This is a genomic window from Pantoea sp. CFCC18179, assembly GCF_059412405.1.
The window spans coordinates 1-57,671 of sequence record NZ_JBNBPM010000002.1 but is presented as its reverse complement, the minus strand read 5'-3'; the positions used below and the strand labels follow the sequence as shown (position 1 = coordinate 57,671).

Below are 57,671 nucleotides of genomic sequence, written 5' to 3'. Positions count from 1 at the left end.
TTTTTTCCGGCAAGTGCCGATATTTGCGAGAAAAAACAGAGTGAGAGGCGTTGAAGAGCAGATAAATGAAGGCCGGACATTGTCCGGCCTCTAATAATTATGCGTCGAACGGGTCGCGCAGAATCATGGTCTCACTACGGTCTGGGCCGGTAGAAATAATATCAATCGGCACACCGGTTACTTCTTCTACACGCTTGATGTAGTCACGAGCCGCTTGCGGCAGACCATCCAGCGTCTTCACGCCAAAGGTGGTTTCGCTCCAGCCTGGCATTGATTCATAAATCGGCTCAATGCCTTCCCAGCCTTCAGCAGCCAGCGGCGTGGTGGTCATTTCGCGGCCATCTGGCATGCGATAACCGACGCAAATTTTCACTTCTTTCAGGCCATCCAGCACGTCCAGTTTGGTCATGCAGAAACCTGACAGTGAGTTGATCTGTACGGCACGGCGCACGGCAACCGCATCCAACCAACCAGTACGACGACGACGACCGGTGGTCGCGCCAAACTCGTTACCTTGTTTGCACAGGAACTCGCCAGTTTCATCGAACAGTTCAGTCGGGAATGGACCTGCACCCACGCGGGTTGAGTAGGCTTTCACGATACCCAGTACGTAATCAACGTAACGTGGACCAATACCAGAACCGGTCGCTACGCCACCTGCGGTGGTGTTAGAAGACGTCACGTACGGATAAGTACCGTGATCGATATCCAGCAGCGTACCCTGCGCACCTTCGAACATGATCAGGTCGCCACGCTTGCGCGCGCCGTCCAGCAGTTCAGAAACGTCAACCACCATGCTGGTCAGGATGTCGGCAACAGCCAGTACATCGTTCAGCACTTTTTCGTAGTCTACTGCGTCGGTTTTGTAATAGTTAACCAGCTGGAAGTTGTAGAAATCGACGATTTCTTTCAGCTTCACCGCGAAGGTTTCTTTGTTGAAGAGATCGCTCACGCGCAGACCGCGACGAGCCACTTTATCTTCATACGCTGGGCCGATACCGCGGCCCGTGGTGCCGATAGCTTTGGCGCCACGCGCTTTTTCGCGCGCCAGATCCATTGCTACGTGGTATTGCAGAATCAACGGGCAAGCTTCAGAGATCAGCAGACGTTCACGTACCGGCACACCGCGCTCTTCCAGCCCTTTCATCTCTTTCATCAGCGCTTCAGGCGACAACACCACACCATTACCAATGATGCTGGTGACGTTTTCACGCAGGATGCCAGAGGGAATTAAGTGGAGGACGGTTTTTTCACCGTTGATGACAAGTGTGTGGCCTGCATTGTGGCCACCTTGATAACGCACGACGTAATTCGCGCGCTCTGTCAGAAGGTCTACGATCTTACCTTTACCTTCGTCACCCCATTGGGTGCCCAGTACGACGACGTTCTTACCCATTTTTTCAAAATCACCGATTGCTTAAAAAAGGATTCTACCACCTGATTTTGTCTCTTTCAGCACTTTTAGCATACGATTGCGCTGTTTTTTGCCTGAGTTTTGGTCAGCTCACAACATGTTGGGGGAAGCGCGGCAATGAGACACAATTCACCGTGCGACAGCGCACAAATTTACGCTAATTATCGCGCGTGCAGGCTGATCATGGCGTAAATCACCACGCCGGCCACGACTAAACCACCGCCAAAACGATGCAGAAGACGATCGGGCAACTGCGTCATCGCCAAAATCATGCGACGCCAGGCGCGCGGCATAAACATCGGCCCAAGTCCTTCCAGCACCAAAACCAAAGCCAGCGCCATCCAGATGGTTGTATTCATGATTTTTTCCCAAAAAAAAGGCCGACAACAGTGTCGGCCTCAGAGTTATATCAGTTCTTAACGCGTGGCGTTAGAGGGCGCTTTCATATAGCGGAAGAAATCGCTATCCGGGCTTAACACCAACACATCCTGGTTGTCTGCGAAGCTATTCTCATAGGCGCGCAGGCTACGGATAAAGGCGTAGAAATCAGGGTCCTGGCTGAAAGCATCAGCAAACAGTTTTGCTGCTTCACCATCACCTTCACCACGTGAAATCAGCGCCTGACGCTGTGCTTCTGCCAGCGTACGCGTTACCTGATAATCGGCCTGAGCACGCAGTTTTTCTGCCTCTTCCTGACCTTGTGAACGTTGGCTACGCGCAACCGCTTCACGCTCAGCGCGCATACGGTTGTAGATCGCATCAGACACTTCGGTTGGCAGGTTGATCTGCTTGATACGCACATCAACCACCTGAATACCCAATGCCGCCATACTGTTCGGATTTGGTGCCGGTTCGCTGCTGTTGGTTTCACGCTCTACACGTGCTGCCGCATTCGCAATCGCATCATCGGCTGCTGGCGTCTGCACTTCATCATCAGCGCCTGCGGTACCGGTGTTCAGCGCATCGCGAACGTCAGTGGTTAAACGACCACGCGAATCAGTAACGATGTCTTTAACATCCAGTCGACCCATTTCAGAACGCAGACGGTCACTGAACTTACGTTTCAGCAGTACTTCAGCTTGAGAAACGTCGCCACCGCCAGTTGCCAGGTAGTAACGGCTGAAATCGCTGATACGCCATTTGATATAAGAATCAACGATCAGGTCTTTCTTCTCTTTGGTAACAAAGCGATCGGCTTGGTTATCCATGGTCTGAATACGTGCATCCAGCGATTTAACCGTTTCAATGAATGGAATCTTGAAATGCAGACCTGGCGCGTATACCTGCGGTTTGTTTTCGCTATCGCGCAGAACTTTGCCAAAGCGCAGCACAATGCCACGTTGACCTTCCTGCACCACGAACAGTGACGCGTAAAGCACCACCAGCACTACAATAATTACGGCGATGATTGGCTTACGCATCGATTACTCCCTCCCTTCGCGCTGGGTATCGTTGCGCAGCGCATTGGCGCGACGCTGATCCATGATGCTGTCTGGACTGTATGATGAAGTGTCGCTGCGGCTCGCGTTGCTGCCGGAAGTCGAAGGCGACTTCATCAGGTTTGTCGTCTTGTTGCCGCTCTGGCCTGATGTCTGGCCACCGCGCATCAGCTGATCCAATGGCAGAACCGTCAGATTGTTACCACGATCGCTGATCAACACTTTGCGAGTGTGGCTCAACACGCGTTCCATGGTTTCGATGTAAAGACGTTCTTTAGTGATTTCTGGTGCCGCTTTATATTCTGGCAACAGACGGGCAAAACGCGCCACTTCACCTTGTGCTTCAAGCACAGTACGTTCTTTGTAAGCGCGACCTTCTTCCAGGATACGCTGCGCCTGACCATTAGCACGCGGCTGCACTTCATTCGAATAGGCTTCCGCTTCACGCACGTACTGCTCACGGTTTTCACGTGCAGCAATCGCATCATCAAACGAGGCTTTAACTTCTTCTGGTGGACGCGCCGCCTGGAAGTTTACGTCAAGCAGCGTGATGCCCATGTTGTAAGGACGAATGGTTTCGTCGAGCTCGCGTTGGGTTTCGCTACGCACCACGGTACGGCCTTCAGTCAGGATGCGATCCATGGTTGAACGACCAATAACACCGCGCAATGCGCTGTCCGTCGCCTGACGCAAGCTGTCGTCGGCGCTGGTCACGGCATACAGATAACGCTCAGGATCGGTCACGCGATACTGCACGTTCATCTCAACGCGCACTACGTTCTCATCCGAGGTTAACATCACGCCAGAAGCCGCCAATTCACGTACCGCTTCAACGTTGACCGCACGAACCTGATCGATAAAGGTCGGTTTCCAGTTAAGGCCCGGCTCCACCAAATGGCTGAATTTGCCAAAGCGCGTAACCACACCGCGTTCTGCTTCTTTGATGGTGTAGAAACCGCTGGCTGCCCAGATGACCACTGCCGCGACGGCAACAATGCCAACCACTTTGCCACCGCTACCGCCGCTGCGCTGGCCATTATCATTCTGTTTGCCACCGCCCAATCCGCCGAGTTTTTTACTCAGCTTACGGAAGATATCATCCAGATCAGGAGGCCCCTGATCGCGCCCTCCTTTATTTCCCCCAGAGTTGCCGCCTTGATTATTGCTGCTTCCCCACGGGTCGCGGTCCTGTCCGTTATTTCCGGGCTGATTCCACGCCATGTCTCTACTCCATTTATTGTATTTACGTTTTTTACCCTTCATCTTTCGGATTGCAGCTTCGTTGGCTGCCTTCGTTCCCCCCAGTCACTTACACATGTAAGCTCTTGGGGATTCACTCAGTTGCCGCCTTGCTGGAATCCGAAATATTCGGCTAAATCCAGCACACGCGGCCTGCAACGATAATGACAACAATCTTCAAGATATTGAGTAAAGGCGTTTGGGCAATGTTAAACAATATAATCAGCGAGTGACGGCTCTTGTTTGCATAAACGACGCCAATCAACAATCGGCATACGCACGTGCAAACTCACACAGCCATCATCTTCATTCCATTCTTTTTCTATTGCGTGTAACTGATAAAAACGACTGCGTAAACGGCCTGCTTCTGGCGGCAGGCGTAAATCGTATTGCGCAATTTCTCCGGCTAAACGCTCAGAAAGCGCCTGCCACAGTAACGGCAAACCGAGCCCGGTTTGCGCCGATAACCAAACGCGAATCGGTTGGTTCTCTTCGTTGCGATCGATACGTGGCTCAAAGCCTTCCAACATATCGATTTTGTTCATCACCATCAGTGCTGGAATTTCATCGGATTCTATTTCTGCCAGCACTTCGTTGACGGCTTCAATGTTGTCATTGATGCGTAAATCAGCCGCATCAACCACATGCAGCAGCAACGCTGCCTGACGCGTTTCCTGCAATGTGGCTTTAAACGCGGCAACTAAGTCATGCGGCAAATGACGAATAAATCCAACGGTATCCGCTAAAACCACTTCGCCAACATCGGCCACATTCAGGCGACGTAACGTCGGATCAAGCGTCGCAAACAGCTGATCTGCCACGTAAACATCAGCGGAGGTGATCGCATTGAACAGAGTAGATTTGCCTGCGTTGGTGTATCCCACCAGAGAAACGGTAGGCACATCAGCTTTTGCTCGTGATTGTCGGCCCTGATCGCGCTGCTTCTCAACACGCTCAAGGCGAGAAAGGATCAGGCTAATTCGATTGCGCAGCAAACGACGGTCCGTTTCCAACTGGGTTTCACCCGGACCACGCAAACCGATACCGCCTTTTTGGCGCTCAAGGTGCGTCCATCCACGCACTAAGCGGGTTGCCATATGGCGTAACTGTGCCAGCTCGACCTGTAATTTACCCTCATGGGTACGGGCGCGCTGGGCGAAAATATCAAGAATTAAGCCGGTGCGGTCAACAACACGACATTCGCACACACGCTCTAAATTACGTTCCTGGGCAGGAGTTAAGGCATGATCGAATAAAACGACCGATGCTCCACTCGCTTTCACCGCATCGGCAATTTCAACTGCCTTTCCTTCACCGACAAAATATTTGGGATGTGGCGCTTTACGGCTGCCCGTAATGACTTGCAGCGCTTCAACGCCCGCAGAAGAGACAAGAGTTTCAAACTCCTGCAAATCTTCCAGCTCTTTGTCTTGGGAGAACCAGATGTGTACCAGTACGGCCTGCTCACCGGCATCATAACGGTCAAACAAGCTATAACCTCGCTAAATAAAATAACCAGGACAGGAAAACGTTATCGCTCCCCAGCCCTGGCTTTACGGCAGCGCAAAATTATTCTGCGTTATCGCCGTCTTGTTGTGGCTGCGACTGAGCGCCTTGGCTGCTTCCGCTGTGATGATAGTTGCTGCTACCACCGCTGCCGCCCGCGTTGTTGCTATGGTGCGAAACTGGACGAGAAGGAACCACTGTAGAGATGGCGTGCTTATACACCATCTGGCTAACCGTGTTTTTCAACAGAATGACGAACTGATCAAAGGATTCAATTTGCCCTTGCAGCTTAATACCATTCACCAAATAAATCGAAACCGGTACACGTTCACGACGCAATGCGTTCAAAAACGGGTCTTGTAAAGATTGCCCCTTAGCCATTCTATCTTTTCCTTATATGCTTGTTGTTTGTTGCTTTAAGAACCGTGGTTCAGAAAAACTGCGTAAAAATTTGCGCACGATAACGAACCAATTGTACACAATCATCCCTGCTACGCACTAACTACCTTAAGCACCGCATTACGCGCTAACTCTGGCTCATCACTGTCTAACCAGTGAACTTCAGGCCAGCCACGTAACCAGGTCATCTGGCGTTTAGCGAGCTGCCGAGTGGCGCAAATTCCCCGATAAACCATTTCGTCGTAATCAATTTCACCGGATAGATAAGACCACATCTGGCGATAACCCACACAACGAATGGAAGGCATGTCCGTATGCAAATCACCTCGCGCAAACAGTGCACGAGCCTCCGCTTCAAATCCTGACGCTAGCATCTGGTCGTAACGCAACGCAATGCGTTGATGTATCAGTTCGCGGCTCGCAGGTGCGATAGCAAACTGGTACACGTCGTAGGGTAACGCTTCGCCGGAGGTTTTTGTCAGTTCCGTTAAAGTTTTACCCGAAATAAAAAAAACTTCCAGTGCTCGCGAAAGTCTCTGCGGATCATTCGGATGAATACGACTACCGGCGACCGGATCGATTTCACACAGCTGGCGGTGCAGGGCTTCCCACCCGTTCTCCGCCGCCATTTGCTCTATCCGCTGACGCACCTCGGGATCGGCCGAGGGCAACGGCGACAATCCTTCAAGCAACGCCTTGAAGTAGAGCATGGTTCCACCAACAAGCAACGGAATCTTCCCCTTCTGGGTGATTTCCGCCATTTCTGCCAGCGCATCGCGACGAAATTCTGCAGCGGAATACGCTTCCGCTGGATCGCGAATGTCCAGCAAACGATGGGGCGCCAATGCCAACTCTTCTTCCGACGGTTTCGCCGTACCAATATCCATCCCGCGATAGATTAAGGCAGAGTCAACGCTAATAAGTTCCACCGGAAGTTGCTGACGCAGCGAAATCGCTAATGCCGTCTTACCGGAGGCGGTAGGCCCCATCAAAAAAATTGCCTTTGGCCGGCTAGCCTGGTTTAGTTCACTCATGCTTCAACGCGTTAATCGCGCTCTCAATCTCAATGGTCTGTAACAGACCTGAAGGCGGCGATTTCAGCAGTTGTGGACAAAGCCTTTCCAGCTCTGCCAACAGTGCAATCGCCTGCGAGTGATTCCAGTGAGCGTCTGCTGCATCATCACGACGTGCCAGCCATTGGGCCAACATCGATGCAGAAACCTCTTGCTGCCGGGCCAAGTAGCCTAACAGTTCTGGAATCAAGATTTGTAAATTTTGTGTTCGTAACGGTAAAGGGACGGCACGCAAGGTCACATGCTGACCTTCCCGTTGTAAATCAATGCCCATTAGGCTTAATAGCGCCGATTGTTCACCGATTACCGCCAGTTCAGGCGCAGCAATTTTTAGTCGTACTGGGATCAGCAACGGCTGCGGTTTTAAGCCCTCTTCTCCGGGTTGCAGCTGGGCCTGTTTCAGCCAGCGCGCGGCCACCGCCAGCGCTAGCACTTGCAGCTGATTGCCGCGTTCCAGTAGCGCGTAACGATCCTGCAATACGCTTAACACGCGGCCAAAGCTTTGCGCATGCGCAGTCAGCGGCGTTTCACGCGGTTCAGGCTGGCGAGTTGGCGAGCTAGGTGTAACAGGCGCTGCGGCACGCGGTGCTTCAACCACCGGCGTTTTCATTAACTGTTTATAGGCAGAACCTTCACGCGCACTGTAAACCGGCTCTTTGTTCTGCCAGCTGGCACCGGCCCCCGCAGCCGCAACACCGCCACTACGCGGTTGTGCGAAGTGGTTAGCGCCCGCTGCCTGGCGGTTTTCCGGTTGCCATTTCGGCGCAGGTTCTTCGGCGTGAGCGATCGGCAATTCCGGGGCACGGCTGGCTTGCAATGCGCTCATCACGCCTTGCCAGATAAAATCGTGAACCAAGCGCGACTGATGGAAACGCACTTCATGCTTGGCCGGATGCACATTGACATCCACCTGATGCGGGTCGATCTCCAGATACAGCACGTAAGCCGGTTGCTGGTCGTCGCCGAGTTGGGTTTGATACGCCTGACGAATCGCGTGATTGATCAACTTGTCGCGCATCATGCGGCCGTTGACGTAGCAATATTGCAGGTCGCTGACCTGGCGCGAACCACTAGGATCGGCCACCCAACCGCGCAGCGCGAGATCGTCATGCTGCCAATCGATACGCAGCGCATGTTGCATAAACGTGGTGCCGCAAATCGCGCCTAAACGCCGTTCACGCTGCGCATCGTCGTTGACCGCGCGATATTGGCGCATCAATTTTCCGTTGTGACTCAGCGAAATCGCCACATCAAAACGCGCCAGTGCAATGCGGCGAATCACTTCATCAATGTGGGTAAACTCGGTCTTTTCGGTACGCATGAATTTGCGACGTGCGGGCGTGTTGTAAAACAGGTCGAGCACTTCCAGCGAAGTGCCTACGGGATGTGCCGCCGGTTTTACCGTCACATCCATATCGCGCCCTTCCGCATAGGCTTGCCAGGCTTCATTTTGATCGGCGGTGCGCGATGTCAGCGTTAAGCGGGAAACCGAGCTGATACTGGCGAGCGCTTCGCCGCGAAAACCGAGGCTCATGATCGCCTCAAGGTCGTCGAGCGAAGCGATTTTACTGGTGGCATGACGCGCCAGCGCCATTGCCAGTTCCGCTTTGGCGATGCCACAACCGTTGTCGCGAATGCGGATTAGCTTGGCGCCGCCCTTTTCAATATCGACATCAATACGTGTGGCGCCCGCATCGAGGCTGTTTTCCACCAGCTCTTTTACGACCGATGCCGGACGCTCAACCACTTCGCCCGCGGCAATCTGGTTCGCCAACTGCGGCGGTAAAATTTGTATTGGCATGGTGGAGATCCTCTGGCTGGTTGGCTCACGCGGAGCCAACAATCAGGATTGCGGAATTTTTAAGTTTTGCCCCAGCATCACGTTGCTCGACTTCATATTATTCGCCTGCATGATGGCTTTCGAGCTCACGCCATAGCGCGCTGCAATCGCTGTCAGCGAATCGCCGCGCACTACCTTGTGCCGGGTTGGGCGGCTCGCCGCCGCTACGCTTACGTTGGATTTGGCGGGCACTTTCAGACGCTGTCCCACCCACACCACATCACGCTTCAAGCTGTTCAGGTCTCGCAGCGTTTCCATGCTCACACCATACTTCGCGGCGATGCCGGAGAGCGTTTCGCCGCGCGTTACCGTATGACGCTGGGTTGCGCCGGTATATTGCACCGTGCCGCTCGCCGGGTTACTGGCGACGCTAACCGCCGGTGCGCTGTCCAGCGGGCGGTTTTCCTCCTTTGGGATCGATTGCAGCGGATGCGCGAGGAAATAATTGCGTAAGCCTTTATAAATCGACTGAGCAATTTTCTCCTGATACGCGCTGCTGCCGAGCAGCCGCTCCTCCGCGGCGTTACTGATAAAGCCGGTTTCGACCAGTAAAGAAGGAATATCCGGGGAACGCAATACGCCAAGGCTGGCATGTTCCGGCAGACGTTTATGCAGCGGCGTGATGCCACGCAGCTGTTGCAGCACTTTCACAGCGACGTCATAACCGACGCGCTGTGAATGACCAAACTGCAAATCCAACACCGCCTGGCTGAGATACGGATCTGCCTGACTGTTCGCCAACAAATCACCCGCGCCGCCTAGCAGCTCAGATTGTTTCTCTTTCTGCTCGAGCCAGTTGGCCATTTCGTTGTTGGCGCGACGGTTAGACAGCACCCAAACGGACGCGCCGCTCGCGGAGTGATTTGGCGCAGCATCGGCGTGAATCGAAACCAGCAGATTAGCGTTCTCTTTACGCGCCACTTCGGAACGGCCCATCACCGAAATGAAGTAATCGCCGTTACGCGTCAGCACCGGTTTAAACATCGGATCTTGATCCATCAGCACTTTCAATTTGCGCGCGATGGAGATGGTGACATTTTTCTCGTGCAAGCCGTGCTGACCCGACGCGCCAGGATCCTGGCCGCCGTGTCCGGCATCAATCGCCACAATCACCACATCATTGCGGCTGACAGCGCTGCCAGGACGCACGGTAGTATTACTGCTGGTCACCGCAGTGACCGGATTGGCGTTAAACGGATTGGCCTGGCTTTCAGTCTGGCGCGCGGTGGTAACCGGTGCGGTTGGCGCGATGGCGCGCTTAGCCGGCTGCGTGCCACGAATGGTGAACACTACACGATATTGATTGCCATCGCGCTGCGTGGTGGCGCGGGTTTGCGCCGCTTGCGTCAATTCAAATACCAGACGCAAGCTTTGCTTGTCTTTCGGTTGGCTGTGACGAATACGCTGCACGATATTTTCACCGCTGAAATTCAACGGTAAACCTTTAATCGCGCCGCTTTGGCGAATATCCAATACCACGCGATTGGGATTGTGCAGCGGAAAGAAGCCGTAAACCGGCTGACCGTTAAAACTCAGCGTGACGGTCGCCTGGCTGTCGCCGTTATCCACTTTGATATCGGATAACGTGGCTGACAGCGCCGAAGCAGAAAACAGACACAGCAAGCCCAGAACAATGATTTTCATCCGTGACATCATGCCGAATCCCTGCCTTGCTGGAATTGCTGCAACAACGCTTCACCAGTGGCTGAAATCGCGCTGATTTCCGCTTCACGCGCGGCATCGACGTAACGTAGCGTCAACGCCAAATCCGGTTCGGGCAGCACGCCAGTACCTTGCTGCGGCCATTCCACCAGACACAGCGCATCACCGCTGAAATAGTCGCGGATGCCCATAAACTCCAGCTCTTCGGGATCGGCAAGACGATAAAGATCGAAGTGATACAGCGTGCGCGAGCCGAGTTCGTAAGGCTCAACCAAAGTATAAGTCGGGCTTTTCACATTGCCTTGATGGCCGAGCGCCTGCAAAAAACCTCGGCTAAAGGTGGTTTTACCGGCACCTAAATCGCCATAAAGATAGATCACCAGCGCGCTGTCACACACGCGCGCCAATTGCGCACCCAGATTCAGGGTTGCCGCCTCATCGGGCAAAGAAATAACACAGGTCTTCATGCTTTATTGTTGGATCATCTCTGGATTAACAAACTGCCACAGCAGTTCGAACAAATCAGTGGCTAACATGCCGCGTGTTCCGCGTTGACGCGCAACGGCATCGGCGGTTGCGCCGTGTGCAACACAGCCCGCGCAGGCTGCCTCGAATAATGTCAGTTTCTGGCCTAACAAAGCGGCAATAATTCCGCTTAACACATCGCCCATCCCGCCGGACGCCATGCCTGCATTGCCGACATCGGCAATCGCTAATTCTCCCGCCGCGCTGGCGATAATCGTGCCAGCGCCTTTCAGCACCACAACGCCACCGTAGCGTTTCGCCAGGGCTTGTGCCGCCGCAATGCGGTCACTCTCAATTTCGCTGGTTTTCACGCCCAGCAAGCGTGCCGCTTCGCCTGGATGCGGCGTAATGATGCGATTCTGACGGTTATCAGGATTGATTGCCAGCAGGTTAAGCGCATCCGCATCCCAAAGCATCGGCTTTTCACTTATCGCAATCTTTTTCAGTGCCTTCCGAGCCCAATCACGTTGACCGAGCCCCGGCCCAACCGCGATCACATCTGCCCATTCCAGTGCCTGATCCAGACGTTCCTCGTTCAGCGCGTCCACCATCAATTCCGGCCGCGCAGTGAGAATCGGCGCAATATTATCTTCATGTGTCAGCACACGCACAAGCCCAGCGCCAGCACGCAAGGCCGCCTCGCCGGTCATACGGATCGCGCCGGCTGTGCCGCTGTCGCCGCCAATCACCGTTAAACACCCGTTATCGCCTTTGTGCGAAGTGGCGCGACGTGGTTTGAGCCAGCGCGATAAATCCTGCGCATCGTAACGGGTGATCGGCGCGCACTCGCCTGCCAGAAACGCGCTTAAACCGAGATCGTCGTGATGCAACCGACCAACATAATCGCGCGCTTTGCCAGTAAGCTGGCCCGGCTTCAGGGCAATCATGCTGAGCGTGTGATCGGCAAAAATGGTTTCGCCAGGCGCGATGCCGGTTGCAGCGATTAAACCGGAAGGCATATCGATCGCCAGCACCGGCGCTGCATGCGCGTTAGCTAGCGTAATCAAGCGATCGTAGGGCGCAGCAGGTGCGCGATTTAAGCCAGTACCGAGCAACGCATCGATGATCACGTCAACCTGTTCCGGCCAGATTGCATCAGCCGCATGAATCACACCGCCCGCGGCCAACCACGCTTCACGCGCTTGCTGCGCCTCTTCGGGCAACGCTTTGCTGCCCTCGCAGGCCAGCAACGTCACGCTAAAACCGGCTGCCTGCGCCAATCGCGCAACCACATAACCATCGCCGCCATTGTTGCCATGCCCGCAAAGAATCAACCAATGCTGCGCTTGCGGCCATAATTGACGCGTCAATTCATAACTGGCTTGCCCGGCGCGCTGCATCAGTTCGTACAGCGTTAATCCCAGACTATCGGCGGCATTGCGCTCCAGCTGCGCCATCGCCTGCGCAGGCCAGACAGAGTGTGTTAAACTGCGGACGTTTGCTTCAACTGCCTGGTTTCTCATGTCATACCCTCTCGATCTTCAACAGCTCGCTCAACAAATTAAACAGTGGGGACGCGAACTCGGCTTCCAACAGGTTGGTATTTGCGATACCGATCTCAGCGCCGAAGAGCCCAAACTGCAAGCCTGGCTGGAGAAGCAGTATCACGGTGAGATGGATTGGATGGCGCGTCACGGCATGATGCGTGCGCGTCCACATGAATTGCTGCCCGGCACACTGCGCGTCATCAGCGTGCGCATGAACTACCTTCCAGCGAAAGCCGCGTTTGCCAGCACTTTAAAAAATCCGCAACTGGGCTACGTTAGCCGTTATGCGCTGGGGCGCGACTATCACAAAGTATTACGCAATCGACTGAAAAAGCTTGGAGAAATGATTCAAGCGCACTGTGGTGAACTCAATTTCCGCCCGTTCGTCGATTCTGCACCGATCCTTGAACGTCCGATTGCTGCTAAAGCCGGATTAGGCTGGACCGGCAAACATTCATTGATTCTTAATCGTGAAGCTGGCTCGTGGTTTTTCCTCGGCGAACTGTTGATTGATATCCCGTTGCCAGTCGATCAGCCCCAAGAAGAACAGTGCGGACGCTGCGTTGCCTGCATCACCATCTGCCCCACTTCCGCCATTGTTGAACCTTATGTGGTGGATGCGCGTCGCTGCATCTCCTATCTCACCATCGAATTGGAAGGCGCAATTCCCGAAGAGTTCCGTCCACTGATCGGCAATCGGATTTACGGTTGCGATGATTGCCAGCTGATCTGCCCGTGGAACCGCTACGGCCAGCTGACCGATGAAGATGATTTCTCACCTCGCGCCGTATTACACGCACCGCCGCTGACCGATTTGTTCCAATGGGATGAAGCCAAATTTTTGCGTATCACCGAAGGTTCAGCGATTCGTCGTATTGGCCATCTGCGCTGGCTGCGCAACGTGGCGGTGGCATTGGGCAATGCGCCTTGGGCAGAAGAAAATATTGCGGTATTACAACTGCGCAGCGGTGAACATCCGATGCTTGATGAGCATATTGAATGGGCAATTGCACAGCAGTTACAGAAACGCGCGGAACAAGCGGTGGAAGTGCAGCCTGCGAAGAAACAGCGCTTGGTGCGCGCAGTTGAAAAAGGTTTGCCGCGTGATGCGTGATTGAGCAGTCGCACAGGATAAAACGCTTTTCCACATGCTGTGAATAACATTATCCAACTGTAAAGTGACGAAGATCGTAATTTCGTTCAGTAAGTAGAATTACACACTGAAACATCATAAACATAACACAAATCAACAGGTTACATTACAGATGTAAATAGATACGTCCTGTTTTTCGCGCACGGGCATGTCCAGAGCTTGTGGATAACTCTGTTCAAAACAGTTTTGTAGATAGGGGAAAACAGCGTCAGCACGTTGCAGGCACATTGTGGATAACCTGTAAAACTACAGTAACTAACAACAGGCATTATGCGGACTAACAAGGTGTGCACATTTCCAGAAATAAACGTGGTACTTAAGATCGATAACGACCAGCAGCAGTTTTAAATCTGATTGCGCCCTAGGGCAAATAACATTAGTGAATATAAAAATTTGGAGCGGGAAACGAGACTCGAACTCGCGACCCCGACCTTGGCAAGGTCGTGCTCTACCAACTGAGCTATTCCCGCATAATCTTCGTATTTTAGTCTGCTGCGTTAGCGACTGACTAAATCCGTGATTTGGATGGTTTACTGCAAACTCTGGAGCGGGAAACGAGACTCGAACTCGCGACCCCGACCTTGGCAAGGTCGTGCTCTACCAACTGAGCTATTCCCGCATTAGAGGTTACTTCTACTACGATACAAATTTTGGAGCGGGAAACGAGACTCGAACTCGCGACCCCGACCTTGGCAAGGTCGTGCTCTACCAACTGAGCTATTCCCGCATTAGAGGTTACTTCTACTACGATACAAATTTTGGAGCGGGAAACGAGACTCGAACTCGCGACCCCGACCTTGGCAAGGTCGTGCTCTACCAACTGAGCTATTCCCGCGCCGTGTACCGTATGAAATTCTTCACCGGTACGGGGTGCGCATTATACGAGAAATCCTTTCAGTCGCAAGAGTCTAAAAGCAAAATTTTGCGCTTTCTGCGCGATCGCTGTTTTAATCGCCAACCTGATGATTTCCTGCGCACCCTTTGCTGATTAAAGCTGCAAGAAGTGTTCGCGGTAGTACGCCAGCTCGGCAACAGACTCGCGAATGTCATCCAACGCCTGATGACTGCCAGACTTTTTAAAGCCAGGCAAGATATCCGGCTTCCAGCGACGCGCCAGTTCTTTCAGCGTGCTGACGTCGAGATAGCGATAATGGAAATAGGCTTCCAGCTCAGGCATGTACTTAAACAGGAAACGACGATCCTGGCCGATACTGTTGCCGCAAATCGGTGAAGTATTCGCTGGAACCCATTGTTTGAGGAACTCAATGGTGGCCAGTTCTGCCGCCCGATCGTCGTGCTGGCTGGCTTTCACCCGCGCCACTAAACCGCTATTGGTGTGGGTGCGCACGTTCCAGTCATCCATCAACGCCAACTGGTCGTCAGATTGATGCACGGCGAACACCGGGCCTTCTGCCAGAATGTTGAGGTTGGCATCGGTGACGATGGTAGCGATCTCAATAATGCGATCGCGTTCCGGATCGAGTCCGGTCATTTCGAGGTCGATCCAAATCAGATTGTTTTCATTTCCCGCTGTCATGCGTTTCCCACCTGTTGCCAAAGTCGTCATTAAACTCATTTCAGGTGTATCATAGACGTTTTGCCCAGCAGGGCGAAGCCTGGCGAAAGCCGTGAGAGGATGCGTGAGTAAAAACAAACTGTCGAAAGGTCAACAACGTCGTGTCAGCGCCAACCATCAGCGTCGTCTACAGCAACGGAGCGATAAGCCGGAGCCCGATGATAGCCTGTTTGGAGAAGCAGCCGATGGCGTGGTGATCAGCCGTTTCGGCATGCACGCAGACGTGGAAGACAGCGCAGGCGAAGTGCATCGCTGTAACATCCGCCGCACCATTCGCTCGCTGATCACCGGCGATCGTGTGTTGTGGCGCGCAGCGATTGGCGGCGGCAAAGGGATCGTTGAAGCCGTTCACGATCGCAAAACCGTATTAACCCGTCCAGACTTCTACGACGGCGTGAAACCGATCGCCGCCAACATCGATCAGATCATTATCGTTTCGGCGATCCTGCCGGAACTGTCGCTTAACATTATCGATCGCTACTTGGTTGCCAGTGAAACCTTGGGCGTTGAGCCGTTGCTGGTGCTGAACAAAACCGATCTGCTGGATGCCGAAGGACGCGCCTTTGTCGATGAGCAGATGGAGATCTATCGCAACATTGGTTACCGCGTGTTGATGGTGTCCAGCCATGCCAAAGATGGTTTAGTCGAACTGGAACAAGCGTTAACCGGCCGCGTCAGCATCTTTGCCGGTCAATCGGGCGTGGGGAAATCCAGCCTGTTGAACAACTTGTTAGGTCTGGATGTGGCCACTGAAATACTGACCAACGATGTTTCCAACGTTTCCGGACTCGGCCAGCACACCACCACCGCATCGCGCCTGTATCACTTCCCGGCTGGCGGCGATGTGATCGATTCTCCCGGCGTGCGCGAGTTCGGTTTATGGCATCTGGAACCGGAACAAGTGACCCGCGGATTTGTCGAATTCCGTGAATATCTCGGTAGTTGCCGCTTCCGTGACTGCAAGCACGATACCGATCCAGGCTGTGCGATTCGCGAAGCGGTTGAAAACGGCGCTATCGATATTTCCCGCTTCGATAACTACCATCGAATTCTGGAGAGTATGGCGCAGGTAAAAACGCGTAAAAACTTTTCCTCCGACGAAATTTAACGCGTACAACGGCACATTCGCCAATGAGCTGGGGCGCTGTTACAATCCGCCCCCCTTTTTGTTAACGACACGTAATTAAGCCAGGAGGCAACGGTGTTTGATCGTTTTAAACTCGGCCTGAATCATATTTTGCCCAAAAAAGGGCTCACCGAACTCGCCGGTTGGGGTGCGAGTCGTCGTGGTGGCTGGCTCACTAAAGCGGTCATCGACATATTTGTCTGGTACTACAAAGTGGATATGGCGGAAGCCAGCAAGCCACATACCGGCAGCTATCGTACCTTCAATGATTTCTTTGTCCGCCCGTTAAAAGAGGGCGCGCGTCCTATCGATCCGGACGCGTCTTTATTGGCGCTGCCAGCCGATGGCGCGATCAGCCAATTAGGTCGCATTGCGGGCGATCAGATCTTCCAGGCGAAAGGCCATACTTATAGCTTGCAAGCGCTGCTGGCGGGCAATGACGATCTGGCGGATCAATTCCACGACGGCGAGTTCGTTACTACTTACCTCGCGCCGCGTGACTATCATCGCGTGCACATGCCATGTAACGGCGTCCTGCGCGAAATGGTGTATGTGCCAGGCGATCTCTACTCGGTTAATCCGCTGACCGCTCGCAACATTCCGAATCTGTTTGCGCGTAACGAGCGCGTGATCTGTGTGTTTGATACCGATCACGGCCCAATGGTGCAGATCCTTGTCGGTGCCACCATTGTTGGTAGCATCGAAACCGTTTGGGCTGGCACCATTACGCCGCCGCGCGAAGGGGTGATCAAACGCTGGCGTTATCCTTCTGCCGATCATGATGGCGCGGTTGTGCTGCTGAAAGGTCAGGAAATGGGTCGCTTCAAATTGGGTTCAACGGTGATCAACCTGTTCGCGCCAAATCGCGTGAAACTGGCCGAAAGCCTTGAAGCTGAGAGTAAAACCCGTCTTGGTCAGCCGCTGGCTATCGCCCTGCCCCAGCCCGGCGACAGCGTCTCACTCAGCAAATAACCGGAACCTCTCCCGTGCGCGTTCTTCTCTCTTTACTGCTGAGCCTGGTGCTCAGCAGTTCTGTATTTGCAGCTTCCATTCCGCAATCCAGCCAGCTCAAGCAAGAGCTGGATGCGGCTAAATCCGCGAAAAGTTCTCCTGCGCAAACCGAACAGGTTCAAGCGCTGGAAGCAGCGATTAACTTCCTCACCGAACGCGACGAATCGCTGGAACGGGCTAAGCAATATCAGCAGGTGATTGATGATTTCCCGCGCCTGTCGCGCGAGTTACGTCAGCAAATCGCCACGCTGACGGAAAGCAGCAAAACGGTGCGCAGCAACATGAGCAGCGCCGAGCTGGATCAGGAATTGCTGCAAGTCAGCAGCCAGCTGCTGGAAGAAGGCCGCCAGGCGCAGCAAGAGCAGGATCGCGCACGCGAGATCAGTGATTCACTTTCACAGCTGCCGCAACAGCAAACCGATGCACGCCGCGCGATGACCGAAAGCGATCGTCGGGTACAGAGCGCATCGGCGGCCTCCACTCCTTTAGCGCAGGCGCAGATCTACGCGCGCCAGGCGGAAAACGCCGCCAATAAAGCACGCGTTGATGAACTCGAACTGGCGCAACTCTCCGCTAACAATCGTCAGGAACTGGCGCGCATGCGCGCTGAAGTGCATCAGCGCAAAGCCACGCAGCTGGATAATTATCTGCAAGCGCTGCGCAATCAGCTCAACAATCAACGTCAGCGTGAGGCCGAACTGGCGCTGGAGCGCACCGAGCAATTGGCCGAGAACAGCGGCGATTTGCCGAGTTCCATCAGCGATCAATTCCGCGTCAACCGCGAACTTTCAGCCGATCTCAACCAGCAAGCGCAGCGCATGGATCTGGTGGCATCACAGCAACGTCTTGCCACCAACCAAACCTTACAAGTACGCCAGGCGCTGAGCACATTGCGTGAGCAGTCGCAATGGCTCGGCGTATCGAACCTGTTGGGAGAAGCGCTGCGTGCGCAAGTGGCGCGTTTGCCGGAAATGCCAAAATCGCAGCAAATCGACAGCGAAATGGGGCAACTGCGCGTCCAACGTCTGCACTACGAAGATTTGTTAGAACATCAGCAAGAGCTGCGTAAAGCCAAGCAGGATGACGGCACGCCGTTTAGTGCCGATCAAACGCGTATCCTTGAAGCGCAGTTGAAAACCCAGCGCGAATTACTGAATTCGCTGATCTCCGGCTGCGATACGCTGATTCTGGAAATCACCAAACTCAAAGTGTCCAATACCCAGTTGCAGGATGCGTTGGTGGAAGTGAAAGACGCCACGCACCGCTATCTGTTCTGGACCGCCGACGTTAACGCCATCGGCCTGAATTTCCCGATGGAAATGGCGCAGGATCTCAATCGTCTGCTGTCGCTGGATACCGCAGGTCAACTCGGCAAAGCGCTGGCGATGATGTTTACCAACCGTGAAACCGTGTTGCCGATTATTGGCGCGGTGCTGTTGGTCGGTTTCAGTATTAGCTCGCGCCGTCACTACCACGCCTTTATGCAGCGCTCCGCCAGCCGCGTCGGCAAAGTGACCCAAGACCGCTTTAGCCTGACGTTGCGTACCGTGTTTTGGTCAATTCTGGTTGCGCTGCCGCTGCCGGTTTTGTGGGCTGCGCTCGGTTATGGTTTGCAGCATGCGTGGCCGTATCCTTTCGCCGTGGCGATTGGCGACGGCATTACCGCCACGCTGCCGCTGCTGTGGGCCTTTATGATCAGCAAAGCCTTTGCCCGCAACGACGGTTTGTTCGTGGTGCATTTCCGCTGGCCGCAAGCACGTGTGGCGCGCGCCATGCGTTATTACTCGCTGACCGTTGGCTTGATTGTGCCGCTGATTATGCTGCTGATCGCCTTTGCCAACCTCGATGATCCGCAGTTCTCCGCTACGCTCGGCCGCCTGTGCTTCATCCTGATTTGTGGGGCGCTGAGCATCGTGACGGTGAGCCTGAAACGCGCGGGCATTCCGCTGTATCTCGATAAAGAAGGCAATGGCGATAACTTTGTAAACCGCATTCTGTGGAACCTGCTGATTGCCATTCCGTTGGTGGCGGCATTCGCTTCCTGCATCGGTTATTTAGCCACGGCGCAGGCGCTGCTGGCGCGTCTGGAAACCTCGGTTGGCATTTGGTTCTTCCTGTTGGTGGTGTATCACATCATTCGCCGCTGGATGCTGATTCAACGCCGCCGCATCGCCTTTGATCGTGCACGCCAGCGTCGTGCCGATATGCTGGCTAACCGCGCGCGCAGTGAAGAAGAGAAAGAACAACAAACGCCGGTCAATGCTGACACCATCGAAATTGATGAGCCAAGTATCGACCTGGATGAGATCAGCGCGCAGTCGCTGCGTCTGGTGCGCTCGATTCTGACGCTAATCGCGCTGGTTTCGGTGATTGTTTTGTGGTCAGAAATTCACTCGGCGTTCAGCTTCCTCGATAACATTCCGTTATGGAATGCCACCACAACCATTCAAGGCGTTGATAGCGTGCAGGCGATTACGCTGGGCGCGGTGTTGATAGCCATTCTGGTGCTGATCATCACCACGCAGCTGGTGCGTAATATGCCGGCGCTACTGGAACTGGCGCTGTTGCAACATCTCAGTCTGGCACCAGGAACCGGTTATGCGATTACCACCTTAACCAAATATGCGTTGATGCTGATCGGCGGCCTGATCGGCTTCTCGATGATGGGCATTGAGTGGTCGAAGCTGCAATGGCTGGTTGCCGCGTTAGGTCTGGGATTGGGCTTCGGTATGCAGGAGATCTTCGCCAACTTTATTTCTGGCCTGATTATTCTATTTGAGAAGCCGATTCGTATCGGCGATACCGTCACCATTCGTGATTTGACCGGTAGCATCACACGTATCAATACGCGCGCCACCACCATTACCGATTGGGATCGCAAAGAGATCATCGTGCCGAACAAGGCCTTCATTACGGAGCAGTTCGTAAACTGGTCGCTGTCGGATTCGGTGACGCGTGTGGTGCTAACCATTCCAGCACCGGCGCGAGTCAACAGCGATGAAGTGACCAACATTCTCAAGCAAGCGGCAGATCGTTGTACTTACGTGCTTGATATGCCAGCGCCGGATGTGTTCCTTGTCGATCTGCAACAAGGTATTCAATTGTTTGAACTGCGCGTGCACGCGGCGGAAATGGGACATCGCATGCCGCTGCGTCACGAATTGCATCAGCTAATTCTGCGCGGCTTTGAGGAGCATGGCATTGAAATGCCGTTCCCACCGTTCCAGGTACGCATGGAAACGCTAGGCAAGCAAAATCCGGCCAGTAACGGTGCTCCCGCTAATAAGACCTTCAAGTCAGGCGGATTATAAAAAACACAACGCCCGGCAATTGCCGGGCGTTTTTTATTGCCGCAGAGAGCGCTATTTCACAAACTCTTCGCCCTGCGCGATATCTTTCTTCAGCGTGTCCAGCATGCCGTTCAGCGCTTGCTGTTCAAAGGCACTTAACGTCCCCAGCGGACGGCGTTCAACAATGCCGTTTTTACCCAGCAGCAGCGGCTGAGAGAAGAAGCGCGCGTATTCGCCATCGCCTTCGACATAGGCGCACTCCACCACATTGGCTTCGCCTTGCAGCGCGCGAATCAGCGACAAACCAAAACGTGCCGCCGCTTGCCCCATCGACAACGTTGCCGATCCGCCACCGGCCTTGGCTTCCACCACTTCAGTACCGGCGTTTTGGATGCGTTTAGTGAGATCGGCCACTTCCTGATCGCTAAAGCTCACACCTTTTACCTGCGACAGCAGTGGCAGAATCGTCACGCCCGAGTGTCCGCCGACCACTGGAACCTCAATTTCAGTAGGCTGCTTGCCTTTCAACGCAGCGACGAAAGTATTGGCGCGGATGATGTCGAGGGTTGACACGCCAAACAGACGATTTTTGTCATACACGCCGGCTTTCTTCAGCACTTCAGCGGCAATCGCCACCGTGGTGTTCACCGGATTAGTGATAACGCCGATCAGCGCTTTCGGCGCGGTGCTGGCAACTTGCTCAATCAAATTGCGCACGATACCGGCGTTGACGTTAAACAGGTCAGCACGATCCATGCCGGGTTTACGTGCCACGCCAGCGGAGATCAGCACCACATCAGCACCATGCAGCGCAAGTGTCGCATCTTCGCCACTGAAGCCTTCAACCGTGACTGCGGTTGGAATGTGGCTGAGATCGACCGCCACACCCGGCGTAACCGGCGCGATATCATAAAGTGAGAGGGCTGAACCTGCGGGCAATTGAGTTTTAAGCAGCAGTGCAAGCGCTTGGCCAATACCACCAGCGGCACCGAGAACGGCAACTTTCATCCTGAACTCCTTATTAAGGTGGGGCAGAGATATGCCGAAAATCCATCAGGTTACGAGTTTAATCAACTTCTCAGGCGATAGCGACAAAACCTGTCGCGCACTTAACACTACGCCGCAATCGATCGGCTCCCGAGACATCTCCACTTCAGAAGTCGCCTGAATGATTCATTCGCAGCCAGAAGACAATGGACGGCAATGATCATCAATATTGTTGTTACCACCTCAATAATATAACAACTTTGCAACCTTCGCTTTGCGCGTCTGCCCGCGATTTTCGTGCGATATAAAATTCTGCTATGATCGCTGCCCTGCGAGTAATTCACATCAGATTGATTGCATAAAAATTCATCTAAATGCATAATAATTTATCTGCCGTGGGCCTGTTGCCTGCTGCAACCCTCTCTTATTGGTAGCTTATGCGAAACCCATCAAAACAAGACGACCTGATCAAGGCGTTCAAAGCCTTATTAAAGGAAGAAAAATTTAGCTCCCAGGGCGAAATCGTGCAGGCGCTGCAGGAAGACGGCTTCGAGAACATCAATCAGTCCAAAGTGTCTCGCATGCTGACCAAGTTCGGTGCAGTCCGCACCCGCAACGCGAAGATGGAAATGGTGTATTGCCTGCCAGCAGAGCTTGGCGTTCCAACCACCACCAGCCCGCTGAAGAACCTAGTGTTGGATATCGATTATAACGATGCCTTGGTCGTGATTCACACCAGCCCCGGTGCAGCACAGCTGATTGCACGTTTGCTGGATTCTCTCGGGAAAGCAGAAGGGATTCTCGGCACCATCGCCGGTGATGACACCATCTTTATTACGCCAGCGCGCACCTTCTCGGTAAAGCAGCTGTACGACGCCATTCTGGTTTTATTCGAACAAGAGCTATAAAACCCTGCCCGTTACCGGCTGTTCAGCTGCCGGTAACCTCTCTCTGCGCACCGCTTATCTGCCATTCTTGCCACAAAATCCTTTTCATATAATAGGTTATCCATATGCCTGAGCGTTATCGTTCGACCTAAATAATGGTACGACCTTTTCCCCTGCTTAACCTATTGCGCTATTTTACACTGCTTTACATTATGTGCTCAGTGTCATTCCCTTCTCACGGCGTATCAGCCAGCGGGATCAACCATGATCTTTCGCACTAAAAGATAATTTGATGTAGATCATTGTTTTTACATTGAAATAACAAGCTATGGTTAAGATCCAGGCGGTTTTTATAACTTACCGTTCTAAAAAAGTGCCATAAGGATAAAGAATTACAACCAAACATTATTAGCTGGATATTAATTTCATGAGTGATTAGATCTATACTTAGTTTCGTGATGCAAATCACACGAAAGAAAAAGATAAAAATAGACGACGAGGAAAAATACCATGAACGTTAAAACTACTATTGCAACATTAAGTGTTCTCTCTGCCCTGTCATTTGGTGCATTTGCAGCAGATTCTATCAATGCTGAACAAGCAGCGAATCTGCAACCCGCAGGCACCATTAGCGTCAGCGGCGTGGGCGGTTCTCCAATGGATATCCGTCAGCAGTTAAACGATAAAGCCGATCAGCAAGGTGCAAAAGCCTACCGCGTGATTGAGGCGAATACCGGTGACAGCTATCACGCTACCGCTGAACTGTACAAATAAGTTACTGATTCAAGACGCAATGTGAAGGGTGACCCGTTTGAGACGCCTTTGCCTCTCAGGTTACCAACCCAATTTTCAGGAGAGTAGAATCATGAAAACCAAATTATCTATCGCTGTAATGACCCTGGCTTCTGTTCTGTCATTTGGCGCTAGCGCCGCAAGCCTGGTTTCAAATGAACAAGCTGAACAGCTGCAACCACTGAATCAAACCATCAGCGTGAGCGGTGTGGACGGTGACCAGACCAACGTTCGTCAGGAACTGTCACAGAAAGCCGATGCTCAAGGTGCTAGCCATTACCGCATTATTGAGAACAACCGTGGCGATACCTTCCACGTCACTGCTGAACTGTACAAATAATTAAACATCGAACGTCAGGCGCCGCTTAGGCGCCAGACACGAGATCGACGACCCGCCTACCCCACTTTTTGCCGCAGGTTGTTGATTATACGAGGAGAAAAATTATGAATATCAAAACAACCATCGCAACTGCTAGCCTGTTTTCCCTGATCGCCTTCGGTGCCTCTGCGGCACAGTTGGTAACCGATGAAACGGCGCAGAATCTGCAACCTACCGGCAGCACTATTTCAATCAGCGGTACCGGCGGTTCACCAATGGATTACCGTGCCCAGCTTTCGCAGAAAGCAGATGAGCAAGGTGCCAGCGCTTATAAAGTGATCGAAGCCAAAACCGGCGACAGCTACCACTTAACCGCTGAGCTTTATAAGTAATTCCTCGTCAATTAAGACGAACCCTTTGGCCCCGCTCGCCGGGGCCCTTTTTGGGTCTACTGCTTTACATTGAAGCGGAGCTGGCCTTCCAGCTCCTCTTCTGCTTCATCAAATAGCAGGATCAATGCGCCATACCGGCGTTTCTGCCCTTTCCCCAGATTCACAAACTCAATCTCCAGCGGCAACGGCAATTGCTCACCAATGATCGCGTCCCAAAGATCGTCCAGATCGTTGATGGCAAGATCGGCCAGCGCAAAACGATCGCTAAACTGTCGGTAGAAATGGGCTTGATCGACAATTTCATCGAAATCAAAACGCTCGGTTCTCATCATGATGCCCTCTTAGTCGTCGCGGCTAGCCAAGTCCGCCGAGGTGCAGCGCTTTCACTTCCAGATACTCTTCCATCCCCAACACCGAACCTTCGCGTCCTAATCCTGACTCTTTCACGCCGCCGAAGGGTGCCAGTTCGGTTGAAACCGCACATTCGTTAATGCCGATCATCCCGGCTTCCAGCGCCGCTGAAACGCGGAACACACGCTGAAGATTCTGGGTGTAGAAATAGGCCGCCAAACCATATTCGGTGTTATTGGCGCGCTTCAGTACATCCGCTTCATCGTCAAAACGGAAACACGCCGCCACCGGACCAAACGTCTCTTCCTGCGCCAGCTTCATCTCTTCGTGTGCATCAGCGATCACTGTTGGCTGCCAGAAGTTGCCACCCAATGGATGACGCTCGCCGCCGACCATCAATTTCCCGCCTTTGCTCAGCGCGTCTTTGACATGCTCTTCGACTTTATCCAGCGCCGACGGCTCAATCAGCGGGCCGACAATCACGCCTTCCTCAACGCCGTTGCCGACTTTAAGCTTGCCAACCTCATCAGCCAGTTGGTTGACGAAACGATCGTACACCGCGTTATGGATATAGAAGCGATTGACGCTGACGCACACTTGCCCAGCGTTGCGGAACTTGTTGGCAATCGCGCCCTGCACTGCGGCATCAATGTCTGCATCTTCGAACACGATATACGGCGCATTGCCGCCTAACTCCATCGACACTTTCTTCATGGTTTCCGCCGCGTTACGCATCAGCGTTTTACCTACCGCAGTTGAACCAGTGAAGGAGATTTTGCGCACCGCTTTGCTGGCCATAATCGCATCGCTGATGGCATGCGTATCACCTGCAACCGCGTTCAACACGCCATCGGGAACGCCCGCTTTTTGCGCCAGCGCCAGCAGCGCAAAGGCACTGAGCGGGGTGTTATTGGCGGGTTTGATGATGCCGGTACACCCCGCGGCGAGTGCCGGGCCGAGTTTGCGCGTCAGCATGGCCATCGGGAAATTCCACGGCGTGATGGCAGCGACCACGCCAATCGGTTCGCGCGTGGCGAGGATGCGCGAACCCGGCTTGGCAGGCGGGATGATCTCGCCGTTGGCGCGTTTTGCCTGCTCGGCAAACCACTGAATAAAGCTGGCGGCATATTCCACTTCGCCTTCCGCTTCTTTGAGTGGTTTACCTTGTTCAGCCGTCATCAGTTGGCCCAGCCAGCTTTTGTTCTCAATCATCAGTTGATACCAACGATTGAGGATTTCGGCGCGCGCCTTGGCGGTTTTATCGCGCCAGGCGGGAAACGCACGTTCTGCGGCGGCAATTGCCTGTTCGGTTTCGTGCTTACCGGCTTTGGCGACTTTGGCTAAGACTTCACCAGTGGCGGGATTGGTTACGTCAAAGGTGTCGCTGGCGGTATGCCATTGGCCGTCGGCGAAATAGCCGGTTTTGAATAATTCGTGGTTCTGCAGGGAAGTAGACATCGGTTCGCTCCTGTCGGTTTGCGTCCTGTCAGGAAAGTATAGATGCCAAATTTGCTGATTTTTGTGTCAACGTGGGATCAAAAAGGCCGCTGCATGCTGCAGCGGCCAGTTTCAGATTTGGATGAGGGTGTTTTGATACTTATCCAGCATCAGCACCAGCCGTTTCACCGGTTCGGTAACCTTATCAGGAGCCGAATAGTGATGCAGCTTCTCCTGATACACCTCTAACTCTTTTAGCAACCGCTCAAAGTAATAGCGGCGCTTGTCATCGCTGGTTGCCGAAATAATCCGGTCGGCGGTATGACGCAGTTGGCGGTGATACGCCGACAAATCCGCGTTGATTGGCACTTCCGCGTTACGCAAACGCTGATGCCCGATGATCAGTGTTAACGCGATGCGATACTTATCGATATCGCCTGGGAACAGGTTAAGCAACAAAAACAGTTGCTGATACAGCGCAGGCAAATGGTTTTCCCGGCGGCGCGCCTGATTGGTGGTCAGCGCCGCCACGGCTGCATACATAAAGCGGTTCAGCAGCTTACGACCGGTGCGATCGCGTGATTTGTCGCGAATCAACAGAATCACCATCATTGCCACGAAGCAACCAATCACCTGGCCCAACACGTTGTCGAGGAACACGTTGAACTCGAACTTCATCGGGTTATCCAGCACCAATACGTTGATGGTGCCAATCAGCGCACCGAGCGTACCGAGCTGGCGGCGCTGCACAAAGATGCCGCCGATAAAGCCCAGAGCACCAATGGCGATGCACAACAGCAACACGCTTTGCTGTGTCGCAGGCAGAATAAAGATGAAGTACAGCGCGCCGAGCGGTACCGCAACCGCCATGCCGTACAGGAAATCTTTCGCCATCATTAGTGGGTTTGGCATCCGCATCGCCAGCGCGGTAATCACCGCCAGCATCACCATGCAGCCGCTGCCCGAGGTCCAGCCGGTATACAGCCAGAATAACGAACCGAGTGCGGTCGCGACAAGGGTGCGCACGCCGTTGATCATCGCGTGATGCGTTTCGGCGGAACGCGCCTGAATCACCACTTCGCGCTGCAAAATGCTCTCTTCCAGCGTGGTGATGCGGCTATTGCTTTTCACACCGTTAATCAGTAACAGATATTCGGTGGCGGCACCGACCCAACTGGCGACAGTCAGCGGCACAGTTTTGCTGCTCACACCAATCAGGCGGCGCATCACCTTCATGCGCTTGTGCACATCGTTAACGTTGTTGACCTCTTTTTCGATCAGCAAACGATAGTGCGGTGGAATGTATTCGGGTCGCGCATTTTGAATCAGGAAGGTTTCTGCCGCCTGAGTAATCATGGTGAGCGACAAGGTATTGAGCATTTGCAGACGGCGGCTGGAGTTTTTCCAGCGCGAGGATTCCATCATCAGCTGGCTGCGCATGCCATTCAGCGCCGTGGTGCGGCGCACCAGCGCACTCCACGCTTTATCCACTTCATCTTTATCTTCGTGCGCCACGCACAGTTGCAGCAACTTGTACTGCGCCACCAGCAAGGCATCGACTTCTTGCTCAATCACTTTCTTGATCGAACGCGGCGAGAACAGCATGTCGGCAAGAATCGCGCACAAAATACCGATGACGATTTCGCTGCAACGCTCGACCGCAAACTGCGGCGCAAGCGTTAAGCCACCGCTAGCATCTGCGGTAATCACGATGATCAGCGCGGTGTAACCCGCCAGCCCCAGCGCGTAGGAGTTTTCAACTTTGATTAACGAGGAGAGCCACACGCACATGCCCGCCCACAGGCAGCATAGCAGCAGCATCACGACGGGCGCGCGCACTGTGGCAATCATGATGGTGAGCGCAGCGATACAACCAATAAAGGTACCAATGATGCGCAGGATGCCGCGATAGCGCAGTGCGCCAGAATAGGGATCGCCCCCCGCAGCAAAAGCGGTACCGCCGGCGACAATGCCCGCGGTCATGACCGCCCAACGCGGCGTTTCCAGATTGAAGTGAAAGCCAATCATCAACGCCGCAACCAGCGCGAAGGTGAGCTTCACCGGGAAACGCAAAAACTCAATCATATCGCCCTCGCTTAACCAAACTCACGCAGGCGATTAAAAAACTGCGCCATTGGCGAGACTTTGGTTTCGCGATCTTGCGCACCGGTGATCACCACCGTCGCGGTGGTACCCGCCGGGAAGCGGTTGCCCGGTTGATCGTCGAGGCGAATACGCACCGGCACACGCTGCGCCAGACGCACCCACTCCAGATTCGAGTCGATTGTCGCCATGCCTTTGCTGTCGCTGGTGCTGCTGCTGTTGGTGACACCCGCCGCGATGCTATCGACGGTGCCGCGCAACACCACGTTGCTACCCAGCGGCGTGATTTGCGCGCGGAAGCCCGGACGTACGCCATCCAGCTTGGTCTCTTCCATATACGCCAGCACGTAGAACGAATGTTGCTGCACCAGCGCCACCGCCACGGAACCGCGCGTAATGAATTCACCCTGATAAACGTTGAGGTTGGTCACCCAGCCGTCGGAAGGCGCTTTGATGGTGGTGCGATCGAGATCGATCACAGCCAGATCGCGCGTTGCAACGGACTTCGCCAGCTGATGCTCGCTGGTTTGCAGATCGTTGTTGGATTGCTCAATGGCTTCACGCGACATCGCGCTGGTGCCCAACTGATTGCGGCGCGTGGCTTCACGGCGTTTTTCGCTCACCAACGCCTGGTAATATTCGACATCGGCTTGGGCTTCATCCAACGCTTTTTGATAGCGCGGACGATCGACCACAAACAGCGTGTCGCCTTTTTTCACCAGTTGATTATCGTGCACCGGCACGTCAGTAATGATGCCGGTGACGTCAGGCGAGATGGCGACGACATCAGCGGAGAATTTGGCATCACGCGTCCACGGTGATTCGGTGTAAAACACCCACGCGCGGAAGATGATCACGATGGCGATGACAACCAGCAGGAGCGTAATCGCGTATCGCGCGATTTTTCTTATTAGCGCTTTCACTTAAAAACCTCAGACGAATAAACGGGATACAAGATAAAACACACAGCAATACAGCGCAGTGTTAAACAGTGCGGGATGCCAAACCAGATCGTAGATCCCGCTAGGCGTCAGCACGCGCTTCACTAGCCAGAACAGCGCCAGCGAAACTAATAGTTCAACGAAGATGGGCGGAAAACTCAGCCCGAATACGACAAATACCGGAAGCACACTCATTTCGGATCCTTAGTTCGACCTTGCCGGATTGCACCGATACCTGCCCACATGCGTTGCAGCATGTTGGGTTTACGATCAGGGGAAGACGGGTAAACTGATGGCAACATTCAGGCCGCGTTGAGCTAATCATAGCGTATCATCGGGTTAACACAGCCATGTTCAGGTGCAGTGAAGAGACCCAGCGACGCGTATAGTAACGCGCTTGACTATACGTTTTCTACATATTGTGAGCTAAATCACTTTTTAGTCAGAGTAAACAATGGATCGACTTAAAAGCATGTCCATTTTCGCCAAAGTGGTTGAATTGGGTTCATTTACCGCCGCGGCGCGCCAGCTTCAGCTCAGCGTTTCTTCTATCAGCCAGATTGTCGCCAAACTGGAAGATGAATTACAGGTCAAATTGCTCAATCGCAGCACCCGCAGCATTGGCCTGACCGAAGCGGGAAAAATCTACTTTCAGGGCTGCCGCCGCATGCTGGCGGAAGCGTCGCAGGTGCATGAACAGCTTTACGCCTTTAATAACACGCCGATTGGCATTCTGCGCATCGGCTGCTCATCCACCATGGCGCAAAACGTCTTATCGGCGATGACCAGCGAGATGTTACGTGAATACCCCGGTTTAAGCGTGAATTTGGTCACCGGCATTCCGGCACCGGATTTGATCGCCAACGGTCTGGATTTGGTGGTGCGCGTCGGTGCGTTGCAGGATTCGAATCTGTTCTCGCGGCGGCTCGGCGCGATGCCGATGGTGGTGTGCGCCGCCAAAAGCTATCTGGCACAACATGGTACGCCGGAGAAACCTGGCGAAATCGATAATTTTTCGTGGCTGGAATACAGCGTACGTCCGGATAACACCTTTGAATTGGTGGCGCCAGAAGGTTTAGTCACGCGACTCACGCCGCAAGGTCGCTTCGTGACCAATGATTCGCAAACGCTGATTCGCTGGCTGAAAGCCGGTTGTGGCATCGCTTATGTGCCGCTGATGTGGGTAATTGATGAGATCAGCAGCGGAGAGATCGATATTTTATTCCCGCAATACCATTCCGAGCCGCGTCCGGTGTATGCGCTGTATACCGAGAAGGACAAGTTGCCGTTAAAAGTGCAGGTATGTATCGATTATCTGACGGAATATTTCAAGCAGGTGGCGCGGCAATATCAGCAGCACCGCAAGAGTTGAAGCAGGTCGCCAACGATGGCGACCTGAAATTGAAGATTAAGCAGTACCGCCCACGGTGATTTTATCCAGCTTCAGCGTGGGCTGACCGACGCCAACCGGCACGCTTTGGCCTTCTTTACCGCACACGCCGACGCCTTTATCCAGCGCCAGATCGTTGCCGACCATCGAGATTTGCTGCATCGCTTCAATGCCGGAACCAATCAGCGTCGCGCCTTTTACCGGTTTGGTCACTTTGCCGTTCTCGATCAGATAGGCTTCTGAGGTTGAGAAAACGAACTTGCCGGAAGTGATATCCACCTGGCCGCCACCAAAGTTCGGCGCGTAAATGCCGTACTCAACGCTTTCGATAATCTCTTGCGGCGTTGATTTGCCCGCCAGCATATAAGTGTTGGTCATGCGCGGCATTGGCAGGTGCGCGTAGGATTCACGGCGACCGTTACCGGTTGGCGGAACGCCCATCAGGCGCGCATTCAACTTATCCTGCATGTAACCTTTCAGCACACCGTTTTCAATCAGCATGTTATATTGGCCCGGAACACCTTCATCATCGACCGCTAACGAACCGCGCAGGCCTTCAATGGTGCCGTCATCGACAACGGTACACAGCTCGGATGCCACTAACTGGCCCATTTTGCCGCTGAATACTGAAGTCGCGCGACGGTTGAAGTCGCCTTCCAGACCATGTCCAACCGCTTCGTGCAGCAGCACGCCCGGCCAGCCCGCGCCTAACACCACCGGCAGCATGCCCGCTGGCGCAGCGACCGCAGAAAGGTTAACCAGCGCCATGCGCACCGCTTCACGCGCCCACGCATCGGCACGCACATCGCCACTTTCGTCGGCGAGGAAGAATTCATAGCCGGTACGCGCGCCGCCGCCGCTTGAGCCGCGTTCGCGCTTGCCTTGGTCTTCAACCTGCACGCTGATGGAGAGACGCACCAGCGGACGAATATCGGCCGCCAAGGTGCCATCGGTTGCCGCTACCAGCACTTGCTCATACACGCCGCTCAGGCTGGCATTCACTTCCTGCACACGAGGATCCGCGGCACGCGCCACTTTATCGACACGATGCAGTAAGGCAATTTTGTCTTCACGCGTCAGGCTATCCAGCGGATTGACCGGCGCATACAACGAACGGTTCAATACCGCCGATAAGGTATGCGCTTTGCCGTTGCCTTGCTCACGCACGATGCTGCGCGCCGCTTCAGACGACTGGCGCAGCGCATTCAGGGAGATCTGATCAGCGTAAGCAAAACCGGTTTTCTCGCCACTCACCGCGCGGACGCCAACACCTTGATCAATATGGTAGGAACCATCTTTGATAATTTTGTCTTCCAGCACCCAGGATTCGTGGAAACTGGACTGGAAATAGAGATCGGCATAATCCAGACGACGTTCTGAAAGCTGCCCTAACAGGGAATAAAGGTCCTGCTGATTAATGTTGTTCGCAGTTAGCAACTGCTCACTTACCAGATTCAGAGTCATCGTTTCTCACTCATTATGTGCTCGGATAGTCATAGCCTGCGGCAATTACCCGACGGCGTCAAATTCACTTCTTTTTGTCTTCGCGCGGTTTGCGCAGCACTTCATTGATTTCCGGCTTATCCAGCGGACCGCTGATGTGATAACGCAGCAGCGAAATCTTGTTCCAAATCGGCCCCAACACTTTGCTGGCAGCAAACACCGCTGCGCCCACCACCGGATTGATGACAAAAGCGGTTGCCACGCCAACCGAAGCGGAAATTTCCGGCGCAACCACCGCTTGCATATCGATCTGCCGTTTCGCCAAATCAATATTACCGTTCATGGCGATATCCGCTTCGAGGCCATCCACCAGCAGGTTATCGGTGCGCATCACACCGTTTTCAATCCACGCGGTGCCGTTAATCGAATCGAAGTAGAAGCCATCGCTGAACGTATCGCTGAAATCGAAACGCAGTTTACGCAGCAAGGCATCGAAGCTCACCAGACGCAGCAACTGCCCGGCACGACCGGTACTGACATCGGCAATGTGTCCTTTACCGAAGTGCGTTTTCAGCGTGCCGCTCAAGGTTTCAGGCGATGGCTGCCACGGTGCAGAACGCCAATGCAGATCGTAATCGACTTTAAATGGCGCATCACGCAGCGGCGTGTTCATACCAAACCAATTGGCTGCGTCATTAATATTCTTGCCGCTCAGGCTGCCTTTCAAAGAGGTGCGCTGATCGCCCGGTTTATTCACCCATTCACCATCAACATTCAGCTTCGAGCTACCGGAATCAATCGAACCGTTAGTAAGTGCTAACGTATCGCCCTGCGGCTGCAATCTGGCCTGCATGTGGCCAAACTTCTGGCCGCGCAGCCAACACTCATCACAGTTAAGCTGCAACGCCGGCCAACCACTAAAGTTGAGATCGCTGCTGGCGCTGAACGGCGATGATTTATCGTCGGTTTTGCCCGCCCATTCTGGATTGTAGTAGAGATAGTTGAGGTCGATACGCCACGGCGCACTCTGCGCGGTCTGCAAACTGCCGCGCGCTTCGCGGCTATCCAATTGCACGTGAGTGTTGCCGCTTGGGCCTTGCGTGATGGCAGCGTTCACATCGTGCCACTGCTGACCACCCAGTGTTAACGCTGGCGTACGCAAAATGAAATCGCCCGGCAGCAATGCGCCACCGACTTCCGGTTCGCCCTGCGCGTTGCGTGAACTGCCGGCACCAGCCAGCAAGCCCATCCAGGCTTCACCATCCAGCGCAGGCAGATTCAATTCCATGCCACGATTCTCTGGCAACTTCGGCGTACTTTTCGCATCGTTGAGCCAAATGCCGCGATCAACCCGTAGCTGCGGCTCAAGAATCCAACGGCTGTTAAATCGATGCTGTTCTTTCACGCTGCCACTCAACGTAAAGCCATGCAAATCACCATCGGCGTTAATGGTAATCGGCATCGCTGCGCCCGCTGACTTGTCTAGCGGAGCAGGTAAGTGACTGCTTACTGTTTTTGCATCACCCTTCAACTCAACTTTATAACTGGCTCCGCCTTTGTGCGGTAACGTGATATCGACATTGCCCTGCCACGGCAAACTGCCGCTCAGTTTGCTGGTGACAGAAGCGGGCAACATTTTCAGCTGTGCGGGTTGCCAGTCGCCCAGCAGTTTGACGTTAACGCCAAAATCATTGGGATTTTCCGTGGTGCTGAAGGTGACACCGGTTGGCTGTCCAAACCAGTTCGCCTGCAACTCTTCACTTTCCAGATTGCCGTTGTTGTAGCGGAAGCGACCGGTCAGATTATTCAAGGTGGTTTTCAGCGGCTTGATAAACAAACTGTTATTGTTCAACACCACGTTGCCGCTAGCGTGAACTAACTCGCCATCCAGCGGAATATCGAGGTTTAGCTTGCCGCGTACCTTGCCGCCAATTTGTAACTGTTGCAGCGCTGCACCCAGTGTTGGCTTGAGTGGCGTTTGTTCAAAGTAGCTGGCGATTTGCTTTCCTTCGCCGCTGATATCGCCATCAATAATCAGCTTCTCTTTGAGGTAATCCGGGATTACCGCGCTGACATTGCGCGCATCGACATCGCCGAGTTTGGTTTGCTCTGCCTTCATCCACAAGCCGTTGTTGAGGAAGTCGAGATTGATATCGAGGTTTTCCAGCGCTGGCCAGCCCGGTTGGAACTGGAAGGTGGAATTGCGCAGCGGCACCCACACTTCAAACATGCCGTCATTGTGATTAAACGGGAACAAGGTGGGATCGCCAGCAAACAGCAGCGTGGCATTATCCACCTGCCCGCCTTTAATCGCGGTGCTGAGATAATGCGTAAGATCATGCCCCATCAGCGGTTCCGGGAAGTAGCGCCACGCATCGCCAGCATCGGTCACGCGAATCCCGGCGAGGATATCCAACCGCGGCGCTTTGCCGATATTTTGCTGATAGCGGAAATCACCGCGCGCCCACAATGATTTTGCCTGCACATCAAGCTGATGCCCGTCGAGCGTCAAACCGCTGTCATCGCGCTGCCAGTTCAGTTTGCCGGTGATCTGTTTGATTTGCAGCGGTGCCTGGAACATATCGCCGTACGGCACTTCGGCCTGGCCCATCGCTACGTCCAGCAAACCGTTATTCAAACTGCCGCTGGCGCTGCCGCTAAGATTGCTGATGCCTGGCAGCAATTCCCACTGTTGCCAGGCGAGATCGCGCCATTTGGCCTGCAAACGGGTTTGTTCCGGCTGAGCAAGCGGGATGTCCAGCGCCAGCGCATCAATATGGCCGCGCGGTTGCAGCGCACGCCAGTTATCGAGCAAAGCCGGTGAAAGCGGTTTAAACAGCGGAACGATGGGAGCCAGACGATCTAAATCAAGCTGCGTGGCACGCACGCGGACTTCTGGGGCGCCGTTGCTGCCGAGCATCTGCTTATCTTCCGGCTTCCACAGCAGAGAGAAGTGTCCCGGAGCCCACGCAATGCCGTCGGTGCTGAGGCGGGTTTGCGGCACCGCCAGGCTCCAGCCGTTTTGGAAGCGGGAAAGATGCGCGGTTAAGCCATCAACTTGCAACTGATGATCGCCCTGCTCGCCACGCCAGCGCGCGCCACCTTTGCTCAGCAGCAGATCGCCCGCGTAGACGTCGCCATCGCGCAGATTTACCCACGCAGCAAGGCTGAAACGCGCGCTTTCAAGGCTGGTGTTGTCACGCAGCCACGGACCAATCCACGGGCGCACATCAACATCATCGGCCTGCATCCAGATGCGACCATCGTTGAGCAAGCCATTGTTATCGCTGAGATCGAGTCGTACTTGCACCACGCCATGCTGGCCGGTAAAGCTGGAAAGGCTGACTTCCCCTTCCGCGCGATGACGCGTGTCTTCATTAAGCCAGGTTAAACGCGGAATCGCCAGTTCGGCATGTTGGCCGGACGGCGTGAGAAAGCGGATGCTGCTGTCACGCAGATCGAAGTGGTCAAACTGGCGCAAAAACAGATCGTTGATTTGCGCCGGTTTGAAGCTGTTTTTTTGCTCATCGTTCGTGAGCAACGGATGATTGGTTTCGAGGCGCAGCTGCCAGAAGGTGAGATCGCGGAATTGCCAACGCCAATGCAGCAGCGATTGCCAGACATTGAGCGCTAAGGTAACGCGGCCGATGGTGAGATTGCCATCTTCCTGCATCGCGATTTTGACATCGCGCACTTGCAGCGTCGGGCCAAAGTTTTCCCACTTGCCCTGAATTTCACTGGCATCCACTGTTACGCCGCTGACGCGAGAAATCGTCTGCAGAATATCGCTACGATAGCTGTTGAGGTGCGGCATCACGAGGCGCAACCCGCTGACCAGCAGCGCCACAATGACGATGATTGCGGCGAGCAGCAGTAACAAAATCCTCGGCAACCGCCTCACACACCTCTCCTTGCAGTCCGTTGGGTTACAGCGTGAAACCTCACGATCACATCATGACCACGTCAAACTGCTCTTGAGTATAAAGCGGTTCAACATGCACTTTGACCTGCTTGCCGACGAAGATCTCGACTTCAGCCAGCGCGTGCGACTCTTCGCCTTTCAACGCATCGCCAACCGCCGGTGAAACGTAGACCAGGAAACGATCGGAATCGTAAGCATGATGCACGCGCACGATTTCGCGCATGATCTCATAACACACCGTTTCCACGGTTTTCAGCGTGCCGCGCCCTTTGCATACTGGACAATCGGCGCACAGCACATGTTCAATACTTTCACGTGTGCGCTTGCGCGTCATCTCCACCAAACCCAGCGCCGAGAAGCCGTTGATACCGGTTTTCACCCGATCTTTGCTCAAGGCACTTTCCAGCGAATGCAGCACGCGGCGGCGATGATCGTCATTACTCATGTCGATGAAATCGATAATGATAATGCCACCGAGGTTGCGCAGTCGCAGTTGGCGCGCGATGGCTTGCGTCGCTTCGATATTGGTGTTGAAGATGGTTTCATCAAGATTGCGATGACCAACAAACGCGCCGGTATTGATATCAACCGTGGTCATGGCTTCGGTTTGATCGATGATCAAATAGCCGCCCGATTTCAGCTCGACTTTGCGCTCCAGCGATCGCTGAATTTCGTTCTCAACACCAAACAGATCAAATATTGGCTGCTTGCCGCTGTACAACTCCAGCTTGCTGGCCATTTCCGGAATGTATTCACCGGTGAATTCCACCAGCAAATCGCAGGTCAAACGTGAATCAACGCGAATACGATCCAGCGCCGCGCCCGCGAAATCACGCAGTACGCGCTGCGCCAGCGCCAGTTCGCCATACAGCAGGCAACGGGTTTGATTGCGTTTTTTGCGCTCGCTGACTTTCGTCCACAAGCGTTTCAGGAAAGCGGCATCTTGCGCCAGCTCTTCGGAACCAATGCCTTCGGCAGCGGTACGAATAATGAAGCCACCCAGATCGTCACAGTAAGCCGCAACCACCGCTTTTAAACGATCACGTTCAGCTTCACTTTCAATACGCTGCGAGACGCCAACGTGCGATGCGCCAGGCATAAACACCAGGTAACGTGAAGGCAAGGTAATGTCAGTGGTGAGACGCGCACCTTTAGTACCCAGCGGATCTTTCACCACCTGCACCATCAGATCCTGGCCGGGACGTACCAGTTCGCCAATGTCGCGTACCACAAAATTTTTCTTCTCATCACCCGCCACGCATTCGGTGTGCGGCATGATGTCTGAAGCGTGCAGGAAGGCGGCTTTATCCATGCCGATATCGACAAACGCCGCCTGCATGCCCGGTAAGACGCGGCTGACGCGTCCTTTATAGATGTTTCCCACAATGCCGCGACGTGCTTCGCGCTCAATATGGATTTCTTGCAGAATGCCGCCATCAATATAGGCAACACGCGTTTCGGAAGGTGTCACATTTACCAGCAGTTCAGCCGTCATCTTGTCCTCTCAATGCCCGCAGTGACTGAAAATGACTCAGCAGCTCGCCAGTCTCAACCAGCGGCAATCCCACTACGGCGTGATAGCTTCCATTAATCTTGCGGACAAAATTGCCGCCAAGGCCCTGAATTCCGTACGCGCCGGCTTTATCCATCGGCTCGCCGCTGGCGATATAGTGCGAAATTTCTTCTTCGCTAATATTGCGGAATGTCACGTCGGTGATGACCAGACAATCCAACTCGCGTTGTGCATCGGCCAGCGCGACGGCGGTCATCACTTGATGCGTTTGCCCGGAGAGCTTACTCAGCATCTCGGCGGCATGCGCGGCATCTTGCGGTTTTTCCAGCACTTCACCGTTCAGCACTACGATGGTATCCGCACCTAAAACCGGTAAATTTTGCGGCGCCACTGCCACGCCCGCACGCGCTTTGTCCGACGCCAGGCGACGCACGTAAGCCTCAGCCGCTTCTTCTGGCTGGCGCTGCTCTTCAACGTGGGTTATCAGGCGTTCAAATTGCAGACCAAGCTGCGTGAGCAGCTCACGTCGACGCGGTGAACCGGAAGCGAGGTACAGGCTTATCATAGTATTCCTTACTGAACGGCAAACTGACGGCGAATCTTTCTCATTAATAAGAATAGCCAAGGCCAGAGGATGCCGTCGACCACGCTACTCCAGAAGATTTCCGGGCGGAATGAGACGTTAATCACCAGGAATTCTGCCCAGAAAACAATCACATCCACGGCAAGCGACAGCACCATAACCATTAATGCTTGCTGCCACAACGCTAAGTTTCGGAATAGTTGAAATTTGAAGGCCACCAGATACGCGATGATGCTAAACGCCAACGCGCGCACACCCAGCGTGGAACCCGCCACCAGATCCATGATGCCACCGAGGAAAAATCCGGTGCCAACATTTACCCGATGCGGCAGCGCTAAAACCCAATAAATGAGGATCAATAATAGCCATGAAGGCCGGAACATGTAGATTTGTTCCGGCCAGGGCATGATTTGCAGGACAAGGGCAACCAGAAAGGACAGCCAGATAACCCAACGACCCTGGCTGCGATATCGACTCAAGGCTGGCCTCCGCGTGTGTTCGCAGAATTCCCTTGCGAACGACTGCTGTTAGCGGGTTGCGGCGGGCCCATTTGCTGCGCGGGCTGCATCATATCGGGCGCTGGCGGCCCCATTTCGCCTGCTGGCGGCAGCACTTGCGGCATCATCTGCATCAAACGTTCATTCGCAACGCGGTGCACTTCGTCCGGTGCCATTGGCGCAACACCGTTACGATCCGCGCCCCACAGCAGCAGCAGATAGCGCAGACGCTGCAATCCAGCAGTTGGACGCGCCTGAATCACGGTGTAAGCGCGCTGTGTATCGACTTTAACCGAGGAGACCACGCCGACCGGATAACCTTCCGGGAAGCGACCGCCCAGGCCAGATGTCACTAACACATCGCCAACGCGAATATCAGTATTACCCGGCAGATGCTCCAGTTGCAGATCTTCGCTACAACCGTTACCAGCAGCAATGACGCGAATATCATTACGCAGCACCTGAATCGGCAGCGCATGCGACGCATCGCAGATCAGCAGCACACGGCTGGTGACCTGACCCACAGCAACCACTTGACCGACGACACCTTTATCGCTGATCACCGGCTGGCCTTCGTAAACACCGTTTACGCTGCCTTTGTCGATAACCACCTGATCGGTATAAGGATCTGTACCGGTCGAGATAACTTGCGTGACCATCTTATGCTCATCCTGACGCAGCGGCGAGCCGAGCAGTTCACGCAGACGTGCGTTTTCCTGCTTGTATTGCCCCAGCATCAGCAAGTCACTGTTTTTCAGGAAGAGCTCTCGGCGCAGTGCTTTATTTTCCAGCTCCAATTGCTGGCGTGAAGCCAGCGTTTCGGAAACGCCGTCAAGAAGTTGTCTTGGCCCGTTGGCCAAAAAATAAAATGGACTGACCGATGTGTCCAAATAGTTGCGGATCTGGGAAAAGGAGCTCACGCGGCTATCGGCGATAATAATCGCGATAGCCACAATGACTGCCAGAAAGAGACGCAACTGCAGGGAAGGTCCCCTGCTAAAAATCGGCTTCATAAATTCTGCGTGTTCCTCGACATCAGGGAAGGAGTGTTAGCCGTATAGCCAACGCCTCCAGAGCTGGACGCATCACGCCGTCGTGCATAACAGCAGCAGCGTCAGCATAAGCGCTATTCCCTGCGCAATTTGACCAGGGCCTCAGCCGTTGAGGAATTACTCCTCGCTGAACAAATCGCCGCCATGCATGTCGATCATTTCCAACGCTTTACCACCGCCGCGCGCTACGCAAGTCAGCGGATCTTCTGCCACGACCACCGGAATACCGGTCTCTTCCATCAGCAGACGATCAAGGTTACGCAACAGCGCACCACCACCGGTCAGCACCATACCGCGCTCGGAGATGTCAGAAGCCAGTTCTGGCGGGCACTGTTCCAGTGCAACCATCACCGCGCTAACGATACCGGTCAACGGCTCTTGCAGCGCTTCGAGGATCTCGTTGGAGTTCAGCGTAAAGCCGCGTGGAACACCTTCTGCCAGGTTACGACCGCGCACTTCAATTTCGTGCACTTCATCGCCCGGATACGCAGAACCAATGCCGTGCTTGATGCGTTCCGCAGTCGCTTCACCGATCAGTGAACCGTAGTTGCGGCGTACATAATTAATGATAGCTTCATCGAAGCGGTCACCACCAATACGTACAGAAGAAGAGTAGACCACGCCGTTCAGTGAGATCACCGCGACTTCAGTAGTACCACCACCGATATCAACCACCATCGAACCGGTAGCTTCAGAAACTGGCAAGCCTGCACCAATCGCCGCAGCCATTGGTTCTTCAATCAGGAATACTTCGCGCGCCCCTGCACCTTGTGCAGATTCACGGATGGCACGACGCTCAACCTGGGTCGCACCAACCGGTACGCACACCAGCACGCGTGGGCTTGGACGCATAAAGCTGTTGCTGTGCACTTGCTTAATGAAGTGCTGCAACATTTTCTCGGTTACGAAGAAATCAGCGATTACACCGTCTTTCATTGGACGGATAGCAGCGATGTTGCCCGGCGTACGGCCCAGCATCTGCTTAGCATCATGACCGACAGCCGCTACGCTCTTTGGGGAGCCGGCACGATCCTGACGAATGGCAACCACGGAAGGCTCGTTTAACACGATGCCTTGTCCTTTTACGTAAATCAGGGTATTCGCAGTACCCAGGTCAATGGACAAGTCATTGGAAAACATGCCACGAAATTTTTTAAACATACTAAGGGATAATCCTGCAAGCTGGGGGCGGAAAATAAAATCCGCCTACTTTACCAACCACGCGAAGCCGCTACAAGGCGCAAAAACGTTCTGCTTCGGTGAAAAAATACGCTGAATAATTTTTTGGCCTGATTGTCGCATCTTTCGTCGCCGCTAAACGGCGTTAACACGCCGCATTAACACAAATTTACCCGCCAATCGCAGGTGAATTTCGACATAAAATTTAACATTTCCAGCCGCCAGGATCGCGCGCTCCGGCAAAAATAAGCGAGAAAAACAGACTTCAGCCCGGTTTTCGCGTGCTGAAGGTTTAAATCCGATAACGTTGCGAGTGTTTCTTCACGTTGCTGTTGACCGGCAACGAGGGCGCAAAGAAGTCTCCCTGCCCACCTGAAATACCTAATCCCGACAACATTTGCCACTCCGCGCGCGTACGCACACCGGCGGCAAAAACTTGCGTCGATGAAGACTTACACACTTCCAGCAAGCTCTGCACAAACAATTGGTTCTCGGTACGACGCTCAATATTGCGCACCAATCCCGGCGCAAGCTTGATCACTTCAATCGGGAACTGCTTGATATAGGCACTGCTCACCACCGTCAAACCGGCTTGATCCACCGCAATGCGACAACCGAATGCGGTCAACATATTGAATACCGGCGCTAAACGGTTGATGTGTTGACAAACGTCCGCCTCAGCAAGTTCAAATAAAAAACGTTTTCTTTGTGATTTGCTGCACTGAAGCAGCAACTGTTGCAGCCAGCGCTGGAATGGCCGCTGCAAAAGCGAATCAATATTCACGGGTAGCGCCAACGTTTCATCCGGCCACATTTCTGATAATGCAGCGATACGCGCCACCAATTGTCGATCCCAGCTATCGGTCATCCCCAACTGCAACACCAGCGGCATAAACTCAGCTGACAGCACTTCTTTATCGCCATCAAACACACGCACCAGCAATTCGCGGTGATGAACTTTGCCATCCAGCAACACCGCCGGTTTTTGATAAAGTCGCGGGCCGCCACGGTTGAGGGTGTTCTCTAATAAGGTACGCCAGCGCACGCTGCCGCGCCCCATATCCAGCGTGTTGCCTTCGCCCACCGACCAGCTATTACCGCCTTGCAAAGTGGCGCGCCGCGTTGCCATCTCCACATTTTCCATCACCTGCGACACGCTTTGTCCGCTGCGCCACGCGCTGATGCCGATGTGGATCAGATCGTCACGATCAACCATGCGCATCGGCGGCAGCGAGTCGACGGCATTGATCAGTTGATCGGCGATGCTGTTGGCTTCTTTTAACGTGCGATGCGGTAGCAGTACGGCAAAATCGCTGCGGAAGTAGCGTGCTAACAGTGCGCCCGGATAGCGCAGCACAAAGGTTGAAAGCATGTTGATCAGATCAAACAGGTACTCTTCCACCAGCGTCGGGCCAAGCGTTTCATTCAGCGTGTCGAGATCCGGCAAGCGCACCATCATAACAACGCCGTGTGTGCCAACATCTTCTTGATCTTCGAGCAGCGTTGCCAGTTGATTATCAAAGAACAGGCGATTATTCAGGCCAGTGCGCGAATCTTGCGCGGCAAAGGTGCGTATTAAGGTATCGATGCGTAAGCGCTGTTCACCGGCTTCCTGTAAATCACTCAGCAGCGCATCAATCGCCCGGCTGGCTTTGGGCGGCCACTCGGTTGCATGTTCAATGCGTGGCAGCCGCTCGCCAGCCAAAATGCGTTCGGCGCGCGCTTCAAGCTGTTCCATGTTGTGCCAACGGCGATTCAGCCAGCGATTGGTCATCACCAACAGCGCCGACATAATGGCCACCACCGTGAGTAATACAACTAGCGTGTAGGCACCTGTAAAGGAGCGGAACCAGGTTTTGGCCGGATCGAGTACCACGACGTGCAGCTCCAATCCCGGCGAGTGCGACAGCGGCAAATCGAATTGGATAAAACGATTGGGCTCATCTTCCAGCATTGGATTTTCATGGCGAGCTAAACTGAACACTAACGTGTCGCCATTGATCAGCTGCATCTGCTCAGCGTTGACCACCGGCATCATGCGCGTCAGCCATTGTGTTAACTCTTCGGGCGATTGTGTCGCCAACGCTTTATCAACTTCGGTGGCTAAGGTATGCATGCGCGTTTCCACCCGCTGCTGCGATAGCCAGATAAAACTAAAAGCGCAGCCCACCAGCATTAACAGCATTGCCAGTAAGCTTAATAAAGTAATAAACGCAGAAAATTTAGTAGTTAATCGCATCCCTGTGCCTGCATCACTGCGGTTATGAACGGTGATCATCCGTTGGCGCCACTTTCACCATTGGCGCAAACCTGAGCAAAATAGCACAAATCAAGGTGTGATTCAGCGCAAAACAGGGGTCAAAATCACCTGTTTTGCTGCCTGATAAGCGCTACGGCGCGAGTATAGCGCCAAACGATGAAGGCCTGAGTTTGACGCGGACTTTTTCGTCCTATTCTCAAATAACGACTTCAGCCAGGAAATTTCACATTTTCGCCAGCAAGTTAGCGTCGCAGGCGCAAGTTGAGCATGCTAGCTGTAACTTACTTTTCGCAGGAGAACGTCATGAACCTGAAGCACTTGCTCACAGAAGCCGACGTCACGCCAGAAAGCGTCTTTAATATGCGCCGTCGTCAGGTGCTGAAAGCGTTGGGATTAAGCGCCGCCGCCGCCAGTTTACCGGGTACGGCGCAAGCTGATGTACTGAGTTGGTTTAAAGGCAATGACCGCCCGCCAGCGCCAGCTGGCAGAGATCTGGATTTCAGCAAACCCGCCGAATGGCAGGCCGATTTGCCGCTCACGCCATTTGATAAAGTTTCTGGCTACAACAATTTCTATGAATTTGGTCTGGATAAAGCCGATCCAGCCGCCAATGCCGGCACGTTGAAGACCGATCCATGGAAGCTGCGCATTGAGGGCGAAGTCGCTAAGCCAATCACGCTAGATATGGATGACATCTTCAAGCGTTTCGCCATGGAACAGCGCATCTATCGCATGCGCTGCGTTGAAGCTTGGTCGATGGTGATTCCGTGGGTTGGCTTTGAGTTGAATAAGTTGTTGAAACTGGCTGAACCCACCAGCAACGCGCGCTATGTAGCGTTTGAAACCTTGTATGCGCCGGACCAAATGCCTGGTCAAAAAGACCGGTTTATTGGCGGCGGATTGGATTATCCGTATGTCGAAGGTTTGCGCCTCGATGAAGCGATGCACCCACTGACGCTGCTGAGTACCGGCGTGTACGGCAAAGCATTGCCGCCGCAAAATGGCGCGCCAATTCGCCTGACGGTGCCATGGAAATACGGTTTTAAAGGGATTAAATCGATCGTCAAGATCACCTTAACGCGCGATCGCCCGCCAACAACATGGAGCCAGATCGCCGCCAATGAATATGGTTTCTACGCCAATGTGAATCCGCATGTGAACCATCCGCGTTGGTCACAGGCGACCGAACGCTTTATCGGTGCAGGCGGCATTCTTAAGGTTGATCGCCAGCCGACGCTACTGTTTAACGGTTATGCGAAGGAAGTGGCTTCGCTGTATCACGGGATGGATTTGCGGGAGAACTACTAAGTGCGCCTCACTTTACGCCACATCACCGGCTTAAAGGTGGTGCTGCATTTGGCGGCTTTTCTGCCATTTGTTTACCTGTTTATGGCGGCAAATCAGGGTTGGTTGAGTGCCGATCCGGCGAAAGATATCCAGCATTTTACCGGCAGAATGGCGCTAAAGTTGCTGTTAGCCACATTGCTGGTATCGCCGCTGACGCGTTACCTGAAGCAGCCATTGCTGATCCGCACGCGCCGCCTGCTCGGCGTATGGTGCTTTGCCTGGGCGAGTTTGCATCTTACCAGCTACTACTTGCTGGAACTTGGCTACGATCATCTGCGATTACTCGGCAGCGAGGTGATTTCCCGTCCTTATTTGTTACTGGGCATGATCAGCTGGGTCATTCTGTTCGCCCTGGCTATCACCTCATTTCAACGCATGCAGCGTAAGCTCGGTCGCCGCTGGCAAACGCTGCATAACGGCATCTATCTGATGGCGATCCTCGCGCCTATCCACTATTTGTGGTCGGTAAAAGTATTGTCACTGCAACCCGTCATCTACGCGCTGCTGGCTATACTGCTGTTAGGCTGGCGTTACAATAAGTTGCGTAAACTTCTCCACAGATAATCCCCGCAAGGTTGTGTTCCTCCCGCCAAATCTGTTAAAACGTGTGGCCTTCGGGCCGCATCCGATCATCTTCGCTGATAAGACCAGTATTTTGCTGCGATTGGCGACGAAACGGATATAATGCCCGGCTTTATTGCAAGCGAAGTCTTCTTTTTCACTCTCAGGAGTGACAAACGCAAGATGCCGCGGTATTTTACGCGATGCCTTACTGATTGCAGGAGATAGCAGCAAGATGGCGCACAAATTTCACATACTGCTTTTAAACGGTCCCAACTTGAATTTGTTGGGGACGCGCGAGCCTGAGAAGTATGGTCACACCACGTTGGCGCAAATTGTCAGCGATTTGACGCAACAGGCCGATCAGCACCATGTGAAATTGAGTCATTTGCAATCGAACGCCGAGTTTCAGTTGATCGATCGTATTCACGAAGCTCGTGGCAATGTGGATTACATCATCATTAATCCTGCTGCGTTCACGCATACCAGCGTTGCACTGCGTGATGCCCTGTTGGCGGTTAGCATTCCTTTTATTGAGGTGCATCTCTCAAATGTGCATGCACGCGAACCGTTCCGACATCACTCCTATCTTTCCGATGTATCTGCCGGCGTCATCTGTGGACTTGGCGCTGATGGATACTCGTGGGCTTTACAAACGGCAGTAAAACGCCTGTCACATTCCAATTAAACAGAGTACGGAACCACACTCATGGATATTCGTAAAATTAAGAAACTGATCGAACTGGTTGAAGAGTCTGGCATCTCCGAGCTGGAAATCTCCGAGGGCGAAGAGTCCGTTCGTATCAGCCGTGCACCTGCAAATGCCGGTTACCCGATGATGCAACAGGCTTACGCTGCGCCAATGCAGCAGCAGCCTGCGCTGGCAACCGCCGTGGCTCCTGCCGCTGCGCCAGCCGCTGAAGCACCTAAAGCTGAAATCAGTGGCCACATCGTGCGTTCACCAATGGTCGGCACCTTCTATCGCACCCCAAGCCCGGATGCGAAAGCCTTCATCGAAGTTGGCCAGAAAGTTAACGCTGGCGATACTCTGTGCATCGTTGAAGCGATGAAAATGATGAACCAGATCGAAGCCGATAAATCCGGCGTTGTGAAGGCGATCCTGGTCGAAAGCGGCCAACCGGTTGAATTTGACGAGCCGCTGGTCATCATCGAATAACGAGGCGAAGCATGCTGGATAAAATTGTCATTGCTAACCGTGGTGAGATCGCGCTGCGCATTCTGCGTGCCTGCAAAGAGCTGGGCATTAAGACTGTCGCTGTGCACTCCACCGCGGACCGTGACCTGAAGCACGTGTTGCTGGCAGACGAAACCGTCTGCATCGGCCCACCGCCTTCGGTCAAAAGCTATCTGAACATCCCGGCGCTGATCTCTGCGGCTGAAATTACCGGTGCGGTAGCGATCCACCCGGGTTACGGCTTCCTGTCTGAGAACGCCGATTTCGCCGAGCAGGTTGAGCGCTCTGGCTTTATCTTCATCGGCCCGAAAGCCGACACCATTCGTCTGATGGGCGATAAAGTGTCTGCGATCACCGCGATGAAAAAAGCCGGCGTACCGACCGTACCGGGTTCTGACGGTTCGCTGACCGATGACATGGAAAAAAACCGTGCCTTCGCTAAGCGCATCGGCTATCCGGTGATCATCAAAGCCTCTGGCGGCGGCGGTGGTCGTGGTATGCGCGTAGTGCGCAGCGACAAGGATCTTGAGCAATCCATCAACATGACGAAAGCGGAAGCCAAAGCGGCTTTCAACAACGACATGGTGTACATGGAGAAATACCTCGAGAATCCGCGCCACATCGAGATTCAGGTACTGGCTGACGGTCAGGGTAACGCTATCTATCTGGCGGAACGTGACTGCTCAATGCAGCGTCGCCACCAGAAAGTGGTCGAAGAAGCACCAGCGCCAGGCATCACGCCGGAACTGCGTCGCTACATCGGCGAGCGCTGCTCTAAAGCCTGTATCGATATCGGCTATCGCGGTGCCGGTACCTTCGAGTTCCTGTACGAAAACGGTGAGTTCTACTTCATCGAGATGAACACCCGTATTCAGGTGGAACATCCGGTGACTGAGATGATCACCGGCGTCGATCTGATCAAAGAGCAGCTGCGCATCGCTGCGGGTCAGCCGCTGTCGATCAAACAGGAAGACGTAGTGATTCGCGGTCATGCGGTGGAATGCCGTATTAACGCTGAAGATGCCAACACCTTCCTGCCAAGCCCAGGCAAGATCACCCGTTTCCACGCGCCAGGCGGTTTTGGCGTGCGTTGGGAATCGCATATCTATGCCGGTTACAGTGTGCCGCCGTACTACGATTCAATGATTGGTAAGCTGATCACTTACGGTGAGAACCGTGACGTCGCGATTTCGCGCATGAAAAACGCGCTGGCGGAGCTGATCATCGACGGTATCAAGACCAACGTCGAGCTGCAGATGAAAATTATGAACGACGAAAACTTCCAGCAAGGTGGGACTAACATCCACTATCTGGAGAAAAAACTCGGCCTGCAAGAGAAGTAATTGCAGCGCAGAGCAAAGCAGAGGCCGGTTAATCCGGCCTTTTTCATTTTTGTTGCCTTTGGGGTTACATAATGGATTGGCGTTTTTTGCAAGCAAACAAAGAGGCTCGCTGGTCATTTTATCTGACCATCGCTTACCTCGTCGTTTGGGGATTATCCGCCTGGTTAGGTGGCAATGAAATCGGCCTGTTTGGCCTGCCCCGCTGGTTCGAACTTTCCTGTCTCTTCGCCCCGCTGCTGTTTATTGTGTTGTGCTGGCTAATGGTGCGCGTGCTGTTCCGCGACATGTCGCTGGAGGACCAAGATGGACTCTGAAATTATTCTCCCGCTGTTAGCCTATTTAGTGCTGATCGCCGCGCTATCAGTATTTGCCATGCGCAAGCAGCAACAGGGTAACTTCCTGAGTGAGTACTTCCTCGGCAGTCGCTCAATGGGCGGCTTCGTGCTGGCGATGACCATCACCACCACTTACATCAGCGCCAGTTCTTTTATTGGCGGACCTGGCGCAGCGTACAAATATGGCCTTGGCTGGGTGCTGCTGGCGATGATTCAGGTGCCCGCCGTCTGGTTATCGCTGGGCGTGCTAGGGAAAAAATTCGCCATTCTGGCGCGTCGCTACAACGCCGTTACGCTCAATGACATGTTGTATGGCCGTTATGGCAGCACGCTGCTGATCTGGCTCTCCAGCCTCAGTTTGTTAGTCGCGTTTATCGGCGCGATGACCGTGCAATTCATCGGCGGCGCGCGCCTGCTGGAAACAGCAGCGGGTATTCCTTACGACACTGGATTGCTGATTTTTGGCGGCACCATCGCGCTGTATACTGCGTTCGGCGGCTTCCGCGCCAGCGTACTGAACGATGCGATGCAAGGCATGGTGATGCTGATTGGCACCTTCCTGCTGCTGTTTGCGGTGATTCATCATGCTGGCGGATTAGCCTCGGCGGTGACCAAACTGCATAACATCGATCCACAACTGACCTCACCAGAAGGTGTCGGCAACGTCATCAATCCGACCTTCCTAAGCTCTTTTGCGGTGTTGGTGTGCTTTGGCGTGATCGGTTTGCCACATACGGCGGTGCGCTGCATCTCCTATAAAGACAGCAAAGCCATGCATCGCGGCATTATTCTCGGCACCATTGTGGTGGTGATCCTGATGTTCGGTATGCATCTGGCTGGCGCCCTGGGACGCGTAATCCTGCCCGATCTCACCATTCCCGATCGCGTAATCCCAACGTTGATGATCACCGTGTTGCCGCCGATGGCGGCGGGCGTGTTTCTGGCTGCGCCGATGGCGGCGATTATGTCGACCATTAACGCGCAGTTGCTGCAATCCTCCGCTACGCTGATCAAAGATCTTTACCTGCGAATTGCGCCACAACACAGTGAAAATGAGGCGCGCCTGCGCATGCTGTCGGGCACCATCACCTTCGTGCTGGGCGTGCTGCTGCTGCTGGCGGCATGGAATCCGCCGGATATGATTATCTGGCTGAACCTGCTGGCATTTGGTGGCCTTGAAGCGGTATTCCTGTGGCCGTTAGTGCTGGGATTGTATTGGGAGCGCGCTAACGCCACTGGCGCGATCAGCGGAATGGTGGTCGGCGCCGTTTGTTATACGCTGCTTGCCAGCCTGAAAATTGAATGGTGGGGCTTCCACCCGATCGTTCCGTCATTGACCTTAAGCCTGCTGGCGTTCCTGGTGGGTAATTTGTTTGGTCGCACGCTTGCAACGCACGCTGCGGCACTGAAATAAAGAGAAACGCGATGCCTTGGATTCAAATCAAAATTAATAGCACCGGTGAGAACGCCGAAACCCTGAGCGATGCGCTGATGGATGTGGGTGCCGTGTCTGTGACTTTCCAGGACACGCACGACAATCCAGTATACGAACCGCTGCCTGGTGAAACGCTGTTATGGGGCGATACCGATGTGATTGGCCTGTTCGACGCGGAAACAGAGATGAGCGATGTAGTGGCCGAGTTGAGCCAGCATCCGCTGCTGGGATCAGCGTTTCGTCATAAGATCGAGCAGATCGAAGACAAAGACTGGGAACGTGAATGGATGGATAACTTCCACCCAATGCGTTTTGGCGAGCGGTTGTGGATCTGCCCTAGCTGGCGCGATGTGCCGGATCCTGATGCAGTAAATGTGATGCTGGATCCTGGTCTCGCTTTTGGCACCGGCACGCATCCTACCACCTCGCTGTGCTTAACCTGGCTCGATGGCCTGGATCTGCAAGGTAAAACGGTGATCGATTTCGGCTGTGGATCCGGCATTCTGGCTATCGCGGCGTTGAAACTAGGAGCGGCACAAGCTATCGGCATTGATATCGATCCGCAGGCGATTCAAGCCAGCCGTGATAACGCTGAACGTAATGGTGTGTCGGATCGTTTGGCGTTGTATCTGCCCCACCAGCAGCCGGAAAATCTGCAAGCCGATGTGGTGGTTGCCAACATCCTCGCCGGTCCGTTGCGTGAGCTAGCGCCGCTGATTAGTGTATTGCCGAAAGCCGGTGGTCATCTTGGTTTATCCGGCGTGCTGGCAAGCCAGGCTGAAGGCGTGTGTGAAGCCTATGTCGAACGTTTCGCTCTTGATCCGGTCGCGGAAAAAGAAGAGTGGTGCCGCATTACTGGTGTGCGTCGCTAACCTCTTATCCTCGCATGCCAGTCACGTTTTGACTGGCATGCGCCCGTTTGGCTTGAGACCTGTCTCAAACCCCCAGCCCTTTCTGATCTCCTGCTGTCTCTTTACATTTAAGCCATTACAATCCCGCTCCAGGCGATAGCGCTATCCCAACAGGCAATGCTGTTACGGCATTAAACGTCGATAAATCGCTGAATAATGAATTATGAAAAAGAAACTTTGTTTACTTGCCTTGCTAGCCAGCATGGCTTCCTATACGCACGCCCACAATACCGCTTGGTCTTATGAAGCACCGGCAGAATGGGGCAATTTAAGCACCGATTTTCAAACCTGCAAAAGCGGTGTGAATCAGTCGCCTATCGATATTCGTCAGGTGGTGAATGGTCAGCTTCCGCCGTTAACCTTGAGCTATCAGGCGAAGAAAGAATCCATCGTCAATAATGGCCACACCATCCAAATCAATATAAAAGATGGCGATGCCCTCATGCTGGATGGCGAAGCTTTTACGTTGCGCCAATTCCACTTCCACACGCCTAGCGAAAACCTGATTGATGGGAAACGTTATCCACTGGCCGCGCATTTTGTTCATGCCAGTAAAGACGGGCATTTGGCCGTGGTTGGTGTGATGTTTGAAGCCAGCGCCGCGAATCCCGCGCTGGCAGAAATCCTGCGTGATCTACCTGCTAAAGTGAATCACGAAGTGGAATTGCAGCACGCCTTAAACCTCAGTGCATTAATTCCAGGTGACAAACATTATTATCGTTTTAGTGGTTCTCTCACTACGCCACCTTGCACCGAAGGCGTTCGCTGGCTGGTGCTGAAGCAGCCTGTTATGGCTTCTGCCGAACAATTGAAAACCTTCGCTCTACTCTTAGGTGAGCATGGCAACAGTCGCCCAGTACAGCCTCTTAATGGACGCATAGTCGTCGAATAAATAATATCATCGGCAGGCTCAGCCCAAAGACATCGGTTTCAGGGTTGAGCCTTGCGCCATTGCCCCTCGTCACCAAACTAATTAGTTCAATTAATAATCACATAGCCGTCATTTCTCTGGCTAATTACCAGATGTGGCGGTTTTTATGTTGTGATTTTGCTCAAGTTTTTAGAAAAATTTTTGTTCACAATTTCAGCATATTTTTTTAACCAACTGAATTAAAAGAATTAATCATCTTTCATCCGCTGATTAGCGCGATTTCCATGATCTTTGACGGCGAATTGTTCAAAGTTTGGCCTTTCATCTTCTTTAAAAAATGCGTAATATACGCCGCCTTGCGAACAGTTAGGGTCACTTCTTTTTCATGCGCATTGGACAACATCAGCTACGTAATCGCCTCATTGCTGCGCCTATGGCCGGAGTCTCCGATAAGCCATTTCGCACGCTGTGTTACGAGAACGGCGCCGGTATGACTGTCTCCGAGATGCTGTCATCTAACCCGGAAGTTTGGGCTAGTGACAAATCCCGTTTGCGCATGGTGCATAGTGACGAGCCTGGGATTCGCGCCGTGCAAATCGCCGGTTGTGATCCTGATGAGATGGCTGCTGCCGCGCGCATTAATGTGGCGTCTGGCGCGCAGGTTATCGATATCAACATGGGCTGCCCGGCCAAAAAAGTGAATCGTAAGATGGCAGGTTCAGCGCTGCTGCAACATCCGCAACTGGTGGAATCTATCCTCCGTGCGGTCGTTAATGCAGTTGATGTACCGGTTACGCTGAAAATTCGCACCGGCTGGGACAAAGAAAATCGTAATTGTGTAGAGATTGCCCAATTGGCTGAACGCTGTGGCATTCAGGCTCTCGCCATTCATGGCCGCACGCGCGCCTGTTTGTTTGAGGGATTTGCTGAATACGACAGCATTCGGACAGTTAAGCAGAGCGTTTCCATTCCGATTATCGCGAACGGGGACATTACTGACCCGCATAAAGCCAGAGCGGTGCTCGACTATACCGGAGCCGATGCTCTAATGGTTGGCCGTGCCGCTCAGGGAAGACCGTGGATCTTCCGGGAAATCCAGCATTATCTGGACACAGGGGAGCTGCTGGCACCGAAGCCGCTGGCTGAAGTGAAGCAAATGCTGATTGGACACATACGGGAGCTGCACGACTTTTACGGTCAGCGCAAAGGATACCGTATTGCCCGAAAACACGTTTCCTGGTATTTGCAGGAAAGTGCTCCTGATGACCAGTTTCGGCGCACATTCAACGCCATTGAGGATGCCAGCGAACAGCTGGAGGCGTTGGAGGCATACTTCGAAAATCTTGCGTAAACGAAATAAAGAGCTGAAAGAACTATGTTCGAACAACGCGTAAATTCTGACGTACTCACCGTTTCTACCGTTAACTCTCAGGATCAGGTGACCCAAAAGCCACTGCGTGATTCGGTTAAACAGTCACTGAAGAACTATTTTGCTCAACTGAATGGTCAGGATGTTAGTGACCTGTATGAGCTGGTATTGGCAGAAGTCGAGCAGCCTCTGTTGGACATGGTGATGCAGTACACCCGTGGCAACCAGACCCGTGCAGCTCTGATGATGGGTATCAACCGCGGTACCCTGCGTAAGAAGCTGAAAAAATACGGCATGAACTAATTTTTTTAGTTTGTTGCTGCGATAACGCCAGCCTTCGGGCTGGCGTTTTTGTTTGCACCAATAAAGTCATTTCGTTCCGGTAGCAACGCATGAAACAATTGTCGCCAAAATGGTAACGATAGTTGCAATTGCATCAGTGATATTTAAACCCTCTCAGCAAGCCATCTGCACCATTTTTAATATCTTCAAAATCCCCTTTTAAGCCGCGCAGTTTGTGATCCTCCGCTGCTAAAGCCGTAATAGTGCAAATCCGTACATCGCCTCCTGAGCGTTAGCTCACACTGCTTCCATATAGTGAAACTTTTTGCACTATTTGTGATCGTGGCGTCTCGTCATGCTGCCTTTTGGTGCGTCATATTAGCCAGAATTTTCCGAACTCTTAGTTTATTAAAAGATCTTTCAAGAGAATTCAGGATTCTACAAACCTGGCATCAGGTTTGCAGAGCAATGAATGGCTAACCACCACAGACAGAAAAAAGCGCACATTAAAGTGCGCGCAAACATAACAACACACGATATCGCCACACAGGATGCTTTATGAAAAAGATGATGCTTTCCACCCTGGTCGCTGCAGCTTCGCTGTTAGCCGTTGCACAACAAGCGCATGCCGGCACCACGTTGGATGCCATTAAGAAGAAAGGTTTTGTACAGTGCGGCATCAGCGACGGCCTGCCTGGCTTCTCTTATGCTGATTCAAACGGCAAATTCACCGGTATCGACGTAGACGTATGCCGTGCAGCAGCCGCAGCGGTATTTGGTGATGCGACCAAAGTGAAATACACCCCGCTGACCGCAAAAGAGCGTTTCACCGCTTTGCAGTCTGGCGAAGTAGATATCCTGTCGCGTAACACCACCTGGACTTCATCACGCGATGGTGGCATGGGCTTCCTGTTTGCTGGTGTGAACTATTACGACGGTATCGGCTTCCTGACCCACAAGAAAGCCGGTCTGAAAAGTGCGAAAGAGTTGGATGGTGCCACCGTTTGTATTCAGGCTGGTACTGACACCGAACTGAACGTGGCTGACTACTTTAAAGCCAACAAAATGCAGTACACACCGGTGACCTTCGATCGCTCTGATGAATCAGCCAAAGCGCTCGACAGCGGCCGTTGCGATACGCTCTCTTCTGACCAATCTCAGCTGTATGCACTGCGCGTAAAGCTGGGTAAACCAGACGATTTCATCGTATTACCTGAAGTGATTTCCAAAGAACCACTGGGCCCAGTGGTGCGTCGTGGTGATGACGATTGGTTCACCATCGTGAAATGGTCTCTCTACGCGATGTTGAATGCTGAAGAGATGGGTATCAGCTCTAAAAACGTGGATCAGATGGCAGCAAAACCAACTACTCCAGATATGGCTCACCTGTTGGGCGCTGAAGGCGACTTCGGTAAAGATCTGAAGCTTGATAACAAGTGGGCCTTCAACATCATCAAGCAAGTGGGTAACTATCAGGAAGTGTTCGATCGCAACGTGGGTAAAGACAGCGCACTGAAAATCGCGCGCGGTCAGAATGCGCTGTGGAATGCGGGCGGCATCCAATACGCTCCGCCAGTACGTTAATTTCGTCCTGCCAGTCGGGCACCGCACCCTGCGGTGCCCACGCGTAATCTTCACTGAGGTTTCAACATGTCGCAACGCCCAACCGTAAAAAGGGATTTTTCGTTCGGTAATCCTACGGTTCGCGCCTGGCTTTACCAAATCATCGCGATTGTGGCCGTGCTGGCGGTGGTGGGATATCTCATCCACAACACCGTCATCAACCTGGCCAATCGTGGCATCACTTCCGGCTTCGGTTTTCTTGATCGCAATGCCGGCTTTGGCATTGTCCAACACCTGATCGATTACACCGAAGGCGACACTTACGCTCGCGTGTTTATGGTGGGGTTAACCAACACCTTGCTGGTATCTGCGCTGTGTATTGTCTTCGCCTCGATTCTTGGTTTTGCTGTCGGTTTAGCACGCTTGTCCGAGAACTGGCTGCTGCGCCGCCTCTCAACCATCTACATTGAGACGTTTCGTAATATCCCGCCACTGCTGCAAATCTTCTTCTGGTACTTTGCCGTGCTGCGTAACTTGCCTGGGCCGCGTCAGGCGCTGAACGCTTTTGATCTGACGTTTGTCAGCAACCGTGGTTTGTATATTCCATGGCCGGAATACGCACCCGGCACCTGGCCGTTCATTATCGCGCTGGCATTGGCGATTCTCGGCTGTGTCGCACTATTCCGTTTTAACCGCAAACATCAGCTAAAAACCGGTCAATTGCGTCGAACATGGCCTGCGGCCGTTGCATTGCTGGTTCTGCTGCCGTTGATTGCGCACACATTATTTGGTGCAGCAATGCACTGGGATGTGCCGCAACTGCGCGGATTTAACTTCCGCGGCGGCGCGGTGATGATCCCTGAACTTGCTGCATTAACCGTGGCGCTATCGGTATATACCTCATCCTTCATCGCTGAGGTGATTCGCTCTGGTATTCAGTCAGTGCCACATGGGCAAAATGAAGCCGCGCGTTCGTTGGGTCTGCCGAATCCGGTAACGATGCGCCAGGTCATCATTCCGCAGGCGATGCGCGTGATTATCCCACCGCTGACCAGCCAGTATCTCAACATCGTGAAGAACTCATCGCTGGCGGCCGCGATTGGCTATCCCGATATGGTGTCGCTGTTTGCCGGTACGGTGCTGAACCAAACCGGACAAGCAATTGAAACGATTGCGATTACCATGGCGGTTTATCTGATCATCAGCCTGCTTATTTCGCTGCTGATGAACCTCTACAATCGCAAAATTGCGCTGGTTGAGCGTTAAGAGAACGGGATCATTATGTCTGTTACCACACACGAAACACCGCCGATTCCGACCAATCCTCTTAGCAAGGCTTGGCTGTGGGCGCGTAAAAATCTGTTCTCCAGCTGGCTGAACACGTTACTGACGCTGTTTAGCATCTGGCTTATCTGGACCGTTATTCCGCCGGCATTGAACTGGTTAGTTTTTCAGGCTAACTGGATTGGCGAGACGCGAGCAGATTGCACCAAAGAAGGCGCATGCTGGGTGTTTATCCATGCACGCTTTGGCCAGTTTATGTATGGGCTTTATCCACATGAGCTACGCTGGCGCATCAACCTTTCGCTGATCATTGGTTTGCTCTCAATTATTCCAATGTTTATCAAAGCCATGCCGCGTCGCGGTCGCTATATCGCCTGCTGGGCGGTGGTGTATCCGATTGTGGTTTGGTTACTGATGTACGGCGGCTATTTTGGTTTGGAGCGTGTTGAGACGCGCCAATGGGGCGGCTTGGCATTGACGCTGATTATCGCTTCAGTGGGGATTGCCGGTGCGCTGCCGTTGGGCATTTTGCTGGCGTTGGGACGCCGTTCAAGTATGCCGGTGGTGCGCACGCTTTCAGTGATCTTCATTGAGTTTTGGCGTGGCGTTCCGCTGATCACCGTGCTGTTTATGTCTTCAGTGATGCTGCCATTGTTCATGGCGGAAGGCACCACTATCGACAAACTGGTGCGCGCGTTGGTTGGCGTGATTCTCTTCCAGTCCGCTTATGTGGCAGAAGTGGTGCGCGGCGGTTTGCAGGCGCTGCCGAAAGGTCAGTACGAAGCGGCTGAATCATTGTCACTGGGGTACTGGAAAACTCAGGCGCTGGTGATTTTACCGCAAGCACTCAAGCTCACCATTCCCGGCTTGGTGAACACCATCATCGCACTGTTTAAAGATACCAGTTTGGTGATCATCATCGGCCTATTCGATCTCTTCAGTAGCGTGCAGCAAGCCACCGTTGACCCAACCTGGTTAGGTATGTCGACGGAAGGCTATGTTTTTGCTGCCCTGGTTTACTGGATTTTCTGTTTCAGCATGTCGCGCTATAGCCAGTATCTGGAGAAGCGTTTTCACACCGGGCGTTCTTCGCACTGAGGTTTAACATGACACAAACTATGACTAATGCGGCTGACGCCATGATGATTACTCTTGAAAACGTTAATAAATGGTACGGTCAATTCCACGTACTGAAAGACATCAACTTGCAGGTGAAACCGCGCGAACGCATCGTGCTGTGCGGGCCATCAGGTTCGGGTAAATCCACCACGATTCGCTGTATCAACCATCTGGAAGAACATCAGCAAGGTCGTATTGTGGTTGATGGCATTCACCTCAACCAGGATATCCGTAATATCGAGCGTGTACGTACTGAAGTTGGCATGGTATTTCAGCACTTCAATCTATTCCCGCATCTGAGCGTTTTACAGAACTGTACGCTGGCACCGATTTGGGTGCGTAAAATGCCGAAGAAAGAAGCGGAAGAGTTAGCGATGCATTACTTGCAGCGAGTACGTATCGCTGAACATGCGCATAAGTTCCCAGGCCAGCTTTCTGGTGGTCAGCAGCAACGTGTGGCGATCGCGCGTTCACTGTGTATGAAACCGAAAATCATGCTGTTTGATGAGCCAACATCAGCGCTTGATCCAGAGATGGTAAAAGAGGTGCTCGATACCATGATTGGTCTGGCAGAAGATGGCATGACCATGCTGTGTGTGACACATGAAATGGGCTTTGCGCGTACCGTGGCAGACCGCGTAATTTTTATGGATCGCGGTGAGATCGTAGAGGAAGCACCGCCGCAGGAGTTCTTTGCTAACCCAAAATCAGAACGTACGCGTGCGTTCTTGTCTCAGGTTATTCATTGATTATCAGTTAGTTGCCTTTATCAAACCTCTGTTTAGCGGCAGAGGTTTTTTTATGCTTGCTGGTTAACGGAGCATTTAAACAAGCACTTTGATGGCACTGATTTTGGAATTGAACGCATACAAAAAAGCCCTGAACTTTCGTTCAGGGCTTTTGTGTTTGATGCCTGGCAGTTCCCTACTCTCGCATGGGGAGACCCCACACTACCATCGGCGCTACGGCGTTTCACTTCTGAGTTCGGCATGGGGTCAGGTGGGACCACCGCGCTAAAGCCGCCAGGCAAATTCTGTAATTTACCGAACTCACGCTTTAAAACTGGTGCTGATACCCAGAGTCGAACTGGGGACCTCACCCTTACCAAGGGTGCGCTCTACCAACTGAGCCATATCAGCACACTTTAATTTGATGCCTGGCAGTTCCCTACTCTCGCATGGGGAGACCCCACACTACCATCGGCGCTACGGCGTTTCACTTCTGAGTTCGGCATGGGGTCAGGTGGGACCACCGCGCTAAAGCCGCCA

Annotated in this window: 50 protein-coding genes, 5 tRNA genes and 2 rRNA genes; 24 read left to right on the top strand and 33 right to left on the bottom strand. The window is 53.4% G+C overall.

Features of this window, described 5'->3' with window-relative positions; all coding sequences use genetic code 11:
- Positions 1-97 precede the first annotated feature (97 nt).
- The 11 genes from ACPUC7_RS04885 to nnr all read right to left on the bottom strand — a co-directional run bounded on the left by ACPUC7_RS04885 (position 98) and on the right by nnr (position 12,560).
- A complete protein-coding gene (locus ACPUC7_RS04885; protein ID WP_343553030.1) occupies positions 98-1,396 on the bottom strand; it encodes an adenylosuccinate synthase in 1,299 nt (432 codons plus the stop codon).
- Positions 1,397-1,575: 179 nt separating this feature from the next.
- Positions 1,576-1,773: a DUF2065 domain-containing protein gene (locus ACPUC7_RS04880; protein ID WP_343553031.1), complete on the bottom strand. Its 198-nt coding sequence runs from the start codon at positions 1,771-1,773 to the stop codon at positions 1,576-1,578.
- Between the two features lie 57 nt (positions 1,774-1,830).
- Entirely contained in the window at positions 1,831-2,835 is a 1,005-nt protein-coding gene (gene hflC / locus ACPUC7_RS04875) for a protease modulator HflC (protein WP_343553032.1), read from the bottom strand.
- A gap of 3 nt (positions 2,836-2,838) precedes the next feature.
- A complete protein-coding gene (gene hflK, locus ACPUC7_RS04870) occupies positions 2,839-4,074 on the bottom strand; it encodes an FtsH protease activity modulator HflK (RefSeq protein ID WP_494921978.1) in 1,236 nt (411 codons plus the stop codon).
- Between the two features lie 227 nt (positions 4,075-4,301).
- Positions 4,302-5,582, bottom strand: coding sequence for a ribosome rescue GTPase HflX (gene hflX / locus ACPUC7_RS04865; RefSeq protein ID WP_343553034.1), 1,281 nt, complete (start codon positions 5,580-5,582; stop codon positions 4,302-4,304).
- A 79-nt stretch (positions 5,583-5,661) separates the two neighbouring features.
- Positions 5,662-5,979: an RNA chaperone Hfq gene (gene hfq, locus ACPUC7_RS04860; protein ID WP_007892010.1), complete on the bottom strand. Its 318-nt coding sequence runs from the start codon at positions 5,977-5,979 to the stop codon at positions 5,662-5,664.
- Between the two features lie 110 nt (positions 5,980-6,089).
- Positions 6,090-7,031, bottom strand: a complete 942-nt coding sequence (gene miaA / locus ACPUC7_RS04855) for a tRNA (adenosine(37)-N6)-dimethylallyltransferase MiaA (RefSeq protein ID WP_494921977.1) — start codon at positions 7,029-7,031, stop codon at positions 6,090-6,092.
- Positions 7,024-8,871, bottom strand: coding sequence for a DNA mismatch repair endonuclease MutL (gene mutL, locus ACPUC7_RS04850; protein WP_494921976.1), 1,848 nt, complete (start codon positions 8,869-8,871; stop codon positions 7,024-7,026). The genes miaA and mutL overlap by 8 nt, the downstream gene beginning before the upstream one ends.
- A 42-nt stretch (positions 8,872-8,913) precedes the next feature.
- A complete protein-coding gene (gene amiB / locus ACPUC7_RS04845) occupies positions 8,914-10,566 on the bottom strand; it encodes an N-acetylmuramoyl-L-alanine amidase AmiB (RefSeq protein ID WP_494921975.1) in 1,653 nt (550 codons plus the stop codon).
- Positions 10,563-11,039, bottom strand: coding sequence for a tRNA (adenosine(37)-N6)-threonylcarbamoyltransferase complex ATPase subunit type 1 TsaE (gene tsaE, locus ACPUC7_RS04840; RefSeq protein ID WP_343553039.1), 477 nt, complete (start codon positions 11,037-11,039; stop codon positions 10,563-10,565). The genes amiB and tsaE overlap by 4 nt, the downstream gene beginning before the upstream one ends.
- 3 nt (positions 11,040-11,042) lie before the next feature.
- The gene (nnr, locus tag ACPUC7_RS04835) at positions 11,043-12,560 is read right to left on the bottom strand and encodes a bifunctional ADP-dependent NAD(P)H-hydrate dehydratase/NAD(P)H-hydrate epimerase (RefSeq protein ID WP_494921974.1); all 1,518 of its coding nucleotides are present in this window, start codon (positions 12,558-12,560) and stop codon (positions 11,043-11,045) included.
- Here nnr and queG point away from each other — a divergent pair.
- A complete protein-coding gene (gene queG / locus ACPUC7_RS04830; protein ID WP_494921973.1) occupies positions 12,559-13,698 on the top strand; it encodes a tRNA epoxyqueuosine(34) reductase QueG in 1,140 nt (379 codons plus the stop codon). The genes nnr and queG overlap by 2 nt on opposite strands.
- Positions 13,699-14,131: 433 nt before the next feature.
- Here the strand turns inward: queG and ACPUC7_RS04825 are convergent.
- The 5 genes from ACPUC7_RS04825 to orn all read right to left on the bottom strand — a co-directional run bounded on the left by ACPUC7_RS04825 (position 14,132) and on the right by orn (position 15,274).
- Positions 14,132-14,207: transfer RNA gene (locus tag ACPUC7_RS04825), tRNA-Gly, on the bottom strand.
- Positions 14,208-14,280: 73 nt separating this feature from the next.
- Positions 14,281-14,356: transfer RNA gene (locus ACPUC7_RS04820), tRNA-Gly, on the bottom strand.
- Positions 14,357-14,388: 32 nt separating this feature from the next.
- Positions 14,389-14,464: transfer RNA gene (locus ACPUC7_RS04815), tRNA-Gly, on the bottom strand.
- 32 nt (positions 14,465-14,496) lie between these two features.
- A tRNA-Gly gene (locus ACPUC7_RS04810) sits at positions 14,497-14,572 on the bottom strand.
- Between the two features lie 153 nt (positions 14,573-14,725).
- Positions 14,726-15,274, bottom strand: a complete 549-nt coding sequence (gene orn / locus ACPUC7_RS04805; RefSeq protein ID WP_049851240.1) for an oligoribonuclease — start codon at positions 15,272-15,274, stop codon at positions 14,726-14,728.
- Positions 15,275-15,377: 103 nt separating this feature from the next.
- On the opposite strand from orn, the gene rsgA reads away from it, so the two are divergent.
- From rsgA to mscM, 3 genes are all read left to right on the top strand, one after another.
- A complete protein-coding gene (gene rsgA, locus ACPUC7_RS04800; RefSeq protein ID WP_494921972.1) occupies positions 15,378-16,421 on the top strand; it encodes a small ribosomal subunit biogenesis GTPase RsgA in 1,044 nt (347 codons plus the stop codon).
- A 93-nt stretch (positions 16,422-16,514) separates the two neighbouring features.
- Positions 16,515-17,411: an archaetidylserine decarboxylase gene (gene asd / locus ACPUC7_RS04795; RefSeq protein WP_343553046.1), complete on the top strand. Its 897-nt coding sequence runs from the start codon at positions 16,515-16,517 to the stop codon at positions 17,409-17,411.
- 14 nt (positions 17,412-17,425) lie between these two features.
- Positions 17,426-20,761: a miniconductance mechanosensitive channel MscM gene (mscM, locus tag ACPUC7_RS04790; RefSeq protein ID WP_494921971.1), complete on the top strand. Its 3,336-nt coding sequence runs from the start codon at positions 17,426-17,428 to the stop codon at positions 20,759-20,761.
- Positions 20,762-20,812: 51 nt separating this feature from the next.
- Here mscM and mdh read toward each other — a convergent pair whose 3' ends face one another.
- The gene (mdh, locus tag ACPUC7_RS04785; protein ID WP_494921970.1) at positions 20,813-21,748 is read right to left on the bottom strand and encodes a malate dehydrogenase; all 936 of its coding nucleotides are present in this window, start codon (positions 21,746-21,748) and stop codon (positions 20,813-20,815) included.
- Positions 21,749-22,164: 416 nt separating this feature from the next.
- Between mdh and argR the strand changes: the two genes are divergently transcribed.
- The 4 genes from argR to yhcN (ACPUC7_RS04765) all read left to right on the top strand — a co-directional run bounded on the left by argR (position 22,165) and on the right by yhcN (ACPUC7_RS04765) (position 24,117).
- Complete coding sequence (argR, locus tag ACPUC7_RS04780) at positions 22,165-22,635, top strand: transcriptional regulator ArgR (RefSeq protein WP_008101964.1); 471 nt, start codon at positions 22,165-22,167, stop codon at positions 22,633-22,635.
- Positions 22,636-23,124: 489 nt separating this feature from the next.
- The gene (yhcN, locus tag ACPUC7_RS04775) at positions 23,125-23,388 is read left to right on the top strand and encodes a peroxide/acid stress response protein YhcN (RefSeq protein WP_256697598.1); all 264 of its coding nucleotides are present in this window, start codon (positions 23,125-23,127) and stop codon (positions 23,386-23,388) included.
- Between the two features lie 91 nt (positions 23,389-23,479).
- Positions 23,480-23,746, top strand: coding sequence for a YdgH/BhsA/McbA-like domain containing protein (locus ACPUC7_RS04770; protein WP_494921969.1), 267 nt, complete (start codon positions 23,480-23,482; stop codon positions 23,744-23,746).
- A 104-nt stretch (positions 23,747-23,850) separates the two neighbouring features.
- Complete coding sequence (gene yhcN / locus ACPUC7_RS04765) at positions 23,851-24,117, top strand: peroxide/acid stress response protein YhcN (protein WP_494921968.1); 267 nt, start codon at positions 23,851-23,853, stop codon at positions 24,115-24,117.
- Positions 24,118-24,173: 56 nt separating this feature from the next.
- On the opposite strand, the gene ACPUC7_RS04760 is transcribed toward yhcN (ACPUC7_RS04765), so the two are convergent.
- The 5 genes from ACPUC7_RS04760 to aaeX form a co-directional block, all read right to left on the bottom strand.
- A complete protein-coding gene (locus tag ACPUC7_RS04760) occupies positions 24,174-24,446 on the bottom strand; it encodes a barstar family protein (RefSeq protein ID WP_343553081.1) in 273 nt (90 codons plus the stop codon).
- A 25-nt stretch (positions 24,447-24,471) separates the two neighbouring features.
- The gene (locus ACPUC7_RS04755; protein ID WP_494921967.1) at positions 24,472-25,926 is read right to left on the bottom strand and encodes an NAD-dependent succinate-semialdehyde dehydrogenase; all 1,455 of its coding nucleotides are present in this window, start codon (positions 25,924-25,926) and stop codon (positions 24,472-24,474) included.
- Positions 25,927-26,037: 111 nt separating this feature from the next.
- Entirely contained in the window at positions 26,038-27,990 is a 1,953-nt protein-coding gene (gene aaeB / locus ACPUC7_RS04750; RefSeq protein WP_494921966.1) for a p-hydroxybenzoic acid efflux pump subunit AaeB, read from the bottom strand.
- Positions 27,991-28,001: 11 nt separating this feature from the next.
- The gene (aaeA, locus tag ACPUC7_RS04745) at positions 28,002-28,931 is read right to left on the bottom strand and encodes a p-hydroxybenzoic acid efflux pump subunit AaeA (protein ID WP_343553054.1); all 930 of its coding nucleotides are present in this window, start codon (positions 28,929-28,931) and stop codon (positions 28,002-28,004) included.
- Between the two features lie 9 nt (positions 28,932-28,940).
- A complete protein-coding gene (aaeX, locus tag ACPUC7_RS04740; RefSeq protein ID WP_007891984.1) occupies positions 28,941-29,144 on the bottom strand; it encodes a p-hydroxybenzoic acid efflux pump operon protein AaeX in 204 nt (67 codons plus the stop codon).
- Between the two features lie 259 nt (positions 29,145-29,403).
- On the opposite strand from aaeX, the gene aaeR reads away from it, so the two are divergent.
- Entirely contained in the window at positions 29,404-30,321 is a 918-nt protein-coding gene (aaeR, locus tag ACPUC7_RS04735; RefSeq protein ID WP_343553055.1) for an HTH-type transcriptional activator AaeR, read from the top strand.
- Between the two features lie 36 nt (positions 30,322-30,357).
- Here the strand turns inward: aaeR and tldD are convergent, their stop codons facing one another.
- From tldD to csrD, 8 genes are all read right to left on the bottom strand, one after another.
- Positions 30,358-31,803: a metalloprotease TldD gene (tldD, locus tag ACPUC7_RS04730; RefSeq protein WP_494921965.1), complete on the bottom strand. Its 1,446-nt coding sequence runs from the start codon at positions 31,801-31,803 to the stop codon at positions 30,358-30,360.
- Positions 31,804-31,867: 64 nt separating this feature from the next.
- Complete coding sequence (gene yhdP / locus ACPUC7_RS04725) at positions 31,868-35,683, bottom strand: AsmA2 domain-containing protein YhdP (protein ID WP_494921964.1); 3,816 nt, start codon at positions 35,681-35,683, stop codon at positions 31,868-31,870.
- A 46-nt stretch (positions 35,684-35,729) separates the two neighbouring features.
- The gene (gene rng / locus ACPUC7_RS04720) at positions 35,730-37,199 is read right to left on the bottom strand and encodes a ribonuclease G (RefSeq protein ID WP_494921963.1); all 1,470 of its coding nucleotides are present in this window, start codon (positions 37,197-37,199) and stop codon (positions 35,730-35,732) included.
- Positions 37,189-37,782: a Maf family protein gene (locus ACPUC7_RS04715; RefSeq protein ID WP_494921962.1), complete on the bottom strand. Its 594-nt coding sequence runs from the start codon at positions 37,780-37,782 to the stop codon at positions 37,189-37,191. Before ACPUC7_RS04715 ends, rng begins: the two co-directional genes overlap by 11 nt.
- A gap of 8 nt (positions 37,783-37,790) precedes the next feature.
- Entirely contained in the window at positions 37,791-38,279 is a 489-nt protein-coding gene (mreD, locus tag ACPUC7_RS04710) for a rod shape-determining protein MreD (protein WP_343553060.1), read from the bottom strand.
- Positions 38,276-39,310 carry a rod shape-determining protein MreC gene (mreC, locus tag ACPUC7_RS04705; RefSeq protein WP_343553061.1) on the bottom strand — a complete coding sequence of 345 codons (1,035 nt, stop codon included), beginning with the start codon at positions 39,308-39,310 and terminating at the stop codon, positions 38,276-38,278. The genes mreD and mreC overlap by 4 nt, the downstream gene beginning before the upstream one ends.
- A 156-nt stretch (positions 39,311-39,466) precedes the next feature.
- Positions 39,467-40,510: a rod shape-determining protein MreB gene (gene mreB, locus ACPUC7_RS04700; protein ID WP_007891976.1), complete on the bottom strand. Its 1,044-nt coding sequence runs from the start codon at positions 40,508-40,510 to the stop codon at positions 39,467-39,469.
- A gap of 310 nt (positions 40,511-40,820) precedes the next feature.
- A complete protein-coding gene (csrD, locus tag ACPUC7_RS04695; protein ID WP_494921961.1) occupies positions 40,821-42,767 on the bottom strand; it encodes an RNase E specificity factor CsrD in 1,947 nt (648 codons plus the stop codon).
- A 324-nt stretch (positions 42,768-43,091) separates the two neighbouring features.
- On the opposite strand from csrD, the gene msrP reads away from it, so the two are divergent.
- The 15 genes from msrP to ACPUC7_RS04620 all read left to right on the top strand — a co-directional run bounded on the left by msrP (position 43,092) and on the right by ACPUC7_RS04620 (position 57,152).
- Entirely contained in the window at positions 43,092-44,096 is a 1,005-nt protein-coding gene (gene msrP, locus ACPUC7_RS04690) for a protein-methionine-sulfoxide reductase catalytic subunit MsrP (protein ID WP_494921960.1), read from the top strand.
- Positions 44,097-44,699 carry a protein-methionine-sulfoxide reductase heme-binding subunit MsrQ gene (gene msrQ, locus ACPUC7_RS04685; protein ID WP_494921959.1) on the top strand — a complete coding sequence of 201 codons (603 nt, stop codon included), beginning with the start codon at positions 44,097-44,099 and terminating at the stop codon, positions 44,697-44,699.
- 232 nt (positions 44,700-44,931) lie between these two features.
- Positions 44,932-45,384, top strand: coding sequence for a type II 3-dehydroquinate dehydratase (gene aroQ / locus ACPUC7_RS04680; RefSeq protein ID WP_343553068.1), 453 nt, complete (start codon positions 44,932-44,934; stop codon positions 45,382-45,384).
- A gap of 21 nt (positions 45,385-45,405) precedes the next feature.
- Positions 45,406-45,873, top strand: coding sequence for an acetyl-CoA carboxylase biotin carboxyl carrier protein (gene accB / locus ACPUC7_RS04675; protein WP_343553069.1), 468 nt, complete (start codon positions 45,406-45,408; stop codon positions 45,871-45,873).
- 11 nt (positions 45,874-45,884) lie between these two features.
- Positions 45,885-47,234, top strand: coding sequence for an acetyl-CoA carboxylase biotin carboxylase subunit (accC, locus tag ACPUC7_RS04670; protein ID WP_343553070.1), 1,350 nt, complete (start codon positions 45,885-45,887; stop codon positions 47,232-47,234).
- Between the two features lie 71 nt (positions 47,235-47,305).
- Positions 47,306-47,548 carry a YhdT family protein gene (locus ACPUC7_RS04665; RefSeq protein ID WP_494921958.1) on the top strand — a complete coding sequence of 81 codons (243 nt, stop codon included), beginning with the start codon at positions 47,306-47,308 and terminating at the stop codon, positions 47,546-47,548.
- A complete protein-coding gene (gene panF, locus ACPUC7_RS04660) occupies positions 47,538-48,983 on the top strand; it encodes a sodium/pantothenate symporter (protein ID WP_494921957.1) in 1,446 nt (481 codons plus the stop codon). The genes ACPUC7_RS04665 and panF overlap by 11 nt, the downstream gene beginning before the upstream one ends.
- A gap of 11 nt (positions 48,984-48,994) precedes the next feature.
- A complete protein-coding gene (gene prmA, locus ACPUC7_RS04655) occupies positions 48,995-49,876 on the top strand; it encodes a 50S ribosomal protein L11 methyltransferase (RefSeq protein ID WP_343553074.1) in 882 nt (293 codons plus the stop codon).
- A 202-nt stretch (positions 49,877-50,078) separates the two neighbouring features.
- Positions 50,079-50,807: a carbonic anhydrase gene (locus ACPUC7_RS04650; protein ID WP_494921955.1), complete on the top strand. Its 729-nt coding sequence runs from the start codon at positions 50,079-50,081 to the stop codon at positions 50,805-50,807.
- 364 nt (positions 50,808-51,171) lie between these two features.
- Positions 51,172-52,137, top strand: coding sequence for a tRNA dihydrouridine synthase DusB (gene dusB / locus ACPUC7_RS04645; protein WP_494921954.1), 966 nt, complete (start codon positions 51,172-51,174; stop codon positions 52,135-52,137).
- A 24-nt stretch (positions 52,138-52,161) separates the two neighbouring features.
- Positions 52,162-52,458 carry a DNA-binding transcriptional regulator Fis gene (gene fis, locus ACPUC7_RS04640; RefSeq protein WP_007891954.1) on the top strand — a complete coding sequence of 99 codons (297 nt, stop codon included), beginning with the start codon at positions 52,162-52,164 and terminating at the stop codon, positions 52,456-52,458.
- Between the two features lie 537 nt (positions 52,459-52,995).
- On the top strand, positions 52,996-54,021 hold the full coding sequence (locus ACPUC7_RS04635; RefSeq protein WP_343553076.1) for an amino acid ABC transporter substrate-binding protein: 1,026 nt from the start codon (positions 52,996-52,998) through the stop codon (positions 54,019-54,021).
- Positions 54,022-54,087: 66 nt separating this feature from the next.
- Positions 54,088-55,266, top strand: a complete 1,179-nt coding sequence (locus ACPUC7_RS04630) for an amino acid ABC transporter permease (protein ID WP_494921953.1) — start codon at positions 54,088-54,090, stop codon at positions 55,264-55,266.
- Between the two features lie 15 nt (positions 55,267-55,281).
- Positions 55,282-56,382, top strand: coding sequence for an amino acid ABC transporter permease (locus ACPUC7_RS04625; RefSeq protein ID WP_494921952.1), 1,101 nt, complete (start codon positions 55,282-55,284; stop codon positions 56,380-56,382).
- Positions 56,383-56,390: 8 nt separating this feature from the next.
- Positions 56,391-57,152, top strand: coding sequence for an amino acid ABC transporter ATP-binding protein (locus ACPUC7_RS04620; protein ID WP_343553079.1), 762 nt, complete (start codon positions 56,391-56,393; stop codon positions 57,150-57,152).
- Positions 57,153-57,314: 162 nt separating this feature from the next.
- Here ACPUC7_RS04620 and rrf (ACPUC7_RS04615) read toward each other — a convergent pair.
- From rrf (ACPUC7_RS04615) to rrf (ACPUC7_RS04605), 3 genes are all read right to left on the bottom strand, one after another.
- Positions 57,315-57,430, bottom strand: a 5S ribosomal RNA gene (gene rrf / locus ACPUC7_RS04615).
- Between the two features lie 36 nt (positions 57,431-57,466).
- Positions 57,467-57,542 (bottom strand) — tRNA-Thr (locus ACPUC7_RS04610).
- Positions 57,543-57,557: 15 nt separating this feature from the next.
- Positions 57,558-57,671: ribosomal RNA gene (gene rrf / locus ACPUC7_RS04605) — 5S ribosomal RNA — on the bottom strand; the annotation flags it as partial.

Coding starts and splice junctions, on each gene's coding strand:
- ACPUC7_RS04885 (WP_343553030.1), bottom strand. CDS start 1,396: ATGGGTAAGAACGTCGTCGTACTGGGCACCCAATGGGGTGACGAAGGT.
- ACPUC7_RS04880 (WP_343553031.1), bottom strand. CDS start 1,773: ATGAATACAACCATCTGGATGGCGCTGGCTTTGGTTTTGGTGCTGGAA.
- hflC (WP_343553032.1), bottom strand. CDS start 2,835: ATGCGTAAGCCAATCATCGCCGTAATTATTGTAGTGCTGGTGGTGCTT.
- hflK (WP_494921978.1), bottom strand. CDS start 4,074: ATGGCGTGGAATCAGCCCGGAAATAACGGACAGGACCGCGACCCGTGG.
- hfq (WP_007892010.1), bottom strand. CDS start 5,979: ATGGCTAAGGGGCAATCTTTACAAGACCCGTTTTTGAACGCATTGCGT.
- miaA (WP_494921977.1), bottom strand. CDS start 7,031: ATGAGTGAACTAAACCAGGCTAGCCGGCCAAAGGCAATTTTTTTGATG.
- mutL (WP_494921976.1), bottom strand. CDS start 8,871: ATGCCAATACAAATTTTACCGCCGCAGTTGGCGAACCAGATTGCCGCG.
- amiB (WP_494921975.1), bottom strand. CDS start 10,566: ATGATGTCACGGATGAAAATCATTGTTCTGGGCTTGCTGTGTCTGTTT.
- tsaE (WP_343553039.1), bottom strand. CDS start 11,039: ATGAAGACCTGTGTTATTTCTTTGCCCGATGAGGCGGCAACCCTGAAT.
- queG (WP_494921973.1), top strand. CDS start 12,559: ATGTCATACCCTCTCGATCTTCAACAGCTCGCTCAACAAATTAAACAG.
- nnr (WP_494921974.1), bottom strand. CDS start 12,560: ATGAGAAACCAGGCAGTTGAAGCAAACGTCCGCAGTTTAACACACTCT.
- orn (WP_049851240.1), bottom strand. CDS start 15,274: ATGACAGCGGGAAATGAAAACAATCTGATTTGGATCGACCTCGAAATG.
- mdh (WP_494921970.1), bottom strand. CDS start 21,748: ATGAAAGTTGCCGTTCTCGGTGCCGCTGGTGGTATTGGCCAAGCGCTT.
- argR (WP_008101964.1), top strand. CDS start 22,165: ATGCGAAACCCATCAAAACAAGACGACCTGATCAAGGCGTTCAAAGCC.
- yhcN (WP_256697598.1), top strand. CDS start 23,125: ATGAACGTTAAAACTACTATTGCAACATTAAGTGTTCTCTCTGCCCTG.
- ACPUC7_RS04770 (WP_494921969.1), top strand. CDS start 23,480: ATGAAAACCAAATTATCTATCGCTGTAATGACCCTGGCTTCTGTTCTG.
- yhcN (WP_494921968.1), top strand. CDS start 23,851: ATGAATATCAAAACAACCATCGCAACTGCTAGCCTGTTTTCCCTGATC.
- ACPUC7_RS04760 (WP_343553081.1), bottom strand. CDS start 24,446: ATGAGAACCGAGCGTTTTGATTTCGATGAAATTGTCGATCAAGCCCAT.
- ACPUC7_RS04755 (WP_494921967.1), bottom strand. CDS start 25,926: ATGTCTACTTCCCTGCAGAACCACGAATTATTCAAAACCGGCTATTTC.
- aaeB (WP_494921966.1), bottom strand. CDS start 27,990: ATGATTGAGTTTTTGCGTTTCCCGGTGAAGCTCACCTTCGCGCTGGTT.
- aaeX (WP_007891984.1), bottom strand. CDS start 29,144: ATGAGTGTGCTTCCGGTATTTGTCGTATTCGGGCTGAGTTTTCCGCCC.
- aaeR (WP_343553055.1), top strand. CDS start 29,404: ATGGATCGACTTAAAAGCATGTCCATTTTCGCCAAAGTGGTTGAATTG.
- tldD (WP_494921965.1), bottom strand. CDS start 31,803: ATGACTCTGAATCTGGTAAGTGAGCAGTTGCTAACTGCGAACAACATT.
- rng (WP_494921963.1), bottom strand. CDS start 37,199: ATGACGGCTGAACTGCTGGTAAATGTGACACCTTCCGAAACGCGTGTT.
- ACPUC7_RS04715 (WP_494921962.1), bottom strand. CDS start 37,782: ATGATAAGCCTGTACCTCGCTTCCGGTTCACCGCGTCGACGTGAGCTG.
- mreC (WP_343553061.1), bottom strand. CDS start 39,310: ATGAAGCCGATTTTTAGCAGGGGACCTTCCCTGCAGTTGCGTCTCTTT.
- mreB (WP_007891976.1), bottom strand. CDS start 40,510: ATGTTTAAAAAATTTCGTGGCATGTTTTCCAATGACTTGTCCATTGAC.
- csrD (WP_494921961.1), bottom strand. CDS start 42,767: ATGCGATTAACTACTAAATTTTCTGCGTTTATTACTTTATTAAGCTTA.
- msrP (WP_494921960.1), top strand. CDS start 43,092: ATGAACCTGAAGCACTTGCTCACAGAAGCCGACGTCACGCCAGAAAGC.
- aroQ (WP_343553068.1), top strand. CDS start 44,932: ATGGCGCACAAATTTCACATACTGCTTTTAAACGGTCCCAACTTGAAT.
- accB (WP_343553069.1), top strand. CDS start 45,406: ATGGATATTCGTAAAATTAAGAAACTGATCGAACTGGTTGAAGAGTCT.
- accC (WP_343553070.1), top strand. CDS start 45,885: ATGCTGGATAAAATTGTCATTGCTAACCGTGGTGAGATCGCGCTGCGC.
- ACPUC7_RS04665 (WP_494921958.1), top strand. CDS start 47,306: ATGGATTGGCGTTTTTTGCAAGCAAACAAAGAGGCTCGCTGGTCATTT.
- panF (WP_494921957.1), top strand. CDS start 47,538: ATGGACTCTGAAATTATTCTCCCGCTGTTAGCCTATTTAGTGCTGATC.
- prmA (WP_343553074.1), top strand. CDS start 48,995: ATGCCTTGGATTCAAATCAAAATTAATAGCACCGGTGAGAACGCCGAA.
- ACPUC7_RS04650 (WP_494921955.1), top strand. CDS start 50,079: ATGAAAAAGAAACTTTGTTTACTTGCCTTGCTAGCCAGCATGGCTTCC.
- dusB (WP_494921954.1), top strand. CDS start 51,172: ATGCGCATTGGACAACATCAGCTACGTAATCGCCTCATTGCTGCGCCT.
- fis (WP_007891954.1), top strand. CDS start 52,162: ATGTTCGAACAACGCGTAAATTCTGACGTACTCACCGTTTCTACCGTT.
- ACPUC7_RS04635 (WP_343553076.1), top strand. CDS start 52,996: ATGAAAAAGATGATGCTTTCCACCCTGGTCGCTGCAGCTTCGCTGTTA.
- ACPUC7_RS04630 (WP_494921953.1), top strand. CDS start 54,088: ATGTCGCAACGCCCAACCGTAAAAAGGGATTTTTCGTTCGGTAATCCT.
- ACPUC7_RS04625 (WP_494921952.1), top strand. CDS start 55,282: ATGTCTGTTACCACACACGAAACACCGCCGATTCCGACCAATCCTCTT.
- ACPUC7_RS04620 (WP_343553079.1), top strand. CDS start 56,391: ATGACACAAACTATGACTAATGCGGCTGACGCCATGATGATTACTCTT.